Annotated in this window: 51 protein-coding genes (1 of these 51 running past the window's edge); 24 read left to right on the top strand and 27 right to left on the bottom strand. The window is 59.0% G+C overall.

The features are described 5' to 3' along the window. The 4 genes from AACY11_RS20130 to rpsU form a co-directional block, all read right to left on the bottom strand. Positions 1–2,087, bottom strand: the 5' portion of a protein-coding gene (locus tag AACY11_RS20130; protein WP_339433293.1) for a bifunctional diguanylate cyclase/phosphodiesterase. Its footprint begins 1,660 nt before the window's first position; 2,087 of the gene's 3,747 nt are visible here — the first part of the coding sequence; the start codon lies at positions 2,085–2,087; its stop codon lies off the left edge, out of view. Positions 2,088–2,213: 126 nt separating this feature from the next. Then, entirely contained in the window at positions 2,214–4,061 is a 1,848-nt protein-coding gene (rpoD, locus tag AACY11_RS20125; protein ID WP_339433294.1) for an RNA polymerase sigma factor RpoD, read from the bottom strand. A gap of 67 nt (positions 4,062–4,128) precedes the next feature. Continuing rightward, a complete protein-coding gene (gene dnaG / locus AACY11_RS20120) occupies positions 4,129–6,093 on the bottom strand; it encodes a DNA primase (protein ID WP_339433335.1) in 1,965 nt (654 codons plus the stop codon). A 486-nt stretch (positions 6,094–6,579) separates the two neighbouring features. Then, on the bottom strand, positions 6,580–6,795 hold the full coding sequence (rpsU, locus tag AACY11_RS20115) for a 30S ribosomal protein S21 (RefSeq protein ID WP_002551877.1): 216 nt from the start codon (positions 6,793–6,795) through the stop codon (positions 6,580–6,582). Between the two features lie 199 nt (positions 6,796–6,994). Between rpsU and tsaD the strand changes: the two genes are divergently transcribed. Next, positions 6,995–8,020, top strand: a complete 1,026-nt coding sequence (gene tsaD, locus AACY11_RS20110) for a tRNA (adenosine(37)-N6)-threonylcarbamoyltransferase complex transferase subunit TsaD (RefSeq protein WP_339433295.1) — start codon at positions 6,995–6,997, stop codon at positions 8,018–8,020. A gap of 23 nt (positions 8,021–8,043) precedes the next feature. Here tsaD and plsY read toward each other — a convergent pair whose 3' ends face one another. After that, positions 8,044–8,613 (bottom strand): glycerol-3-phosphate 1-O-acyltransferase PlsY, encoded by a 570-nt coding sequence (gene plsY, locus AACY11_RS20105; RefSeq protein WP_339433296.1) that lies wholly within the window; start codon positions 8,611–8,613, stop codon positions 8,044–8,046. Between the two features lie 74 nt (positions 8,614–8,687). Between plsY and folB the strand changes: the two genes are divergently transcribed. Together folB and folK are read left to right on the top strand one after the other, a co-directional pair. Further along, positions 8,688–9,044 (top strand): dihydroneopterin aldolase, encoded by a 357-nt coding sequence (gene folB, locus AACY11_RS20100; RefSeq protein ID WP_056786656.1) that lies wholly within the window; start codon positions 8,688–8,690, stop codon positions 9,042–9,044. Then, complete coding sequence (gene folK, locus AACY11_RS20095; RefSeq protein ID WP_339495585.1) at positions 9,035–9,553, top strand: 2-amino-4-hydroxy-6-hydroxymethyldihydropteridine diphosphokinase; 519 nt, start codon at positions 9,035–9,037, stop codon at positions 9,551–9,553. The genes folB and folK overlap by 10 nt, the downstream gene beginning before the upstream one ends. Positions 9,554–9,636: 83 nt before the next feature. Here folK and AACY11_RS20090 read toward each other — a convergent pair whose 3' ends face one another. From AACY11_RS20090 to AACY11_RS20040, 11 genes are all read right to left on the bottom strand, one after another. Then, positions 9,637–10,866, bottom strand: coding sequence for a multifunctional CCA addition/repair protein (locus AACY11_RS20090; protein ID WP_339495584.1), 1,230 nt, complete (start codon positions 10,864–10,866; stop codon positions 9,637–9,639). A 63-nt stretch (positions 10,867–10,929) separates the two neighbouring features. Further along, complete coding sequence (locus AACY11_RS20085) at positions 10,930–12,492, bottom strand: SpoVR family protein (protein ID WP_221731106.1); 1,563 nt, start codon at positions 12,490–12,492, stop codon at positions 10,930–10,932. Next, a complete protein-coding gene (locus AACY11_RS20080) occupies positions 12,489–13,754 on the bottom strand; it encodes a YeaH/YhbH family protein (protein ID WP_339495583.1) in 1,266 nt (421 codons plus the stop codon). The genes AACY11_RS20085 and AACY11_RS20080 overlap by 4 nt, the downstream gene beginning before the upstream one ends. Positions 13,755–13,875: 121 nt before the next feature. Continuing rightward, entirely contained in the window at positions 13,876–15,798 is a 1,923-nt protein-coding gene (locus tag AACY11_RS20075; RefSeq protein ID WP_339433299.1) for a PrkA family serine protein kinase, read from the bottom strand. Between the two features lie 294 nt (positions 15,799–16,092). After that, positions 16,093–16,422, bottom strand: a complete 330-nt coding sequence (gene glpE, locus AACY11_RS20070) for a thiosulfate sulfurtransferase GlpE (protein ID WP_339464439.1) — start codon at positions 16,420–16,422, stop codon at positions 16,093–16,095. 33 nt (positions 16,423–16,455) lie between these two features. After that, positions 16,456–17,337 carry a symmetrical bis(5'-nucleosyl)-tetraphosphatase gene (locus tag AACY11_RS20065; RefSeq protein WP_339495582.1) on the bottom strand — a complete coding sequence of 294 codons (882 nt, stop codon included), beginning with the start codon at positions 17,335–17,337 and terminating at the stop codon, positions 16,456–16,458. Next, entirely contained in the window at positions 17,337–17,717 is a 381-nt protein-coding gene (gene apaG / locus AACY11_RS20060) for a Co2+/Mg2+ efflux protein ApaG (RefSeq protein WP_221731101.1), read from the bottom strand. The genes AACY11_RS20065 and apaG overlap by 1 nt, the downstream gene beginning before the upstream one ends. Positions 17,718–17,830: 113 nt before the next feature. Then, entirely contained in the window at positions 17,831–18,649 is an 819-nt protein-coding gene (gene rsmA, locus AACY11_RS20055; protein WP_339495581.1) for a 16S rRNA (adenine(1518)-N(6)/adenine(1519)-N(6))-dimethyltransferase RsmA, read from the bottom strand. Continuing rightward, the gene (gene pdxA, locus AACY11_RS20050; RefSeq protein WP_339495580.1) at positions 18,646–19,635 is read right to left on the bottom strand and encodes a 4-hydroxythreonine-4-phosphate dehydrogenase PdxA; all 990 of its coding nucleotides are present in this window, start codon (positions 19,633–19,635) and stop codon (positions 18,646–18,648) included. Before pdxA ends, rsmA begins: the two co-directional genes overlap by 4 nt. After that, entirely contained in the window at positions 19,632–20,948 is a 1,317-nt protein-coding gene (gene surA, locus AACY11_RS20045; protein ID WP_401138670.1) for a peptidylprolyl isomerase SurA, read from the bottom strand. Before surA ends, pdxA begins: the two co-directional genes overlap by 4 nt. Continuing rightward, positions 20,929–23,742, bottom strand: a complete 2,814-nt coding sequence (locus AACY11_RS20040; RefSeq protein WP_339495579.1) for an LPS-assembly protein LptD — start codon at positions 23,740–23,742, stop codon at positions 20,929–20,931. The genes surA and AACY11_RS20040 overlap by 20 nt, the downstream gene beginning before the upstream one ends. Before the next feature lie 130 nt (positions 23,743–23,872). On the opposite strand from AACY11_RS20040, the gene AACY11_RS20035 reads away from it, so the two are divergent. Genes AACY11_RS20035 through AACY11_RS20025 form a run of 3 tightly spaced genes read left to right on the top strand, consistent with a single transcriptional unit; the run spans position 23,873 to position 26,329 of the window. Continuing rightward, on the top strand, positions 23,873–24,892 hold the full coding sequence (locus AACY11_RS20035) for an aminoglycoside phosphotransferase family protein (protein ID WP_339433307.1): 1,020 nt from the start codon (positions 23,873–23,875) through the stop codon (positions 24,890–24,892). Continuing rightward, a complete protein-coding gene (gene murU / locus AACY11_RS20030; protein WP_339433308.1) occupies positions 24,889–25,560 on the top strand; it encodes an N-acetylmuramate alpha-1-phosphate uridylyltransferase MurU in 672 nt (223 codons plus the stop codon). The genes AACY11_RS20035 and murU overlap by 4 nt, the downstream gene beginning before the upstream one ends. A 1-nt stretch (position 25,561) precedes the next feature. Next, entirely contained in the window at positions 25,562–26,329 is a 768-nt protein-coding gene (locus tag AACY11_RS20025) for a TerB family tellurite resistance protein (protein WP_339495578.1), read from the top strand. 134 nt (positions 26,330–26,463) lie between these two features. Here the strand turns inward: AACY11_RS20025 and AACY11_RS20020 are convergent, their stop codons facing one another. Continuing rightward, positions 26,464–27,453, bottom strand: a complete 990-nt coding sequence (locus tag AACY11_RS20020; RefSeq protein WP_339433310.1) for an alpha/beta hydrolase family protein — start codon at positions 27,451–27,453, stop codon at positions 26,464–26,466. Positions 27,454–27,526: 73 nt separating this feature from the next. Here AACY11_RS20020 and AACY11_RS20015 point away from each other — a divergent pair, with 73 nt between their 5' ends. From AACY11_RS20015 to trpE, 10 genes are all read left to right on the top strand, one after another. Further along, the gene (locus AACY11_RS20015) at positions 27,527–29,923 is read left to right on the top strand and encodes a PAS domain-containing sensor histidine kinase (protein WP_339495577.1); all 2,397 of its coding nucleotides are present in this window, start codon (positions 27,527–27,529) and stop codon (positions 29,921–29,923) included. Between the two features lie 18 nt (positions 29,924–29,941). After that, positions 29,942–30,571: a response regulator gene (locus AACY11_RS20010; RefSeq protein ID WP_008085218.1), complete on the top strand. Its 630-nt coding sequence runs from the start codon at positions 29,942–29,944 to the stop codon at positions 30,569–30,571. A 354-nt stretch (positions 30,572–30,925) separates the two neighbouring features. Continuing rightward, entirely contained in the window at positions 30,926–32,050 is a 1,125-nt protein-coding gene (locus tag AACY11_RS20005; protein WP_339433312.1) for an ABC transporter ATP-binding protein, read from the top strand. A 48-nt stretch (positions 32,051–32,098) separates the two neighbouring features. Further along, entirely contained in the window at positions 32,099–33,142 is a 1,044-nt protein-coding gene (locus AACY11_RS20000; protein ID WP_221731090.1) for an ABC transporter substrate-binding protein, read from the top strand. Between the two features lie 197 nt (positions 33,143–33,339). After that, positions 33,340–34,587: an ABC transporter permease gene (locus AACY11_RS19995; RefSeq protein WP_339433314.1), complete on the top strand. Its 1,248-nt coding sequence runs from the start codon at positions 33,340–33,342 to the stop codon at positions 34,585–34,587. Positions 34,588–34,599: 12 nt separating this feature from the next. Beyond that, positions 34,600–35,424, top strand: a complete 825-nt coding sequence (locus tag AACY11_RS19990; RefSeq protein WP_339433315.1) for an ABC transporter permease — start codon at positions 34,600–34,602, stop codon at positions 35,422–35,424. A 161-nt stretch (positions 35,425–35,585) separates the two neighbouring features. Next, positions 35,586–36,734 carry an iron-containing alcohol dehydrogenase gene (locus AACY11_RS19985; RefSeq protein ID WP_339433316.1) on the top strand — a complete coding sequence of 383 codons (1,149 nt, stop codon included), beginning with the start codon at positions 35,586–35,588 and terminating at the stop codon, positions 36,732–36,734. An 80-nt stretch (positions 36,735–36,814) separates the two neighbouring features. Next, the gene (gene rpe / locus AACY11_RS19980; protein WP_007918813.1) at positions 36,815–37,489 is read left to right on the top strand and encodes a ribulose-phosphate 3-epimerase; all 675 of its coding nucleotides are present in this window, start codon (positions 36,815–36,817) and stop codon (positions 37,487–37,489) included. After that, entirely contained in the window at positions 37,486–38,304 is an 819-nt protein-coding gene (locus tag AACY11_RS19975) for a phosphoglycolate phosphatase (protein WP_339433318.1), read from the top strand. The genes rpe and AACY11_RS19975 overlap by 4 nt, the downstream gene beginning before the upstream one ends. Before the next feature lie 70 nt (positions 38,305–38,374). Further along, a complete protein-coding gene (trpE, locus tag AACY11_RS19970) occupies positions 38,375–39,856 on the top strand; it encodes an anthranilate synthase component I (RefSeq protein ID WP_339433320.1) in 1,482 nt (493 codons plus the stop codon). 100 nt (positions 39,857–39,956) lie between these two features. Here the strand turns inward: trpE and estP are convergent, their stop codons facing one another. Next, on the bottom strand, positions 39,957–41,864 hold the full coding sequence (gene estP / locus AACY11_RS19965; RefSeq protein ID WP_339433321.1) for an esterase EstP: 1,908 nt from the start codon (positions 41,862–41,864) through the stop codon (positions 39,957–39,959). 407 nt (positions 41,865–42,271) lie between these two features. Between estP and AACY11_RS19960 the strand changes: the two genes are divergently transcribed. The 4 genes from AACY11_RS19960 to AACY11_RS19945 all read left to right on the top strand — a co-directional run bounded on the left by AACY11_RS19960 (position 42,272) and on the right by AACY11_RS19945 (position 45,561). After that, entirely contained in the window at positions 42,272–42,865 is a 594-nt protein-coding gene (locus AACY11_RS19960; RefSeq protein ID WP_339433322.1) for an aminodeoxychorismate/anthranilate synthase component II, read from the top strand. A 9-nt stretch (positions 42,866–42,874) separates the two neighbouring features. Further along, complete coding sequence (trpD, locus tag AACY11_RS19955) at positions 42,875–43,924, top strand: anthranilate phosphoribosyltransferase (RefSeq protein WP_123532375.1); 1,050 nt, start codon at positions 42,875–42,877, stop codon at positions 43,922–43,924. After that, positions 43,921–44,757 (top strand): indole-3-glycerol phosphate synthase TrpC, encoded by an 837-nt coding sequence (trpC, locus tag AACY11_RS19950; RefSeq protein WP_339433323.1) that lies wholly within the window; start codon positions 43,921–43,923, stop codon positions 44,755–44,757. Before trpD ends, trpC begins: the two co-directional genes overlap by 4 nt. Positions 44,758–44,853: 96 nt before the next feature. Beyond that, a complete protein-coding gene (locus AACY11_RS19945; protein WP_339495576.1) occupies positions 44,854–45,561 on the top strand; it encodes a lipoate--protein ligase family protein in 708 nt (235 codons plus the stop codon). Here AACY11_RS19945 and crp read toward each other — a convergent pair. After that, on the bottom strand, positions 45,558–46,202 hold the full coding sequence (crp, locus tag AACY11_RS19940) for a cAMP-activated global transcriptional regulator CRP (protein ID WP_339433325.1): 645 nt from the start codon (positions 46,200–46,202) through the stop codon (positions 45,558–45,560). The two genes, AACY11_RS19945 and crp, sit on opposite strands and share 4 nt — an antisense overlap. Before the next feature lie 234 nt (positions 46,203–46,436). Here crp and AACY11_RS19935 point away from each other — a divergent pair, with 234 nt between their 5' ends. Beyond that, the gene (locus AACY11_RS19935) at positions 46,437–46,859 is read left to right on the top strand and encodes an OsmC family protein (RefSeq protein WP_221731079.1); all 423 of its coding nucleotides are present in this window, start codon (positions 46,437–46,439) and stop codon (positions 46,857–46,859) included. A gap of 220 nt (positions 46,860–47,079) precedes the next feature. On the opposite strand, the gene coq7 is transcribed toward AACY11_RS19935, so the two are convergent. From coq7 to hemJ, 6 genes are all read right to left on the bottom strand, one after another. Further along, positions 47,080–47,727, bottom strand: coding sequence for a 2-polyprenyl-3-methyl-6-methoxy-1,4-benzoquinone monooxygenase (gene coq7 / locus AACY11_RS19930; protein WP_339433326.1), 648 nt, complete (start codon positions 47,725–47,727; stop codon positions 47,080–47,082). A gap of 200 nt (positions 47,728–47,927) precedes the next feature. Beyond that, a complete protein-coding gene (locus tag AACY11_RS19925) occupies positions 47,928–48,266 on the bottom strand; it encodes a histidine triad nucleotide-binding protein (RefSeq protein ID WP_122594836.1) in 339 nt (112 codons plus the stop codon). Positions 48,267–48,346: 80 nt separating this feature from the next. After that, the gene (locus tag AACY11_RS19920) at positions 48,347–49,135 is read right to left on the bottom strand and encodes an SDR family NAD(P)-dependent oxidoreductase (protein WP_339495575.1); all 789 of its coding nucleotides are present in this window, start codon (positions 49,133–49,135) and stop codon (positions 48,347–48,349) included. A gap of 61 nt (positions 49,136–49,196) precedes the next feature. Next, entirely contained in the window at positions 49,197–50,153 is a 957-nt protein-coding gene (locus AACY11_RS19915; RefSeq protein WP_339495574.1) for a DUF805 domain-containing protein, read from the bottom strand. Between the two features lie 78 nt (positions 50,154–50,231). Further along, entirely contained in the window at positions 50,232–51,200 is a 969-nt protein-coding gene (locus AACY11_RS19910; RefSeq protein WP_339495573.1) for an NAD(P)H-dependent flavin oxidoreductase, read from the bottom strand. Positions 51,201–51,233: 33 nt separating this feature from the next. Continuing rightward, the gene (gene hemJ, locus AACY11_RS19905; protein ID WP_339433330.1) at positions 51,234–51,662 is read right to left on the bottom strand and encodes a protoporphyrinogen oxidase HemJ; all 429 of its coding nucleotides are present in this window, start codon (positions 51,660–51,662) and stop codon (positions 51,234–51,236) included. A gap of 134 nt (positions 51,663–51,796) precedes the next feature. Here hemJ and argC point away from each other — a divergent pair, with 134 nt between their 5' ends. Together argC and erpA are read left to right on the top strand one after the other, a co-directional pair. Further along, positions 51,797–52,831 carry an N-acetyl-gamma-glutamyl-phosphate reductase gene (gene argC / locus AACY11_RS19900; protein WP_339495572.1) on the top strand — a complete coding sequence of 345 codons (1,035 nt, stop codon included), beginning with the start codon at positions 51,797–51,799 and terminating at the stop codon, positions 52,829–52,831. A gap of 167 nt (positions 52,832–52,998) precedes the next feature. Then, on the top strand, positions 52,999–53,349 hold the full coding sequence (gene erpA / locus AACY11_RS19895) for an iron-sulfur cluster insertion protein ErpA (RefSeq protein ID WP_060541601.1): 351 nt from the start codon (positions 52,999–53,001) through the stop codon (positions 53,347–53,349). 74 nt (positions 53,350–53,423) lie between these two features. On the opposite strand, the gene AACY11_RS19890 is transcribed toward erpA, so the two are convergent. Both AACY11_RS19890 and AACY11_RS19885 read right to left on the bottom strand, forming a co-directional pair. Next, positions 53,424–54,515 (bottom strand): anhydro-N-acetylmuramic acid kinase, encoded by a 1,092-nt coding sequence (locus AACY11_RS19890; protein ID WP_339495571.1) that lies wholly within the window; start codon positions 54,513–54,515, stop codon positions 53,424–53,426. A 3-nt stretch (positions 54,516–54,518) separates the two neighbouring features. After that, on the bottom strand, positions 54,519–55,934 hold the full coding sequence (locus tag AACY11_RS19885) for a peptidoglycan DD-metalloendopeptidase family protein (protein WP_339495594.1): 1,416 nt from the start codon (positions 55,932–55,934) through the stop codon (positions 54,519–54,521). Between the two features lie 212 nt (positions 55,935–56,146). Between AACY11_RS19885 and tyrS the strand changes: the two genes are divergently transcribed. Then, on the top strand, positions 56,147–57,352 hold the full coding sequence (gene tyrS, locus AACY11_RS19880; protein ID WP_339433333.1) for a tyrosine--tRNA ligase: 1,206 nt from the start codon (positions 56,147–56,149) through the stop codon (positions 57,350–57,352). Positions 57,353–57,545: the final 193 nt, after the last annotated feature.

Raw genomic sequence — 57,545 nt, 5'->3', positions numbered from 1 at the left:
ACGCCTTCGGCAGTGCTCTCGAACACGGTCGCAGCCTGTTGCAGTTTTTCCTGCATCAGGTGGCGTTCAGTGATGTCGCGGGCGATGGTCAACATGCAGTCTTCTTCGCCGATCGGCAGCGGACGGCTGGACACTTCGCACAGACGGATCTGCCCGTCGCTGCGGCGGATATGGCAGGTGAAGTCGCGGACGAAGCCGTCGCGATGCAGCAGGTCGAGCATCTGCTTGCGTTCGTTGAGGTTGACCCAGATCCCCAGGTCCAGCGCCGAGCGGTCTACCGACATCGCGCTGTTGAAGCCGGTGATGCGGCTGAAACCTTCGTTGACTTCCAGCAGCAAACCGTCGCTCTGGCGTGACAGCAGCAAACCGTCCGGTGAAGCGTGAAAGGCCTTGGCGAATTTCTCCTCCGAGGTTTGCAGTTGCTGTTGGGTTTCCTTGAGCTGAGTGATGTCGCGCACCACCACCACCAGTGCAGGCGTCGTGTCGAGGTCGAACGGCTCGGCGGAGATCAGGCCGGTGAACACCTGGCCGTTGTTGCGCCGGAAGGGCATCTCCAGGTTGCGGATGCTGCCGGCCTGCAAGCGCTGCAACAACCCCGGACCCACGCCGGGAATGCCCCAGATATTCAGGTCGGTGGCCGTCTGGCCGATGACTTCTTCGGCTTTCAGGCCTATCTGCTCCTCGAAGGCTTCGTTGACCTCCAGCAGGCAACCGTCGGATAGCCGCGCAATCACCAGAATGTCCGGACATTGCTGGAAGACCGAGGCGAATTTCTGCTCCGAGAGCCGCAAGGCTTCTTCGGTGCGCTTGGTCTCGCTGATGTCGATCATCAGTCCACGCATCACCGGTTCGTGGCCGTGTTCGATCAGGCTGACGATGTCGCGCACCCACAGACAGCGACCGTCGGCGGTGATCACCCGGTAATCGAGGCTGTGATCGCGTCCTGCCAGCACTTCGTGATCGCAGAAGCTCTGGGCGCGAGTCAGATCCGCCGGATGGATGATGTTGCGCCAGAAGCCGGGGACCAGCCAATGCGCCAGCGGATAACCGAGCAGGTCTTCAGCGTGGGGCGATACATAGCTGTAAGTGAAGTCGCTTATACGCGCCTCCCACGCAATGGCCGAAAGGCTCTCCACAAGGCCGCGATAGTGGTACTCGCTGCTGCGCAGTTCCTGTTCCAGGTCGATACGTCGGGCGATTTCCGAGCTCAGGCGCCGATTGATGCGGATGACGGCGGCCAGAATGATGACCAGCAATAACAGACCGGGAAGGCCGTAAACCAGCAAGTCAGACCAGAACGTTCGGTGATCGAGGACGTTACCGACCCAATGCTCTTGAATGCTGCTGATTTCAGCCGGGGTCATGTCTGCCAGGACTTTGTCCAGAATGCCCACCAGCATTTTGTTCTCGCGGGGCACAGCCATCGCCAGTTGATAGCGATATGGGGTTTCGCCGCTGACATACAAACCGTCGAGCTTGAGTTGACGCAGGCTCCAGACGCTTGAAGCGAGGTCGCCGACCACCGCGTCCACCTCATCGGTCGCCAGTGCCTGCAATGCCGAGCTGACATTGGGCATGGCGACAAGATTCAGGTCCGGGTGGTTGAGGCGAAGCAATTCGTGGGGCGCATAGTTTTTCACTACGGCAATTTTCAGGCCGTAGAGGTCTTCTATCTTGCGCGGTTGCGCGCCGCCGACATGGGACAGAATGACAATCGGGAAGTCGAGGTAAGGGCGGGTGAACGACAGGTAGTTCTGGCGCTCCGGGGTGGACATGATCCCCGGCAGCAGGTCGATCTTGCCGCTTTTGACCTGTTCCAGGACTTGCGTCCAGCTCGAAGGCTCGATGGGGGTGAGCTTGATCGCCAGACGCTGGCGTATGACGTCGATGTAGTCAGCCGCCAAGCCCTGATAGCGTGCCTGGTCATCGCGAAACTCAAAGGGCGGCCACGATGCATCCACACCCAGGTGCAAGTCGGGGTGAGCCGCCAGCCAGCTACGTTCTTCATCGGTCAGAGTCAGCGCGGCAGCCGTTGCGGTCCAGATCATCAGTGACAGCAAAAAAAGCACGGACGCCAGTCTGGGCATAACGCTCTCGTTATGGCTCAAGGGTGATTGTTTCGAGTGTAGACGGGGTATGCGGGGGGAGGGGGGAGCGAGGACTTTAATCTTCCACATAAACAAAACCCCCGGCCTGGGCCGGGGGTTCTGGTATCACTCGTCGAGGAAGGAGCGCAGATGCTCGCTTCGCGTCGGGTGGCGCAACTTGCGTAGCGCCTTGGCTTCGATCTGACGGATCCGCTCACGGGTCACGTCAAACTGTTTGCCGACTTCTTCAAGCGTATGGTCGGTGTTCATGTCGATACCGAAACGCATGCGCAGTACCTTGGCTTCACGAGCAGTGAGGCCGGACAGTACGTCACGGGTCGCTTCTTTAAGGCTCTCAACAGTGGCGACATCGATTGGCGACTGCATGGTCGAGTCTTCGATGAAGTCACCCAGATGGGAGTCTTCGTCATCACCGATCGGGGTTTCCATGGAGATCGGCTCTTTAGCGATCTTCAATACCTTGCGGATCTTGTCCTCAGGCATTTCCATGCGCTCGCCCAGCTCTTCCGGGGTCGGTTCGCGACCCATTTCCTGCAACATCTGGCGGGAAATACGGTTGAGCTTGTTGATCGTCTCGATCATGTGCACCGGAATACGGATGGTGCGGGCCTGGTCGGCAATCGAGCGAGTGATCGCTTGACGGATCCACCAGGTGGCATAAGTCGAGAACTTGTAACCGCGGCGGTATTCGAACTTGTCCACCGCTTTCATCAAACCGATGTTGCCTTCCTGGATCAGATCGAGGAATTGCAGGCCGCGGTTGGTGTACTTCTTGGCGATCGAGATCACCAGACGCAAGTTCGCTTCAACCATCTCTTTCTTCGCGCGGCGGGCCTTGGCCTCACCGATCGACATGCGACGGTTGATGTCCTTGATTTCTGCGATGGTCAGACCGGTTTCGGTTTCCAGCGCGATCAGTTTCTGCTGGCAACGAATGATGTCCGGCTGAACACGGCCGATGGCTTCGGCGTACTTGCTCTTGCCTTTGGCCAGGGCGTCGGACCAGCTTTCGTCAACTTCGTTGCTCGGGAATTGGCGCAGGAAATCGGTGCGAGGCATGCGTGCATCACGTACGCACAGCTGCATGATCGCGCGCTCTTGCTGACGCAGGCGATCCAGGGCACTGCGAACACGCTCGACCAGGCCTTCGAATTGCTTCGGGACCAGTTTGATCGGCATGAACAGCTCGGCCAGAGCCAGCAGCTCGGCAATCGCTGCCTTGTTGCTGCGACCGTGCTTTTTCAGAGCCTTGCGCGTGATTTCCATCTGATCGGACACAGCGCCGAAACGCTGGGCAGCGATAACCGGATCCGGACCGCTTTCGGCTTCTTCTTCGTCATCGGAAGAATCGGCTTCATCGTCGTCGGAATCGTCGTCCGCTTTCACGGCCTTCGGATCGACAGGCGGCGGCACTTCTGCCGCAGGCGGCGCGATGCCGTCGTCCGGGTCGATATAACCGCTCAGAACGTCGGACAGGCGACCACCTTCGGTGGTGACGCGGGTGTACTCCGAGAGAATGTGGTCAACCGTGCCAGGGAAGTGCGCGATCGCGCCCATCACTTCACGGATGCCCTCTTCGATCCGCTTGGCGATTTCGATTTCGCCTTCACGAGTCAGAAGCTCGACCGTACCCATTTCGCGCATGTACATGCGCACCGGGTCGGTGGTGCGACCGATATCGGTCTCCACCGCTGCCAACGCAGCGGCTGCTTCTTCCGCAGCGGCCTCGTCGGTATCGGCGTCGGCCAACATAAGGGCGTCCGCATCCGGAGCACTCTCGTGTACGGGGATCCCCATATCGTTAATCATGCGGATGATGTCTTCCACCTGCTCCGGATCTGAAATATCCTCGGGCAGGTGGTCGTTGACCTCGGCGTAAGTCAGATACTTCTGCTCACGACCCAGTTTGATCAACTCAATAATACGAGACTGCTGTTGCGCTTTTCCGGACATAACACCCTATCCACTGAAGGTCTTGGCGGGCAAAAAACAAGCCGAGGATTATACCTGAGCTATGACCTCACGCGCCAGTTGAGGTCGGGTTTGATGCGGAAACATTGCGACTCAATAGGTCGCGCAGTTGATTTTTCTCTTCGATACTCAGTTCGCTTTGACGCGCTTTGCTGAGCAACTGTTCCAGATTTCGCTCGCGTTGGCGGGCTGACAAGCTAGTAATGGTGTCGAAAAACTGTTGTTCAAGGTTATCTCCGTCAATCAACCACTCCTTTTCTGCCAGCGCCTTGAGCAAGCGACCCTGTTCAGTGCCGTGCCATCGTGCGATCAACTGAAATGAGTTTAGCTTGGGATTCTTCTGTACGGCTTCGAGCAGCGCCACAAGCAACTGGGCGTTGGTCTGATTTTCGTCCGCGATGTGCCCGGCGTCTTCGACGCGCTCGGCCAATTGCGGGTGATGGAGCAGTGTGCGCAGGGCCGTCAGGGTCGGTGACTCCACGCCGATGGGCGTGCGCGGGCGTTGTTGATCACGATCGCCGCCGCGCTTGCCATTCTTGTCCCAGGGTTTCTTGTCCCACTTCTTGCCGCCGGCGCCGGGTTTCTTCGGCGTCCACTCCTGCTGCGGCACATACATGTCCTGTGCCTGCGGCTGATGGTAGTCGCTGTAGTCCGGCATTGCGTCGTAATCGATGCCCGGATCGTAGGCGGGTGGCGCTTCCTGCGGCGCACTTTGCGCCAGTTGACTGACGGTTTCGCTGCTCAGGCCGGTGATTTCGGTCAAGCGCTGACGCATCAGGATGCGCAGGTTGGCGCCCGGTACTTTGTCGATCAACGGTGCGGCGAGGGTGGCCATGTGGGCCTTGCCTTCGAGTGAGCGTGGATCGGCCTCTTCTGTCAGTTGCTGGAAAAAATAATCCGCCAGCGGTTGGGCGTGCTGATTGATTCGGGCTTTGAAAGCATCGGTGCCTTCGGCGCGGACCAGGGTGTCCGGGTCTTCGCCCTCGGGCAGGAACAGGAATCGCGCGCGGCGACCGTCTTGCAGGCTCGACAGTGTTGCTTCGAGTGCGCGCCAGGCGGCGTTGCGGCCGGCCTGGTCGCCGTCAAAGCAGAACAGTACGTTCGGCACGACGCGGAACAAGCGCTTCAAGTGCTCTTCGCTGGTGGCGGTGCCCAGTGTCGCGACAGCATTGCGCAAGCCTTGCTGGGCGAGGGCGATGACGTCCATGTAGCCCTCGACGACGATTATTTCGTCGAGGTTGCGGTTGTTCTTGCGTGCTTCATAAAGGCCGTAGAGTTCCTGGCCTTTATGGAATACCGGGGTTTCCGGCGAGTTCAGGTATTTGGGCTTGTCATCGCCGAGCACGCGCCCACCGAAAGCGATGATCCGGCCTCGGGTGTCGCGGATCGGGAACATCACGCGATCACGGAAGCGGTCATAGCGTTTGCCGGTTTCGGCGTTCTCGATCAGCAGGCCGGCGTCGATCATGGCTTTTTGCTGCAATGTGTCGCTGCTCAAATGCTTGAGCAGGTTATCCCAGCCGGGCGGTGCGAAGCCGAGGCCGAAATCCCGAGCGATCTCGCCAGTCAGGCCACGGCCCTTGAGGTAATCCACTGCGGCTTTGCGCGATGGATGGCTCTTCAGTGCCTGCCGGTAAAAGTCGGCGGCGGCGCTAAGCAGCGGATACAGCGGCGAGTCGGTCGGCTGTCGCGGTTTGTGCTGACGGCCACCTTCTTCGCGGGGGATTTCCATGCCGGCAGCTTTCGCCAGATCTTCGATAGCCTGGGGGAAGTCCAGGTTGTCATGATCCATAAGAAAGCCGAGGGCATTACCGCCAGCGCCGCAGCCAAAGCAGTAATAGAACTGCTTGTCGGGACTGACACTGAACGAGGGGGTTTTCTCTTTGTGAAACGGGCAGCAGGCGGTGTAGTTCTTGCCGGCTTTTTTCAGTTGCACACGCGAGCTGACCACGTCGACGATGTCGGTGCGGTTCAGGAGGTCGTCAATAAAGCTCTGGGGAATCAGCCCGGCCATGGCGTTCTCGTCGTCTGCGCTGTAATAAGTCCGATGCGAAGGGCGGCCGAACACGGTTCGTTGCTCGAAGCGCGCAAAATGTGCGGCTCGACCGGTGTCGTCTGCTTGATCGCTGTCGGGAAGTGTATCTGCCGAAAATCCACTGACGTTAATGCCTATCAGTTTTCGACTATTTGAAAGTGTTGCGCTGAATCCGCTGACGGCCGGTTAATGGCCTCGGATAGCTCAATAAAACGGGCACGCATGCAGGTGCCTTGGGCTGATCGTCGTTAGAGAAATCAGTGGGTGTGCTCGTCAGTAGCCTTGAAAGGCTCGTCAGAAAAGACGTGCACCGCTGGCAAAAGAGCCAGGCCTGACGCGGTGAAGCAGATTTGTCTAAGTCGCGTCTGCGGCTTCGACGGTGAAGCATCAAGCGTTTTACGCAAATGCCATTAGCCCGGCTGAGGGCCGGGCTTAGGCAAGAAGCTTGCTACGAACGTCTGTGTATTAGTACAGACGAACGGCGCGGCGCTGTTCGCGCTGAACTTTCTTGGCGTGACGCTTAACAGCGGCTGCTGCTTTACGCTTACGCTCAGAAGTTGGCTTCTCGTAAAATTCGCGGCTACGAACTTCAGCCAGTACACCGGCTTTTTCGCAGGAGCGCTTGAAACGACGCAGAGCTACGTCGAAGGGTTCGTTCTCTTTAACTTTGACGGCTGGCATCCAGAGCTACCTTCATTCATTACCGGGGTCAACATCCTCGCGGCAAAAGAGCACTTGAAGACGTCGGTTTTTAAGGGTTGCGGATGTTAACCCCTCATCGCTCGGAATGCAAAGCCTCTGATCGAAAACCGCTGGCCGGGGCATCACGCGGCGACTATTATGCGCGCCTTCGAATTCAGCCTAAACAAGGCGCAAACCCATGCTAGTACTGGGATTAGAAACCTCCTGCGACGAAACCGGTGTCGCATTATATGACAGTGAACGCGGCTTGCTGGCCGACGCATTGTTCAGTCAGATCGACTTGCATCGTGCCTACGGCGGTGTGGTGCCTGAGCTGGCCTCGCGTGATCACGTCAAACGCATGCTGCCCTTGATTCGTCAGGTGTTGGCCGAGGCTGACTGCGTGCCCACCGAGATCGATGCGATCGCTTATACCGCAGGTCCTGGCCTGGTGGGTGCGCTACTGGTCGGCGCTTCTTGCGCACAAGCGCTGGCCTTTGCCTGGGGCATTCCGGCGCTGGGTGTGCACCACATGGAAGGCCATTTGCTGGCGCCGATGCTGGAACCGAAACCGCCGCAATTCCCGTTCGTCGCTTTGTTGGTCTCCGGTGGCCATACGCAGTTGGTTCAGGTCGATGGCATTGGCCGATACAGCCTGCTCGGCGAGACCCTTGATGACGCCGCCGGTGAAGCTTTCGACAAAACCGCGAAAATGATGGGCCTCAATTACCCGGGCGGGCCGGAAATCGCCAAGCTGGCGGAAAAGGGTGTCGCGGGACGTTTTACTTTTCCGCGTCCGATGTGCGATCGCCCGGGGCTTGATTTCAGCTTCAGTGGTCTGAAAACCTTCGCACTCAACACTTGGCAGCAGTGCGTCAGCGCCGGGGACGACGGCGAGCAAGCCCGCTGCGACATCGCGCTGGCGTTCCAGCAGGCCGTGGTGGAGACTCTGACCATCAAGTGCAAGCGTGCCCTGAAACAGGCCGGCATGAAGCGTTTGGTGATCGCCGGTGGCGTCAGCGCCAACAAGGCATTGCGCGTTTCGCTGGAGAAAATGCTCGGCGACATGAAGGGCGACGTGTTTTATGCGCGCCCCGAGTTTTGTACCGACAATGGCGCGATGATTGCGTTTGCCGGCTGCCAGCGTTTGCAAGCCGGTCAGCAGGAAAGCCTGGCGATCAGCGTGCAGGCGCGCTGGCCGATGGAGCAGTTGTCGGCGTTGTAATGAGCGTCGCTCTTGAACGGTATTTAGAAATGCCGTTCGCGCCCGGCAAACAGGTCGCGTAGATTGCCGCGGTGGCGCCAGACGATGAGCAGTGTCAATGCGCACATCGGCAACAGCGCCTCCGGTTCCTGCCAGGCGAGCAACGGCAGGGTCAGCGGTGTCGCAATCAGGGCCGCCAGCGAGCTGGTACGGGTCAGGTAGAACGTCAGCAGCCAGGCGCACACCGCCAGCAGGGCTGCGGGCGGATACAGCCCCAGCAGCATGCCGGCAGCAGTGGCGACACCTTTGCCGCCGCGAAAACGGAAATACAGCGGGAACAGGTGACCGATCACGGCGCACACGCCGATCCAGGCCTGATCTTGCAGCGACAGGCCTGCTGCGGATGCGATCAGGACTGGCAGCAGGCCTTTGCACAGATCACCCAGCAGGGTCAGGATCGCCAGTTTGCGACCGGCCAGGCGCAGCATGTTGGTGGCGCCAGCATTACCCGAGCCACTCATTCGCGGATCCGGGTTTCCGGTCAGGCGGCTGAGCAAAATGGCGAAGGACAGCGAGCCGAGCAGGTAGGCGAGAGTCGCCAGTAACCAAAACATGCTAACTATTCCGGGCGAGGACGCCCTGATTCTAACGGCGCATTGCGCCCTTGTCGTGCAGCGGAGAAAAGTGCTTGGACAGAGTATTTATCGAGGGCCTGGAAGTTGACACCGTCATCGGTGCCTACGACTGGGAGCGCGGCATCCGACAGTGCCTGCGTCTTGATCTGAGCTTCGCCTGGGACAATCGCCCGGCCGCCGCCGGTGACGACCTGACCCTGGCGCTCGACTACGCTAGCGTTTCCACGCGTATTCAGGCTTTTGCCGAGCAGGCGCAGTTTCAGTTGGTCGAGACCTTCGCTGAGCGTCTGGTCGAGGTGCTGATGACTGAATTCAAGATCACTTGGGTGCGTCTGAAGCTGACCAAGCCTGGCGCCGTGCCGGCCGCCAAAGGCGGAGTGGGTGTGGAGATCGAGCGCGGATGTCGCTGACTCAGGTCTATCTCGGGCTCGGTAGTAACATCGAGCGCGAAACCCATTTGCGTGCCGGTCTTGATGCGCTGGCCACGTTTCTGGTGGGTATCCGCTGTTCGGCGGTGTTCGAGAGCCAGCCGGTAGGCGTCAAGAGCGGGCCGTTCTTCAATTTCGTGGTCTCGGCGTTTACCGATTTGCCGTTGATGGAGCTGGATCGCCGGTTGAAATTCATTGAGGCCGATAACGGCCGTTATGCCCCGGATCGCAAGGGGTTGCCGCTGGATATCGACGTGCTGTTGTACGGCGATCTGGCGGGCAATTTCGACGGGCTGGTGCTGCCCCGAGCCGAAATTTTGAAAAATGCCTTTGTGTTGTGGCCGTTGTCGTTGATTGCCCCGGATCGCGTGCATCCGGGTGTGGGAAAAAGCTTCGCGACGTTGTGGGCTGAGGCACAGATTGATCAGGTCTTGGCGCCGGTGAGGTTTGAGTGGCGGGGTGAGCAATTGACCCCTTCAGTTCTGTGTTGACCTGACTGACACCTTCGCGAGCAAGTCAGCGCCCGCATTGGAGCGCATGTTACCTGTGAGCGCTGGCTTGCTCGCGAAGCTGTTCAGCAGGCCGAAGCTTCCTTGTAAGTCTTCAAGGCCTTGAGCCGCTCGCGCTTGAGCGCCTCGCCCAGTTCCGGGCCCTTGAATCCCTTCTCCAGCAACGGTTGCACCGCCACACCTCGCGCCACTGTTGCGGCGCCACGCAAGTAATCGGCCTGTGGATAACTGCGCTGCTCCAACCCTTTACGGCCTCGCGCATCCATCTCGCAGGCGGCAATGAACTCCTCAAAACGCTGCGGTCGGCGATACACGTCAAAACTCTGCAATAACTCCAGCAATGTCGATGCTTTCAACTCCAGAGCGCGGTGGCCATGGGTGTGATACTGGCCAACCAGCACGGCCAGTTCCTGGCAATCTTTCGGCGCCTTGAACCGCGCGTTGACGGCTTTGATCAGCTTCAGCCCTTTGTGCTCGTGGGCAATGTGCCGCGGCCATTCTTCTTCAGGGGTCAGGCCTTTGCCGAGGTCGTGCAGCAGGCAGGCCCAGCGCACGGTCAGTGGTTGCTTGTGCAGCGCTGATTGCTCCAGCACGCTCAACGTGTGAATGCCGCTATCGATTTCCGGGTGATGAATTTCCGGTTGCGGTACGCCAAACAGCGCGTTGACTTCCGGCATCAGCACCTTCAAAGCGCCGCATTCGCGCAGCACCTCAATGAACACCTGTGGCTGATTTTCCATCAGTGCCCGGGAGATTTCTTTCCAGCTGCGTTCAGCCGTCAGCGCCTCCAGTTCGCCCGAATCGCTGAGCTGACTCATCAGCTCCAGGGTCTCGGGTGCAATGCTGAAACCCAGCTCGGCGTATCGGGCCGCGAAGCGTGCAACGCGCAGTACACGGAGTGGATCTTCGGCGAACGCCGGAGAAACGTGGCGCAGAACTCGAGCCTCCAGATCGCGCTGGCCATGGTACGGATCGGTCAGATTTTGCTGATCGTCCTCGGCCATGGCGTTGATGGTCAGGTCACGGCGGATCAGGTCTTCTTCAAGTGTGACTTCGGGACTGGCGTGGAAAGTAAAACCGCCATAGCCACGACCGCTTTTGCGCTCAGTGCGGGCGAGGGCGTATTCCTCGCCGCTTTTTGGGTGAAGAAACACCGGGAAGTCTGCGCCAACCGGGCGATAACCCTTGGCGAGCATTTCTTCCGTAGTAGCGCCAACGACCACCCAATCGACATCGGTGACCGGTTTGCCCAGCAAGCGATCACGTACTGCACCGCCAACCTTGAAAATCTGCATAAAAAACCTCCGTTAGCCCGACAGGATAACCCTTGCGTCGGACTTTCGGAGGCCGCTAGCGGATCAAAGATGAATGACGGCCAGGTCGAGTCGACCGTAATCCCCTTCGCTGTGTTCACTGCGTGGCGGTACGTGATGGGTTTTCATGATCTGGTCGCCTTGCAGGGTTTCCAGATGAATGTCGAAGCCCCACAAGCGATGCAAGTGCTTGAGCACCTCGTCAGTGGAGTCACCCAGCGGTTTGCGGTCGTGTTGCTGGTGGCGCAGGGTCAGCGAGCGGTCGCCGCGACGATCGATGCTGTATATCTGCACGTTCGGTTCACGATTGCCGAGGTTGTACTGCGCAGCCAGGGTTTCGCGAATGATCCGGTAACCGGTTTCGTCGTGAATCGCCGGCACCAATAGATCGTCCTTTTGATCGTCATCGAGGATGCTGAACAGCTTGAGATCGCGGATCACCTTCGGTGACAGGTACTGAAGGATGAAGCTTTCGTCCTTGAAACTGCTCATGGCGAACTTGATGGACGACAACCAGTCAGTCCCGGCGATCTCGGGGAACCAGTGACGGTCTTCTTCTGTGGGTTCTTCGCACATGCGGCGAATGTCACGGTACATGGCAAAGCCGAGTGCGTAGGGGTTGATGCCGTTGTAGTAAGGGCTGTCGAAGCCTGGCTGGAACACCACGCTGGTATGCGATGTGAGAAATTCCATCATGAAACCATCGGTGACCAGACCCTCGTCGTACAGGTCGTTCATCAACGTGTAGTGCCAGAACGTCGCCCAGCCCTCGTTCATTACCTGAGTCTGGCGTTGCGGATAGAAATACTGGGCGATCTTGCGCACGATCCGCACGATTTCGCGCTGCCACGGCTCCAGCAACGGCGCGTGTTTCTCGATGAAGTAGAGAATGTTTTCCTGCGGCTCGGCCGGGAAGCGGGCGTTATCCTTGTCGCTGTACTTGTCGGCGCCTTTGGGGATGGTGCGCCACAGATCGTTGATCTGCTTCTGCAGGTGTTCTTCGCGATCCTTCTGCCGCCGGCGTTCTTCTTCGGCGGAAATCGGATAAGGGCGTTTGTAGCGGTCGACGCCGTAGTTCATCAGTGCGTGGCAGGAGTCGAGCAGGTCTTCTACCGCATCAATGCCATGGCGTTCTTCACATTGCATGATGTACTGCTTGGCGAACACCAGATAATCGATGATCGAACTGGCGTCGGTCCAGGTGCGGAACAGGTAGTTGCCCTTGAAGAAACTGTTGTGGCCATAGCAGGCATGGGCCACCACCAGAGCCTGCATGCAGATGGTGTTTTCCTCCATCAGATAGGCGATGCACGGATCGGAGTTGATGACGATCTCGTACGCCAGCCCCATCTGCCCGCGGCTGTATGATTTTTCGGTGCTGAGGAAGTGTTTGCCGTAGGACCAGTGGTGGTAACCCAGCGGCATGCCGACCGAAGCGTACGCATCCATCATTTGCTCGGCGGTGATCACTTCGATCTGGTTGGGGTAGGTGTCCAGCGCATAGCCCGCCGCGATGCGGGCGATCTCGCGGTCGTAGGTCTGGATCAGCTCGAATGTCCATTCGGAGCCGGTGGAAATGGGTTGGCGCTTCTGCTCTTTGGCGGTCATGTCACTAACCTGCGCTGGAAGAGTTCACGGAAGACCGGATAGATATCCCCGGCCGAGACCAGTTGCTGTTGGGCAAACGTGTCAGAGAAGGCTTCGGCGATACGTTCGTATTCGTACCACAAGGCCTGATGTTCGCGCGGGGTGATTTCCACATAAGTGTAGTACTGCACAAACGGCATGATCTGGTTGATCAGGATGTCGCGGCAGATCGGTGAGTCGTCGTTCCAGTTGTCGCCGTCGGAAGCCTGAGCCGCGTAGATGTTCCACTCGTTGCTCGGATAGCGCTCGGCCATGATCTCCTGCATCATTTTCAAGGCGCTGGAGACGATGGTGCCCCCGGTTTCCCGCGAGTAGAAAAACTCCTCTTCGTCGACTTCACGGGCACTGGTGTGGTGACGGATGAACACCACGTCGATCTTGTCGTAGTTTCGCTTCAAAAACAGGTACAGCAGGATGAAAAAGCGCTTGGCGATGTCCTTGGTCGCCTGGGTCATGGAGCCGGAGACGTCCATCAGGCAGAACATCACCGCTTTGGAGCTTGGATTCGGCTGCTTGACCAGCAAGTTGTATTTAAGGTCAAAGGTGTCGAGAAACGGCACGCGATGGATGCGCGCGCTGAGTTTTTCGATCTCCGTCTCGATTTCCTGAATGTCGCCGAAGTTGTCTGGCTCCTCGCGCTTGAGGCGCGCCAGTTCTTCTTTGGCTTCACGCAGTTTTGCGCGGCTGCTGCCGGACAGGGCGATGCGCCGCGCATGAGCTGAGCGCAGGGTGCGGATGATGTTGATGCGTGAGGGATTACCTTCGTTACTGATCCCCGCGCGAACGGTCTTGAACGTGTCAGTACCGGTCAGATTGCGTTTGACCAGGTTGGGCAGTTCGAGGTCTTCGAACATGAATTCGAGGAATTCTTCCTGAGTGATCTGGAAGACGAACTCGTCCATGCCCTCGCCAGAGTTGCCGGCCTTGCCCGGTCCACGTCCGCCGCCCGGTGGGCGAGCGATGTGTTCGCCGGCGGTGAATTCCTTGTTGCCGGGATGAACAACCGTCTGCTTGCCGCCGCGACCATGGTGAAGTACCGGTTCATCGATGTCGCGACCGGGAATGCTGATCTGCTCGCCGTGCTCCATATCGGTAATGGAGCGCCGGCTGACCGCCTCTTCGACAGCCTTCTTGATGTGGTCACGGTAACGTCGCAGAAAGCGCTGACGGTTCACCGTGCTCTTGTTCTTGCCATTGAGACGTCGGTCGATTACATAGCTCATAGGCCCCTCCGGGGAGCTTGAAGTCGTAAGCCTCAAGCTGCAAGCGATGCGCCGTCAGTTCCCGATATCGGGGCTCACCCGCTTTTCTCTTGCAGCTTGCAGCTAGAAGCTTGCAACTGCTTCACTGCGACTTCCGGACCCGTAGGTACCATTCGGAAAGTAGCCGTACCTGTTTGTCGGTGTAGCCACGTTCGACCATTCGTGTAACGAAGTCGTTGTGCTTTTGTTGATCCTCCTTGCTGGCCTTGGCGTTGAAGCTGATGACCGGCAGCAGGTCTTCGGTGTTCGAGAACATTTTCTTCTCGATGACCACCCGCAGTTTTTCGTAGCTGAGCCAGGTCGGGTTCTTGCCGTTGTTGTTGGCCCGTGCGCGCAGTACGAAGTTGACGATCTCGTTGCGAAAATCCTTCGGATTGCTGATGCCGGCCGGTTTTTCGATTTTTTCCAGTTCTTCGTTCAGGGCTACGCGGTTGAGAATCTCGCCGGTTTCCGGATCGCGGTATTCCTGATCCTGAATCCAGAAGTCTGCGTACAGCACGTAGCGGTCGAAAATGTTCTGGCCGTACTCGCTGTAGGATTCCAGGTACGCGGTCTGAATCTCCTTGCCGATGAACTCGATGTAGCGCGGTGCCAGGTATTCCTTCAGATAACGCAGATAGCGCTCGCGCGTCTCGGCCTGAAACTGCTCCTGTTCGATCTGCTGTTCCAGGACGTAGAGCAGGTGCACCGGGTTGGCGGCGATTTCATGGGGATCGAAGTTGAAGACTTTCGACAGGATCTTGAACGCGAAGCGGGTCGACAGGCCGTTCATCCCCTCGTCGACGCCGGCCGAGTCGCGGTACTCCTGAATCGATTTGGCTTTTGGGTCGGTGTCCTTGAGGTTTTCGCCGTCGTACACGCGCATTTTCGAATAGATGTTGGAGTTTTCCGGCTCCTTGAGGCGTGACAGCACGGTGAACTGCGCCAGCATCTTCAAGGTGTCGGGCGCGCAGTGGGCCTTGGCCAGGGAGCTGTTGAACAGCAGCTTGTCGTAGATTTTTACTTCATCGCTGACTCGCAGGCAGTACGGCACCTTGACGATGTAGATCCGGTCGATGAACGCCTCGTTGTTCTTGTTGTTGCGGAAGGTATGCCATTCCGACTCGTTGGAGTGGGCGAGCAGAATCCCGGTGAACGGAATCGCGCCCAGACCTTCGGTACTGTTGTAGTTGCCTTCCTGTGTGGCGGTCAGCAACGGGTGGAGCACCTTGATTGGTGCCTTGAACATTTCGACGAATTCCATCAGGCCCTGGTTGGCCCGGCACAGCGCACCCGAATAGCTGTAGGCGTCCGCGTCGTTCTGTGGGTATTCCTCGAGTTTACGGATGTCGACCTTGCCGACCAGCGCCGAAATATCCTGGTTGTTCTCGTCACCCGGTTCGGTTTTGGCCACGGCGATCTGGTTGAGGATCGACGGGTACAGCTTGACCACGCGGAACTGGCTGATGTCGCCGCCGAATTCGGCCAGGCGTTTGGTTGCCCATGGCGACATGATGGTGTTCAGGTAGCGCCGAGGGATGCCGAAGTCCTCTTCGAGGATCGCGCCATCTTCGGTGGCGTTGAACAGACCCAGCGGAGACTCGAATACCGGCGAGCCCTTGATTGCATAGAAAGGCACTTTTTCCATCAGCTGTTTCAGCTTCTCGGCCAGGGACGATTTACCGCCACCGACTGGGCCGAGCAGATAGAGGATCTGTTTCTTCTCTTCCAGGCCTTGGGCGGCATGGCGGAAATACGAGACGATCTGGTCGATGCATTCTTCCATCCCGTGGAAGTCTTCAAAGGCCGGATAGCGACGGATCACCTTGTTGGAGAAGATGCGTGACAGCCTCGAATTGGTCGAGGTGTCGAGCAGTTCCGGTTCGCCAATAGCCATTAACAGACGCTCGGCGGCGGAAACATAGGCGCTGCGATCCGTTTTGCACAGCTCCAGGTACTCCTGCAGTGAGAGTTCTTCCTGGCGTGTGGACTCGAAGCGTTGTTGGAAGTGGCTAAAGATACTCATGACGTCACCTCGCTCGATACGTGGAGCCGACGCCGGATCAGTCAGTCGATGCTGGCAAGCGGCCGTCGTGGCTGCTTGTTTACCCCCCAGAACACTTTCGCGGTCGACAACCTTGAAAGTCACTCCCGATGACCCGTGCGCCGGTGTACCGGCTCTCCCCTGTTTTGGATGGCCTGGGCTTAAGGATAGTTGGGAATTCGGGAGGTAAAGGCGAGATACGTAATTATGTGTGGCAGACCGTTTGTCTGCCCAGCGCGGGCCCACGGCAGCCGGGGCTCGCGCCTGACAAAAAAATTATTGCGCGCAGCTTTGAGCGGTTTCTGCAGGATAAGTCGTACGCCATAGCTCGAAGCCGCCGTCCATGCTGTAGACGTCGGAGAAGCCCTGGCTGATCAGGTACGCTGCTGCGCTCTGGCTGGAATTACCGTGATAGCAGACCACTACCAGTGGTGCGTCGAGGTCGGCGTTACGGATGAAATCGGCGATGGAATGGTTGTCCATATGTTGGGAGCCGGCAATGTGCAGCGCGGCGTAGGTTTGCGGGTCGCGGACGTCGATCACGACGGCGCCTTTCTCGCGCAGGGCCTGGGCTTGTTCCGGGGGGATTCGTTTGACTTCGCTCATGGCGGGTTCCTGTAGCTCGGCTGAATACGCAGTCTAGCGTGGTGTGCTGACTGGCGAGGTGTTGAGGGTAAGTGGTGCGACTGACGGCAGGACGCCACCGTGTTCGTCGCATTTGCATGACAGGCGTTCACCGCTGTCGACGTTCATCAGGGTCAGGCTGCCACCCCACACGCAACCGGTGTCGAGCGCTGCGATGCCCGGTTCGCTGACCTGGCCTTCGAGGGCGGCCCAGTGACCGAAGATGATCCGCAAGCCGCGGGTCTTGCGCTCCTTGTGCAGGAACCACGGTTTATAGCCCGGCGGTGCGGTATCGAGGCCTTCCTTGCTCTTGAGGTCAAGTTTGCCTTCGGCGGTGCAGAAACGCATGCGGGTGAAATAGTTGGTGATCACGCGCAGGCGAGGTACACCTTGCAGGTCGCTGTCCCATTTTGCCGGCTCGTTGCCGTACATGCCGTCGAGATAAAGCGGCAGCAGATTATCGTCACGCAGCGCCGCTTCGGCTTCGGCGGCCAGCTTCAAGGCTTTGCGCAGCGACCATTGCGGCGGTATGCCGGCATGCACCATGGCGACGTCACGTTGTTCGTCGTAGTGCATGAGCTTTTGCTGGCGCAGCCACTCAAGCAAGTCGGCGGCGTCGGGTGCGTCGAGAATCTCGCGCAGGGTGTCGGATTTCTTCAGGCGTTCGATGTTTTTTGCGGCGGCCAGCAGGTGCAGGTCATGATTGCCGAGCACACAGACCAGTGACTCGCGCATGCCATATAGAAATCGCAGGGTTTGCAGCGACTGTGGGCCGCGGTTGACCAGGTCACCTGCCAGCCACAGCCGATCGATCGCCGGATCGAACGCGACCTGCTTGAGCAGGCACTTGAGCGGTTCGAGGCAGCCCTGCAGGTCGCCGACGGCATACGTGGCCATCAGTGCAGCGCTCCGGGAACGGCGAGACGAAAGGGTTTGATGATCGCGTCGAAATGCTTGCCGTCGTCGGCGACCATTTCGTAGGTGCCTTGCATGGTGCCAACCTTGGTGGTCATTACCGTGCCGCTGCTGTAGGTGTGGCTTTCGCCTGCATCGATCAACGGTTGCTGACCCACGACACCTGCACCGCGCACTTCTTCGACGTGCCCGTCTCCGTCGGTGATGACCCAGTGTCGCGACATCAGTCGCGCCGGCTTGTCGCCGTTGTTCTGTACGGTGATGGTGTAGGCGAAGGCAAAGCGGTCGTGCTCGGGTTGCGATTGGTCTGCCAGATAGTGGGTAACCACGCTGACATCGACCTGGTAACGGGAATCGGACATGCAAAAGGCCTTAAACGAAGCGGAACGCGGGGCGTAGCTGATGGGGAATCAGTCTAGGCAAGTATCGGGCAGTAAACCAGAGTGGCGTCCTGCCCGATAGCGTTCATCACTTGTCAGTCGGCGGCGGGCGTCTCTGGGGCTTGCTCGCTGAGCTTGTCGGCCAGGCGCACGAAGGCGGCCAGATCCAGTTGCTCGGGGCGCAGGCTGCCATCGACACCGGCGGCTTCGATCTCGGCAGACGTCATCAATTGCTTGAGCGTGTTGCGCAGGGTCTTGCGGCGCTGGTTGAAGGCTTCGCGCACAACGCGCTCCAGCAGGCGATGATCCTTGGCCGGGTGCGGCAGTACCGCGTGCGGGACCAGACGGACGATAGCCGAGTCGACTTTCGGCGGTGGGTTGAACGCTCCCGGGCCGACGTTGAACAGGTGTTCCACGCGGCAGTGGTACTGAACCATGATCGACAGGCGACCCCAATCACCGCCACCAGGACCCGCTGCCAGTCGCTCGACAACTTCCTTTTGCAGCATGAAGTGCATGTCGCGAATGATGCCGGCGTTGCTCAGCAGGTGGAAAATCAGTGGCGTAGAGATGTTGTAAGGCAGGTTGCCGACTACGCGCAGGCTGTTCGGCGTGGCGTTGAGCGTATTGAAGTCGAACTTCAGCGCATCGCCTTGATGCAGGTTGAAGTTGCTCTTGCCGGCGAACTGCTGGTTGAGGATCGGGATCAGGTCCTTGTCCAACTCCACGACGTCAAGTTGTGCGCCGGAGTTGAGCAGGCCGGCGGTCAGCGCGCCCTGGCCCGGGCCGATTTCCAGCAGGCGGTCTTCGGACTTGGCGCTGATGGAGCGCAGGATGCGGTCGATAACGCCGGCATCGTGCAGGAAGTTCTGGCCAAAGCGTTTGCGCGCCTTGTGTTGGTATTGCTCGGTCATAAACGGGTCTCGGCCATCTGGTAGGCGGTTTCCAGGGCGACTTGCAGGCTGCCGGTATCGATCTTGCCGCTGCCGGCCAGATCCAGGGCGGTGCCGTGGTCGACCGAAGTGCGGATGATCGGCAGGCCGAGGGTCACGTTGACGGCGGCGCCGAAGCCTTTGTACTTCAGTACGGGCAAGCCCTGGTCGTGGTACATCGCCAGCACTGCGTCGCAGTGCTCCAGATATTTGGGGGTAAACAGAGTGTCGGCAGGCAGCGGGCCACGAAGGTCCATGCCCTCGCCGCGCAGGCGCTCTAATGTGGGTTCGATGATGTCGATTTCTTCATGGCCCAGGTGTCCGCCTTCACCGGCGTGCGGGTTGAGCCCGCACACCAGAATGCGTGGCCGGGCGATGCCGAATTTGTCTTGCAGGTCGGCGTGCAGAATCCGCGTGACCCGCTCCAGTCGTTGCGGCGTGATCGCATCGGCAACCTCGCGCAGGGGCAGGTGAGTGGTGACCAGTGCCACGCGCAAACCGCGTGTGGCAAGCATCATCACCACTTGCGCGGTGTGGGTCAGATCGGCGAGAAATTCCGTGTGTCCGGAGAACGCGATGCCTGACTCATTGATCACGCCTTTGTGTACTGGCGCGGTGATCATCCCGGCGAATTCGCCGTTCAGGCAGCCATTGCCAGCGCGGGTCAGGGTTTCGAGGACGAAGGCCGCGTTGGCCTTGTCCAGTTGCCCGGTCACCACGGGGGCGCTGAGCGGCGTATCCCAGACGTAAAGGCTATGTTCAGGTGCGGGCGCATCTGGCCATTGACCGGGCGCAACATCCAGCAGATTGACGGCCAGCCCCAGCTGCGCGGCCCGCTCAAGGAGCAGGCCGCGGCTGGTGATGGCAATCAGGGGGTGAGGCTGGGCTTGCGAGGCGAGCAGCAGGCACAGGTCGGGACCGATGCCGGCTGGTTCGCCGGGTGTCAGCGCGAAACGCTTGGGTTTCACTGCGCTGCCTGGTCTGCACCAGGAAGTTTGATCTCTACGTACGCTTCGTCACGGATCTGACGCAGCCAGGTTTGCAGCTCTTCGTCGTATTTGCGATTACGCAATACCGTCATGGCTTGCTGCTCGCGGGCTTGTTCAGTGCTGTCAGTGGCGCGACGGCCAAGGACTTCCAGAACGTGCCAGCCGTATTGGGTCTTGAATGGCTTGGACAGCTGACCTTGAGGGGTCTTGGCCATTACTTCGCGGAATTCCGGAACCAGTACGTTCGGGTCGATCCAGTTCAGGTCGCCGCCGTTGAGGGCCGAACCCGGGTCTTCGGAGTAGCTTTTCGCCAGGGTGGCGAAATCTTCACCGGCCAGAATCCGCTCGTACAGCGATTGAACCAAGGCCTTGGTCTTGGCTTCGTCGCGGATCGGGCTTGGCTTGACCAGGATGTGGCGCACATGCACTTCATCGCGGGTTTGAGTTTCGCCACCACGCTTGGCCAGCAACTTCAGGATGATGAAGCCACCTGGCGTGCGTGCAGGCTGAGTCACGTCGCCGACGGCCATGCTGCTCAACTCGCGATCGAACGGAGGTGGCAACTGCGCGGCTTTACGCCAGCCCATGTCGCCGCCTTCCAGTGCGTTGTCGCTGGCGGATTTGGCGACGGCCAATTGACCGAAGTCGGCGCCTTGCTTGAGCTGCTGGTAAATCTCCATGGCCTGACGCGCGGCATTCTGAATCGCTTCAGAGTTGGCGCTTTCCGGGGTCGGAATCAGGATGTTGGCCAGGTGCAGTTCTTCGGACAATTGCATCTTGCCCAGGTCGGAGGCGAGGAAGTTCTTCACTTCCTGTTCCGACACCTGAATGCGTTCTGCTACACGGCGCTGACGTACACGGCTGATGATCATTTCGCGACGGATCTGGTCGCGGGCGTCGTCGTAAGACAGGCCGTCGTGAGCCAGAGCAGCACGGAATTGATCCACCGTCATGTTGTTGCGCTGGGCAATGGTGCCAACAGCCTGGTTCAGTTCTTCATCGGTAATGCGGATACCGGAACGTTCGCCGATCTGCAATTGCAGGTTCTCGACGATCAGGCGTTCGAGCACCTGCTGATCCAGTACGCCTGGAGGCGGCAAACCGCCCCCACGCTTGGCGATGGTCTGCTGAACTTCGTGGACACGCTGATCCAGTTGGCTCTGCATGACCACGTCGCTGTCGACGATCGCTACCACTTTATCGATGGGCTGTACTGCAGCATTCGCCGCAGTACCCAGGAACAGCGCGCCCAGCACAAGCGGGCGCAGACAATCAGAAAGCTTGGTCTTCACGTTCACGATAACCTTGAATGCCTTTGTCGAGGAAGCTCTCTACCTTGGCGCCAGTGAGGCCACCGAGTCCCTTCAGAACAATTTGGAGGAAGACGCCATGGTCGCCTTTTTCGTTTTCCGGTGCGTTCTGACTGAACTCGTCATAGGAAACCCAGTAACGGTTGATCAGGCGCAGTTTCCAGCAGCAGTTGTCGTACTCGAAACCACCGAAGGCTTCCAGGGTACGGTTACGGTTGTAGTCATACTGCCAGCGGCTGATGGCGTTCCACTGCGGCACGATCGGCCAGATCACCGAGAAGTCGTGCTGTTTGATTTTGTAGTAGTCCTTCACGTAGCCAGGCTGGCCTGGAGTGCCGTAGTCACCACCACCCACCGACCATTTACCGGTGTTCTGGTCGTAGCGAACCTGGTCATTGCGATAGCGATAGCCGGCGTTGATGACCTTGTTCGGGTTGTCTTCAGGCTGGTAGTGGAACATTGCACTGCCGGAACGTGGGCTGCGGCTGTCCGGATCCCAGTTGTAATCGGCCGTGGTGCGCCAATCACGGTTCCAGCGGTATTCGTATTCCAGTGCATATGGCGAAACGTTGGATTTCGCGTCATCACGGGTTTTTGCATCGATGCCCGGCAATTGGACTTCGCGATCCTTGAAGTACAGGGCCTGGCCGACGCTGATGCGTTGACGCTCGAAACCATTGTCTTCGATCCAGCGGCTGGTTACGCCCAGCGACAGTTTGTTCTCGTCGCCGACACGGTCGGAGCCGGAGAAACGGTTGTCACGGAACAGCGACGCGTAGTTGAAGGTGTATTCGCTGGTGTCGAACACCGGAATGTCCTTCTGATCTTCCTCAGGAACGTAGAGGTAGAACAGGCGCGGTTCCAGGGTCTGGCGGTAGTTCTTGCCAAAGAACGACGTGTTACGGTCGAAGTACAGGCCGCTGTCGATGCTGGCGATTGGCACGCCGCGGTTCTGGTTGCTGCCGAAGGTGCCACCGACGTATCTGGTGCCATTACGCGCTGCGGCTGCCTGTTGGTCAATGATGCCTTGTTTACCGGTACCGTCCAGATCCAATTGATACTGGGTGTACTGGTACTTGAGCGATGGCTTCAGGAAGCCATAGGTCCAGTTCATCGGGAGGCTGACACCCGGCTTGAGGTTCAGACGGTCGCCGTTGGCACGGGCCAAGCCAGTTACGTTATTGTCCAGTCGCCGTTCAACAGTGCCGTCCTCGTTTGTGAAATTGCCATTTTGCAGATCACGATCAAACCGAACAAGCTCGGTCTCGTAATCGAAATTCAAACCTTGCGGGTGATACGGCAGCTGACCATTGAAGGTGATCTGCGGCAAACGATCATACGGCGTGATGTTCGAAACGGTTGCCAACTGATACGCCTGAGCGTTCAACCGCGCGGTATAGCTGTCGCCACGATAGGTAACCGCGCCCTGCTGGTTCACGTAGTCGCTGGATTTCACACCAATCTGATCGGTCTGCAGATCCTGGAAGTAATACGGATCGCTGATCTTGGTGTAGTCAACTTCAGTGAGCACGCGGGAGTCGAGACCGCCCTTGTGCTGCCAGTTGTACATGTATCGGGTTTTTTCGTAATCGGTCTGCTTGCTGCGTTCGGTGTCGTCATCGTTCAGGTACGCAGCGCCGAACTGGCCTTCGCTGGACTTGGTCAGATAACGGAACTCACCTTCCACCAACATGCCACGCTTGCTCATGTAACGTGGATACAACGTGGCGTCGTAATTAGGCGCCAGGTTGAAGTAGTACGGCGTTACCAGCATGAAGCCGGTGTCGCTGCCGGTGCCGATGGTCGGCGGCAGGAAGCCCGACTGGCGACGGTCATCGATCGGGAAGTAGATGTACGGCGTGTACAGGATCGGAATGTCTTTGACGCGCAACGTCACGTTGGTCGCGGTACCGAAGCCGGTGGCCGGGTTCAGGGTGATGTTGTTGCCCTTGAGCTGCCAGGCGTTGCTGTTCGGTTCGCACGTGGTGTACGTGCCGTCCTTCAAGCGGATGATCGCGTTTTCGGCACGCTTGGCGTACAGCGCGTTACCGCGAATGCGCGATTTGTGCATCACGTATTCGGCGTTGTCGACCTTGGCTTCGCCAGTGTCGAGCTGCACATCGGCGTGGTCGCCAACGATCAGCGCGCCGTTGTCACGGATACGCACGTCGCCACTGAGCTCGGCGCGGCTCTCGGCCTGATACAGGCTGGCCTCGTCGGACTCGACCTGCATGCTGCCCTGACGCAGGACGACATCACCGGCCAGCGTACCGACTTGATCATCGGTGTTATAGCGAGAGGCTTTTGCGCCGATAAAGGTCGGAGCATCGCTTTTATTCGTCTTGTCATTCATGCCAGGACGAATCGGCTCGATATAAGCACCTGAGCAATATGGACCGGTCTCGGCCAATTGGGCGGCGGTGAGCTTCTCGCGCGCAACCCAGTCGAGGTGACTGAAGTCTTCGCTACGGGATTTCAAACCGCGGCCCTTGGCTTCGGTGACCAGCACGGGCTTGGCGCCAGTGTCGGTGGTCGAACCGTTCTGTGCCGGGGCTTCGCCGGTGGCGCTGACGGCACTGCCGTCATGCACCGGACGCGGCGGCAATGCAGCGGCCGGCGTCTTGGGCGAACAGTCCCAGGCACCCGTAGCCGATACAGAGCAGTCATACTGCTCGGCGGCGACAACGAATTGACTGGCCAGAGGTTGCATAGCCAGCAGACTGCCGGTTACCAACAACGGAAATTTTTTACGAAACGCGGGGGATTTCAATGCCATCTTATTAGTCCGGGCTTCCTGCGTGCCATCTGCCCGCGGTGTGGGCCGCACGCCTCTCGATGGTCTGAAAAAGATGCTGGATAATAAAGCATGACCCGCTTGACGGCTAGCGCCGTCGGAGACCCTTGCAATGCCTGACCAAGATGTACGCTTGCAACACCTGAAACTTTGGCTCGATGAGCAGTTGGCAAACCTTTTTGCAGATCAGGGTTGGGGCGCCGTGCCCCCGGCCACGTTGACCGCGGCCAGTAGCGACGCGAGTTTTCGCCGTTACTTCCGTTGGGAGGGCGCGGGTCGCAGCTTCGTCGTCATGGACGCGCCGCCCCCCCAGGAAAACTGCAAACCGTTCGTGGATATCGCCTTTTTGCTGGCGAAATCCGGAATAAATGTGCCGAAAATTTATGCAGAAGACCTCGAACGCGGATTTCTTTTGCTCAATGACCTGGGCAACAAGACCTATCTGGACGTGATCGACACTGAAAATGCCGACGCATTGTTCAACGATGCCCTGCAAGCATTGCTGGCTTTTCAGCAGTTGCCGATGGTTGCGCCGTTGCCCAGTTATGACGTTGCTTTACTGCGCCGCGAGCTGGAACTGTTCCCTGAGTGGTACGTGAAGCGTGAACTCGGTGTCGAGTTCGATGCGACTCAGCAACAACAGTGGCAGCAGGTCAGCGATCTGTTGATCAATAGCGCCCTGGCCCAGCCAAAAGTGCTGGTGCACCGCGACTACATGCCGCGCAATCTGATGCTCAGCGAGCCAAATCCCGGTGTGCTTGATTTCCAGGATGCGGTGTATGGCCCCGTGACCTACGACGTGACCTGTCTGTTCAAGGACGCCTTCCTCAGTTGGCCTGAGGAGCGCGTACACGGATGGCTGGAGCGTTACTGGCAGCAAGCCTCGGTGCTGAACATCCCGGTGCAGCCAGATTTTCAAGACTTCCTGCGCGCCAGCGACCTGATGGGTGTGCAGCGTCACCTGAAAGTCATCGGCATCTTCGCGCGCATCTGCCATCGCGACGGCAAGCCGCGTTATCTGGCCGATGTACCGCGCTTCTTCTCTTATATAGAGGCGGTGATCGCTCGTCGTCCTGAGCTGGCGGAACTGCAAGCGCTGTTCACCAGTCTGCGTGGTGGAGCGACGGCATGAAGGCAATGATTCTGGCAGCAGGCAAAGGTGAGCGCATGCGCCCGCTGACCCTGACCACGCCCAAACCGCTGGTGCGTGCCGGCGGCGTCCCGTTGATCGAATATCACCTGCGCGCCCTCGCAGCAGCCGGATTCAACGAGATCGTGATCAATCACGCCTGGCTGGGTCAGCAGATCGAGGATTACCTGGGCGATGGCTCGCAGTTTGGGGTGAGCATTCAGTACTCGCCGGAAGGCGAGCCGCTGGAAACCGGCGGCGGTATTTTCCGGGCGCTGCCGTTGCTCGGTGACGACGCGTTTCTGGTGGTCAACGGTGACATCTGGACCGATTACGACTTCAGCGTGCTGCACCAACCGATCCCCGGTCTGGCGCATCTGGTGCTGGCGGACAATCCGGCGCATCACCCTGCCGGTGATTTCTCACTGGTTGACGGGCAAGTGATTGATGGCCAGGCGGATGCCGCGACGCTGACTTACAGCGGCATCGCCGTGCTCCATCCGCAACTGTTCGAGGGTTGTGCACACGGCGCCTTCAAACTGGCGCCGTTGCTGCGCAAGGCCATGTCTGAAGGCGAGGTTACTGGCGAGCGACTCAAGGGCCATTGGGTTGATGTCGGCACGCACGAGCGTCTGGCCGAAGCTCAAACCTTGATAGAAGCGAGTCGCTGATATGTTGTGGCCAGGGACTCTGATTGGAGCCGGAGCGGGTTTTGCTATCGCCAGCATTCCGGGGGCCATGCTTGGGGCGTTGTTGGGGCAGGCGCTGGATCGGCGCCTGCACTTGCAGAGCTGGGGGCATCTGCGGGAAAAACTCGGTGGTCGGTCGGTGTTGCGCAACGACGAATTGTTGTTTGTGTTGCTCGGGCGTCTGGCCAAGAGTGATGGCCGGGTCACGGACGGGCATATTCAGCAGGCGCGCAACGAGATGCGAGCGCTGGAAATGAGCGACCCGGCGATGCGTCGGGCGATTGCGGCGTTCAATCGCGGCAAGTCCGGCAGTGATCGTCTGCGCGGCTATCTTCGGCGTTTGAGTGCGCAGCCGCACGCGGCCGAAGGCGTATTGCGTGCGTGTTGTCGGATGGTCTGGGCCGACGGTCGAGCTGGCGTCAGTGAGCGGGAGTTGCTGGCGCAGTGGGGTAAATGGCTGGGCTGGACGACGCATCAGGTGCAGGCACTGGCCAGTGATTACGAGCCCGGCAAGCGGCCAATCGTCAGTGCGGCGGTGAGCTATCAGGAAGCGATGCGTCTGCTGGGTGTTTCGGTGTCCAGCGAGCCGGCGCAGATCAAACGGGCTTATCGACGTTTGCTCAGTCGGCATCATCCGGACAAGATTGCCGGCAGCGGTGCGACACCGGCACAGGTGCGTGAAGCGACCGAGAAAACCCGCGATTTGCACAACGCCTACACGTTGATTCGGGAACGGCGGGATTTTCGTTAGGCACTAGATGGGTGTTGTTAGCACTTGCCTCTTTGCGAGCAAGCCCGCTCCCACATTCGATCGCGTTTGTTCAGTTGAAATGCAATCAAGTGTGGGAGCGGGCTTGCTCGCGAATGGGGCAACTCGGCGCTGGATCAGTCCGGGTTCTGCGGATTCAACCAACCACGCACCCGGCGGAACAATTGTTCCTGCTCTGCCTTGTTGTCCGGCAGTGCCTTGAGTGCGACTTGGCTGAACGCCGAAGTCTTCAAACGCTTGCTCGCCTGCATCCGTTCCAGCGCCGCATGGCGATCCAGCGGTTTGTCCATGTAGAAAATATCAGCGGTCGGCAACTTCAGCATGGGCGTGAGTTCGGCCAGTGGTGGTTTGGCCTTGGTCGGGACCTGCGCATCGACCATGACAAACTTCTCGACCTGCGCCGTTTGCTTCTCGCTCAAATAACGCGCTGCCCAGTAGGCCCCCGTGCCGTGACCGAGCACCACGATACGGCGTGCGCTCTGCTGTTCGGCGTAGGCAATGGCTGCGTCGATGCGCGCGAAGATGCGTTCGGCATCCGCTTTGGCTTGTTCTTCCGTTGTTTCGGCCACCACCTGATCGGCCACCTCCGCTTCACCGCCAGCCGCTTGTTCGATCGGTTGCGCAGTGGTGGCATCCTTGCTGCCACTTTCGGGGGCTTTCGCTGGTGCCGCCGCTTCGATCACGCGCGGTGCGATGACATCGCTTTGCAGGTCGGGCAGGGTGATGCTCAGGCTGCTCCATTCGACGTCCGGCAATTTTTGCCGTAACGGGCCGATTGCCTGAGGCCAGTCAGCTGTTTCGCCCGCGCCGGGGATGATAATCACCGCGCCTTTGGGTTCGGCGGTATTGGCCGGTTTCCACAGGGCAAGGAAGGTCTCGCTGCCAGCCTGCAATTGTTGCTGTTCTTGCGTCGGGACGATACGTTCCAGTGCCGCCGCCTCTTCCTGACTACGCTCAAGCAGTGGCTGACGTTCGACGGGTTTTTCTTCAGCGGGTTGGGCCGACGTGGTGGCAGGCGCCGGATCGGCCGCTTCGACGGAAAACGCACAAGGCAGGATCAGCGACAGGCACAATGCTGGCATTGCCAGGCGGTAGACAGAGGGCATCGGTTATTCCAGGCCAGAAAGTATCCCGGCAGCCTAATGGGTTGGTCAGAATTTGTCAGTGTATGGGGCTTCAATGAAGCGATTTTGCTGCCTGTGGGTTATCGGCTGTTTGTGGTTTCCCTTGATGGGCTGGGCCGCGCCTGCGCCACCGGCACACGTTGCACAATTGTCAGAGGGCCAGCAGCAATGGTTGGCGCAACACCATGAACTGCGTGTCGGTCTGGTGTTGCAGGCGCCCTTTGCGCAGTACGACCGACGCTTGCAGCGCCTGTCCGGGGCCAACGTCGAGTTGATGAAATGGCTGGCCCGGGCTCTTAATATCGAGTTGAGCTGGCGTAATTTTCAGGATCTGGCGCAATTGGAAACCGCTTTGCGCGACGGCGAGATCGACATCGCCCCGGGCCTGACCCAGACGCCGAGTGCCCTGCGTCTGTGGAAGTTTTCCGATCCATACATGCGTGTCCCGCAACTGGTGGTCAGCGATCAAAAGTCCAGCGGAGCAGTGGATCTGGAAAAAATCGACAGCCAGACTCGCGTCGCCATCCGCATGCCGAGTGCCACCGCCGACTATCTGCGCAGCAACTATCCCCATCTGAATCTGCAAGGCGTGCCGCTGGAGCGTCAGGCGTTGCAGTTGCTGCTGAGTCAGCAGGCCTCTTACGCGGTGATTGATGAGGCACAACTCGGTCGGTTGTCGGCCGAGCCCGAGTTTGCCGAACTGGTGGTGGTCGGTGATGTGGGCCTGCCGCAATTGCTGCGAGTCGCCTCACGTCGCGATTGGCCGGAACTGGCGGGCATTGTCCAGAGTGCCTTGAACGCAATCCCGGCCAGGGATCTGGAGCGCCTGCACAATCAATGGCTGCAACCCAAATACCCGCGACTGACGGAGTCGCCGGGGTTCTGGCAGAACCTCAGTCTGTTGTTCGCGGTGATGCTGCTCAGTTGCGCGGCGATTGTGTTCTGGCAGCGGCGCCAGCAACAGAGCCTTGAGCAACGTCTGCTCGCCGCACGGGAAGACATCGCCCTGCGCGCAGCCAGCGAAGAGGCGTTGCGCCTGACGCAGTTCTCCATCGATCAAAGTACAGTCGGCATCCTTTGGGTCAACTGGGACAGTCATGTTCGCTATGCCAACCGCGCGGCGGAAAACATGCTCGGCTACCCCTCTGGCGCACTCATCGAACGACCGCTGATCGACTTCGAACCGGGTCTGCACATGGACCGCTGGCTCAGCCTGTGGAAGCGCGCGCGGACCAGTGAAGAAGGCCCGCTGAGCTTCGAAACCAGTTGCGTGCGCGCCGATGGCAGCATCCTGCCGGCTGACGTATCGCTGAGCTTTCTGCGTTTTCGCGAGAGTGAATATCTGGTGGTTTACCTCACCGATGTCACGGAACGCCGTCGCGCGTTGGCGGCGTTGCAGGAAAGTGAGGCAAGGCTGCAGGGGATCGCCGCCAATGTACCGGGGCTGGTGTTCCGTCTGGAGCGGGCGCCAGTGACCGGGCAGATCGACTTTGCCTATATCAGCGAGGGCAGCGAAAGTCTGGTCGGTTACGCGCCGGCGGCGATTGCCCATCGCGACATGGGCCTGCGCAGTCTGGTGCACCCGGACGACAAGGCCGGTTATCACCGCACGCAGGATCACGCGCTGGATACCGACAGCGATTGGTCGTGGCAGGGGCGAATCCTCACGCGCCAGGGTGAGCAGCGTTGGGCCGAGATCAAGGCGATCACCCGTCAGTTGGAGGATGGCGCCTATGTCTGGGACGGCATCGTCTGGGACATCACCGAGAGCAAGCGCATCGAACTGGAACTGGCGGCATCGCGTGAGCAACTGCGTGAACTGTCGGCGCACCTTGAAAGTGTCCGCGAAGAAGAGAAGGCGCGCATTGCTCGTGAGGTTCACGATGAATTGGGGCAGATGCTGACGGTGCTCAAACTCGAAACATCGATGTGCGAACTGGCTTACGCGCAACTGGACCCAGGGCTGAATGAGCGATTGAACAGCATGAAACGCCTGATCGCCCAATTGTTCCAGTTGGTGCGCGATGTGGCGACGGCGCTACGGCCGCCGATTCTGGATGCCGGGATCGCTTCGGCGATTGAATGGCAGGCCCGCCGATTCGAAGCGCGCACGCAAATTCCGTGTCTGGTGCAGGTGCCGGATAATCTGCCGGCGCTGAGCGATGCCAAGGCGATTGGCTTGTTCCGTATCCTGCAGGAAGCGTTGACCAACGTGATGCGCCATGCTCAGGCGCATACTGTGGAGCTGACGCTGGCGCTGGAAGGCGACGAATTGTGTCTGACGGTCAGCGATGATGGCGTAGGCTTTGTCGCCCCTACGGGCAGGGCGACGTCGTTTGGTCTGGTCGGCATGCGTGAGCGGGTGCTGATCATGGGCGGGCGCTTGGCGCTTGAGAGTGAGCCGGGGGAGGGCACCAGTCTGAATGTTTGGGTGCCGGTGGATGAGGTTTGACTGAATCTGGAGAAGAACGTGATCCGAGTACTGGTAGCCGAAGACCACACCATTGTCCGAGAAGGCATCAAGCAATTGATTGGCCTGGCCAAGGACCTGCAAGTGGTGGGGGAGGCGAGCAATGGTGAGCAACTGCTTGAAACCCTGCGTCATGTGCCGTGCGAAGTGGTGTTGCTGGACATCTCCATGCCTGGGGTCAACGGCCTTGAGGCGATCCCGCGAATCCGTGCGCTGAACAATCCGCCGGCCATTCTGGTGTTGTCGATGCACGACGAAGCACAAATGGCGGCACGGGCATTGAAGGTCGGAGCGGCCGGCTACGCGACCAAGGACAGCGATCCGGCGCTGTTGCTGACCGCCATTCGCAAAGTCGCGGCGGGCGGGCGCTACATCGATCCGGATCTGGCTGATCGGATGGTCTTCGAGGTTGGCCTGACTGATGCGCGACCGTTGCACTCTTTGTTGTCGGAGCGCGAATTCTCGGTGTTCGAGCGCTTGGCGCAAGGCGCCAACGTCAACGACATCGCCCAGCAACTGGCCCTGAGCAGCAAGACCATCAGCACGCACAAGGCGCGGTTGATGCAGAAACTCAACATTACTTCGCTGGCCGAACTGGTCAAATACGCGATGGAACACAAACTCCTCTGAAGATCACCGCAATCAAAAACGGTGGGAGGGGGCTTGCTCCCGAATACGGTGTATCAGCCGCCAACTAAGTTGGATGACCCACTGCATTCGGGAGCAAGCCCCCTCCCACATGGAATCTTCACTGTGTTCCGGATTGTGGGCATATCCGTTAGCGACAGCGGCTAGTGCCTGCTCTGTTGGCTCGCAGCTTGTCGCTCGCGGCTGCCTTGTCCAAACGCGCCATCCTTGTAGGGCAATCCCTACCCCCAACCTTCCATCCGGCTGAGGCGATTCTCTCCTGCGCCCCGATTTGCGTGCCTGTCAGCAGCCACTAGGCTTAACCCACAAGCAGTCATCAACAACAAAGGTGCGGGTATGAGCCAGGTCGATTCAAACGCAGGGGCCAGTGATGTGTTGGTCAGCTTTCGTGGAGTGCAGAAGAGCTACGACGGCGAGAACCTGATCGTCAAAGACCTCAACGTGGACATTCGCAAAGGCGAGTTCCTGACCCTGCTCGGGCCGTCCGGCTCCGGCAAGACCACCAGCCTGATGATGCTCGCCGGTTTTGAAACACCGACGGCCGGGGAAATCCTTCTGGACGGGCGTGCGATCAACAACGTACCGCCGCACAAGCGCGACATCGGCATGGTGTTCCAGAACTACGCACTGTTCCCGCACATGACCGTGGCCGAGAACCTTGCGTTCCCGCTGACCGTGCGCGGCCTGAACAAGAGCGACGTCGGCGACAAGGTCAAGAAAGTCTTGAGCATGGTTCAGCTCGACGCGTTCGCCTCACGCTATCCGGCACAGTTGTCCGGTGGCCAGCAACAGCGTGTGGCACTGGCTCGTGCGTTGGTGTTCGAACCGCAACTGGTACTGATGGACGAACCGCTCGGCGCCCTCGACAAACAACTGCGTGAACACATGCAGATGGAAATCAAGCACCTGCACCAGCGGCTCGGCGTGACCGTGGTCTACGTGACCCACGACCAGGGCGAAGCCCTGACCATGTCCGACCGCGTTGCGGTATTCCATCAGGGCGAAATTCAGCAGATCGCGCCGCCACGCGCCCTCTACGAAGAGCCGAAGAACACCTTTGTCGCCAACTTCATTGGCGAGAACAACCGCCTCAACGGCCGCTTGCTCAGCCAGAACGGCGAGCGCTGCGTGGTCGAACTCGGTCGTGGCGAGAAGGTCGAGGCGCTGGCGGTCAACGTCGGCCAGACCGGCGAACCGGTGACTTTGTCGATCCGCCCCGAGCGCGTCAGCCTCAACGGTTCGAGCGACCAATGCGTCAACCGCTTCTCAGGGAGGGTGGCGGAATTCATCTATCTGGGCGACCACGTCCGGGTGCGCCTGGAAGTCTGCGGCAAGACCGACTTCTTCGTGAAACAACCGATTGCCGAGCTCGATCCCGGGCTCACTGTCGGTGACGTGGTTCCGCTTGGCTGGCAGGTCGAGCACGTACGCGCGCTTGATCCTCTTTTAGAGGCGAACTGATCGCCCCGGCACTACCAACACCAACCCTGCACGTGGAGAGAACAATAAATGTTGAGATCCCTGAAGTTCACCGCCCTGACCCTGGGCCTGATGGGTGCGGCAAGCGCAATGGCCGCTGGCCCGGATTTGACCGTGGTGTCGTTTGGCGGGGCGAACAAGGCGGCGCAAGTCAAAGCCTTCTATGCACCGTGGGAAGCGGCGGGCAACGGCAAGATCATTGCCGGCGAGTACAACGGCGAAATGGCCAAGGTCAAAGCCATGGTCGATACCAAGAGCGTGTCGTGGGACCTGGTCGAGGTTGAATCGCCAGAACTGTCCCGTGGTTGCGACGAAGACATGTTCGAGCCACTGGACCCCGCGTTGTTCGGCAAGAGCGAAGACTACGTCAAAGGGGCGATCCAGCCTTGCGGCGTGGGTTTCTTCGTTTGGTCGACCGTACTGGCGTACAACGCCGACAAGCTGAAAACCGCGCCAACCAGTTGGGCTGATTTCTGGGACACCAAGAAATTCCCGGGCAAGCGTGGCCTGCGTAAAGGCGCCAAGTACACCCTCGAATTCGCCTTGATGGCCGATGGCGTTGCGCCGAAGGACGTCTACAAAGTGCTGGCCGGCAAGGATGGTCAGGACCGCGCGTTCAAGAAACTCGATGAGCTCAAACCCAGCATTCAGTGGTGGGAAGCCGGCGCTCAACCGCCGCAATACCTTGCTTCCGGCGACGTGGTCATGAGCTCGGCCTACAACGGTCGCATCGCTGCCGTGCAGAAAGAGTCCAACCTCCAAGTGGTCTGGAACGGCGGCATCTACGACTTCGACGCCTGGGCCATCCCGAAAGGTCTGGACGCCAAGCGTGCCGAAGCGGCGAAGAAGTTCATCGCCTACTCGGTGCAGCCGCAGCAGCAGAAGACGTACTCGGAAAACATCGCCTACGGCCCGGCCAACACCCAAGCCGTACCGCTGCTGTCCAAGGATGTTCTGAAAGACATGCCGACCACCCCGGAAAACATCGCCAACCAGGTGCAGATCGACGTCAGTTTCTGGGCTGACAACGGCGAGCAACTGGAACAGCGTTTCAACGCCTGGGCGGCGAAGTAACCCGAGGGCTCGCCCTCCTGTGGGAGCGGGCTTGCTCGCGAAAGCGCCAGTACATTCAACATTGATGTCGACTGACACGCCGCCTTCGCGAGCAAGTCGAATCGTCGCACCGTCGCCCCCACATTTGGATCTGTGTGCATCAATCGATCGAGGTGGTCCGCCACCTCTGTAACGATCAAAGATTTGCGGAGTACGTCATGGCCATCGCCGTTCCCCTGAACGAGGGCGCCAGCCCCACCTTGAAGCAGAAGCTCAAGCACGCCGAGCGGGTCAACCGCTGGAAGGCCCAGGCGTTGATTGCGCCGCTGGTGCTTTTTCTGTTGCTGGTGTTTCTCGTGCCGATCGTGGCGCTGCTCTACAAAAGCGTCGGCAACCCGGAAGTGGTCGGCGGCATGCCGCGCACCGTGGCGGCCATCGTCAGTTGGGACGGTCGCGGTCTACCCGCCGAACCGGTCTACAAGGCTGCCAGCGATGACCTCGCCGAAGCCCGGAAAAACTCGACGCTGGGCGATTTGTCCAAGCGCTTGAACATGGAGTTGGCCGGCTATCGCAGCCTGCTGACCAAAACGGCCCGGGCGCTGCCATTTGCCAGCGAGCCGGCCTCTTATAAAGCCGCCCTGGAAGCACTCGATGAGCGCTGGGGCGATCCGGCCTACTGGCAAGCGGTCAAGCGCAACACCAGCAGCATCACCCCGTATTACCTGCTGGCGGCAGTCGACCATCGCATCGACGACCTCGGCGAGATCGCCCCGGCCACCCCCGATCAGGCGATCTACCTCGATATCTTCGCCCGTACGTTCTGGATGGGCCTGGTCATCACCGTAATCTGCCTGCTGCTCGCTTATCCACTGGCTTATCTGCTGGCGAACTTGCCATCACGCCAGAGCAACCTGCTGATGATTCTGGTGCTGTTGCCGTTCTGGACCTCGATTCTGGTGCGCGTGGCCGCCTGGATCGTGTTGCTGCAATCGGGCGGTCTGATCAACGGCGCCCTGATGGCGATGGGCATCATCGATAAACCGCTGGAGTTGGTGTTCAACCGCACCGGCGTTTACATCTCGATGGTACACATCCTGCTGCCGTTCATGATTCTGCCGATCTACAGCGTGATGAAAGGCATCTCGCCAACCTACATGCGTGCCGCGATCTCGCTGGGCTGCCATCCGTTCGCCAGTTTCTGGCGGGTGTACTTCCCGCAGACCTACGCGGGTGTCGGCGCCGGTTGCCTGTTGGTGTTCATCCTCGCCATCGGCTACTACATCACCCCGGCGCTGCTCGGCAGCCCGAACGATCAGATGGTCAGCTACTTCGTCGCGTTCTACACCAACACCAGTATCAACTGGGGCATGGCCACCGCGCTGGGCGGCTTGCTGCTGCTGGCAACCGTGGTGCTTTATCTGATTTACAGCTGGCTGGTGGGCGCCAGTCGCCTGCGCCTGAGCTAAGGGGAATTTGAGATGCTGAGTCCTTACATGTCGCCCATCGAACGGGTGTGGTTCTACAGTTTGCGGATCCTGTGCGGCTTGATTTTGCTGTTCCTGATCCTGCCGGTGCTGGTGATCGTGCCGCTGTCGTTCAACTCGGGCAGTTTCCTGGTGTACCCGCTACAAGGCTTTTCGCTGCACTGGTATCAGGACTTCTTCGCCTCGGCGGAGTGGATGCGGGCGCTTCGCAACAGCATCATCGTGGCCCCGGCCGCAACCGCGCTGGCCATGGTCTTCGGTACGCTGGCAGCGATCGGCCTGACCCGTGGCGACTTTCCCGGCAAACCGCTGGTGATGGCGCTGGTGATTTCGCCGATGGTCGTGCCGGTGGTGATCATTGGTGTGGCCAGTTATCTGTTCTTTGCGCCACTGGGCCTGGGCAACAGCTTCTTCTCGCTGATCGTCGTGCATGCGGTACTCGGTGTGCCGTTTGTGATCATTACGGTGTCGGCGACGTTGCAGGGGTTTAACCATAATCTGGTGCGGGCGGCGGCCAGTCTTGGTGCTTCGCCGCTGACCGCGTTCCGTCGCGTGACTTTGCCGCTGATTGCGCCAGGGGTCATTTCCGGGGCGTTGTTTGCCTTTGCGACGTCGTTTGATGAAGTGGTGGTGACGTTGTTTCTGGCCGGGCCTGAGCAGGTTACGTTGCCTCGGCAGATGTTCAGCGGGATTCGCGAAAACCTCAGTCCGACGATTGCGGCTGCCGCGACCTTGCTGATCGCCTTCTCGGTGATCCTGCTGCTGACCCTGGAATGGTTGCGTGGCCGTAGTGAAAAACTGCGCACCGCCCAGGTCTAAAGCCGTACTCGGTGAAAACGGTGGGAGGGAGCAAGCCCCCTCCCACAAGGGATTTGTGTTGTGTGCGAAGTCTTGGGTTATTCACGACCTGAATAGCAGACAACCCCGAATCCCCAGCTAATCTTGTGCCCAGCTCCCCTATCTATAAGAGGCTGCGCACCATGAGTCTTTCCCAGTTCAAAATCGCTCACAAACTGATCACCGGCGCCGGCGCCATCGAGCAACTGGCGGCGGAACTCACCCGCCTCGACATCGACAACCCGCTGATCGTCACCGACGCCGCGCTGGTCAAATCCGGCACCGTTGAGCTGGCGCTGGTGCAACTGGGCGGGCGCGAGTACGAGATTTTCGACCGCGTGCTGCCGGACCCGGAAATCGCCATTGTCGAAGACTGCATGCGCGCGTACCGCGAGGGCGGGCATGACGGCTTGATTGGTCTGGGCGGCGGCAGTGCCATCGACATCGCCAAAAGTGTCGCCGCCTATGCCGGTTATCACGGCGCGCTGGAGGATCTGTTCGGCGTCGAACAGGTGCCACGCAAAGGCCCGCCACTGATCGCCATCCCGACCACCGCCGGCACCGGCTCGGAAGTGACCAACGTCGCCATTCTTTCGGACAAGGTTGCGCAACTGAAGAAAGGCATCGTCAGCGACTATCTATTACCGGACGTCGCGCTGGTCAGTCCGCAGATGACCCTGACGTGCCCACGCAGTGTCACCGCCGCCAGTGGCGTCGATGCGTTGGTGCATGCCATCGAATCCTATCTGTCGGTCAACGCCTCGCCGATCACCGATTCCCTGGCCATCGGCGCGATCAAACTGATCGCCAAGGCCCTGCCCAAGGCCTACGCCAACGGCGCCAACCTGCAAGCGCGGGAAGACATGGCCACCGCCAGCCTGATGGCCGGGATGGCCTTCGGTAACGCCGGGGTCGGTGCGGTGCATGCGCTGGCCTATCCGCTGGGCGGGCGTTTCAACATTGCCCATGGTGTCAGCAATGCGCTACTGCTGCCCTATGTCATGACCTGGAACAAGATGGCCTGCGTCGAGCGGATGCAGGATATTGCCGAAGCCATGGGGGTGAAGACCGCTCATCTGAGTGCCATTGAGGCAGCGGATAAAGCCGTGCAGGCCATGACCGACTTGTGTGCAGCGGTGGAGATTCCCGCCGGGTTGCGCAGTTTCGGTGTGCCGCAAGACGCGATCCCGGCCATGGCCTTGGAGGCCGCAGGCATTGAACGGCTGATGCGCAACAACCCCCGTAAACTCAGCGCTATTGATATCGAGAAGATCTACCGCGCCGCCTACTGATCATCGCCGTCACGGTGCGCGCGCGCAAACTTGAGGTATACAATGCGCGCCATCGTGATTTAGCTCAGTAAAGGTGCGTCATGCAGCCCTTCGTAATTGCTCCGTCGATTCTTTCCGCCGACTTCGCCCGCCTCGGCGAAGAAGTGGACAACGTCCTCGCCGCGGGTGCCGACTTCGTTCACTTCGATGTCATGGACAACCACTATGTGCCCAACCTGACCATCGGCCCGATGGTTTGCGCGGCATTGCGCAAGTACGGCGTCACTGCGCCGATTGACGCGCACCTGATGGTCAGCCCGGTGGATCGCATCGTTGGCGACTTCATCGAAGCCGGCGCCACCTACATCACCTTTCACCCGGAAGCCACGTTGCACGTCGATCGCTCGCTGCAACTGATCCGCGAGGGAGGCTGCAAGTCCGGTCTGGTGTTCAACCCAGCGACCCCGCTGGACGTGCTCAAGTACGTGATCGACAAGGTCGACATGGTTCTGCTGATGAGCGTCAACCCAGGCTTTGGCGGGCAGAAGTTCATTCCCGGCACCCTCGACAAACTGCGCGAAGCACGGGCGATCATCGATGCGTCGGGGCGTGACATCCGTCTGGAAATCGACGGCGGCGTCAACGTCAACAACATCCGTGAAATCGCTGCCGCTGGCGCCGACACCTTTGTGGCCGGCTCGGCGATCTTCAATGCACCGAACTATCAGGAAGTCATCGACAAGATGCGTTCCGAACTGGCGCTGGCGCGCCCATGAGCGGTTTTGAGCAGCTGTTCCCGGGCAAACTGCCACGGTTGGTGATGTTCGATCTGGATGGCACGCTGATCGACTCGGTTCCCGACCTGGCAGCGGCGGTGGACAACATGCTGCTCACCCTCGGCCGCCAGCCGGCGGGCATCGAGTCGGTGCGCGAGTGGGTTGGCAATGGCGCGCCGGTATTGGTGCGTCGTGCGCTGGCCGGCGGTATCGATCATGCCTCTGTGGATGACGTCGAAGCCGAGCAAGCGCTGGAAATTTTCATGCAGGCCTACGGCGCCAGCCACGAGCTGACCGTGGTCTATCCCGGCGTGCGCGACACGCTCAAATGGCTGCAAAAGCAAGGCGTGGCCATGGCGCTGATCACCAACAAGCCGGAGCGTTTCGTCGCGCCGCTGTTGGACCAGATGAAAATCGGCCGCTATTTCAAATGGATCATCGGCGGCGATACCTTGCCGCAGAAGAAACCCGACCCGGCCGCGCTGTTCTTCGTGATGAAAATGGCCAACATCCCGGCCTCGCAATCGCTGTTTGTCGGCGACTCGCGCAGTGACGTGCTGGCCGCGAAAGCGGCGGGGGTCAAATGTGTGGCACTGAGTTACGGCTACAACCATGGCCGACCGATTGCCGAGGAATACCCGGCACTGGTGATCGACGACCTGCGCAAGCTAATTCCCGGTTGCCTGGATCCGGCCGCTGAGATAACGTTGCCCGACGCTTCTCAATCCCCTTCTGGAAACGCCATCGTGGTGGTCACCCGCAAACTCTGGATGAAAGTCATCAAGGCCCTGGCCCGCTGGCGTTGGCGCGCCTGACTTGTTTCTGGCCGGCCTGCCGGCGCGTTTGCACACCTGACTGACAGCACCTCACACCACGAGGCATCTTATGATTCGCGAAGAATTCCTGCGCTTGGCCGCTGATGGCTACAACCGCATTCCGTTGGCCTGCGAAACCCTGGCCGACTTCGACACGCCGCTGTCGATCTACCTGAAACTGGCTGACCAACCCAACTCCTACCTGCTCGAGTCCGTGCAGGGCGGCGAGAAATGGGGCCGTTACTCGATCATCGGTCTGCCGTGCCGCACCGTGCTGCGGGTTTACGATCATCACGTCAGCATCACCGTTGATGGCGTCGAGACTGAAAGCCATGACGTTGAAGATCCGCTGGCCTTCGTCGAAACCTTCAAGGCCCGCTACAACGTGCCGACCATTGCTGGCCTGCCGCGATTCAACGGCGGCCTGGTCGGTTATTTCGGTTACGACTGCGTGCGTTATGTCGAGAAACGCCTGGGCAAGTGCCCGAACCCTGATCCGCTGGGCGTACCGGACATTCTGTTGATGGTGTCCGATGCGGTCGTGGTGTTCGACAACCTCGCCGGCAAGATGCACGCCATTGTGCTGGCCGACCCTGCGCAGGCGGATGCCTACGAGCAAGGTCAGGCGCAATTGCAGGGACTGCTGGAGAAGCTGCGCCAGCCGATCACCCCGCGTCGTGGTCTGGACTTCAGCAAGCAGCAGTCCGCTGACCCGGTGTTCCGCTCCAGTTTTACTCAAGACGATTACGAAAAAGCCGTCGACACCATCAAGCAATACATCCTCGCCGGTGACTGCATGCAGGTCGTGCCGTCGCAGCGCATGTCGATCGACTTCAAGGCCGCACCGATCGATCTGTATCGCGCCTTGCGCTGTTTCAACCCGACGCCGTACATGTACTTCTTCAACTTCGGCGACTTCCACGTCGTCGGCAGTTCGCCGGAAGTGCTGGTGCGGGTCGAGGATAACCTGATCACGGTGCGTCCGATTGCCGGTACTCGCCCGCGTGGCGCGACAGAAGAAGCCGATCTGGCGCTGGAAGAAGACCTGCTGTCCGACGATAAAGAGATCGCCGAGCACTTGATGCTGATCGATCTGGGGCGTAACGACACCGGACGTGTCTCGGAAATCGGTTCGGTGAAACTCACCGAGAAGATGGTCATCGAGCGTTATTCCAACGTGATGCACATTGTTTCCAACGTCACCGGCCAGTTGAAAACCGGGCTGACGGCGATGGACGCGCTGCGGGCGATTCTGCCGGCGGGCACCTTGTCCGGGGCACCGAAGATTCGTGCGATGGAAATCATCGACGAACTCGAACCGGTCAAGCGTGGTGTGTATGGCGGCGCGGTGGGTTACTTCGCCTGGAACGGCAACATGGACACCGCGATTGCGATCCGTACCGCGGTGATCAAGAACGGCGAACTGCACGTACAGGCCGGTGGCGGCATCGTCGCCGACTCGGTGCCAGCGCTGGAATGGGAAGAAACCCTGAACAAGCGCCGTGCGATGTTCCGTGCCGTGGCACTGGCCGAGCAAACCCCGGATAGCTGAGTTCACGCCAATACCTGTGGGAGCAGGCTTGCTCGCGAAAGCGGCGGATCTGCGAATATTCAACGCGGCGCCCAAAAGGACGCCGCGTTTTTTATTGATCCTAGAAGTCCAGCACGACGCCGACGTTAACCCCCTGCTGGGTAAAGTCATCGTCCTTGCGCAACGTATAACCGCCACGCAGCGCCAGATCGGCCGTCAGTTTATGGCTGACGCCCAGGCTCAAACGGTTCAAATGACTCTGCGGTGTGTAGCCCTCGAGTTTGAAGTCGTTGGCCGGCAGGGTATTGAGCGCGATGTTGACCTTCTGCACGTCATCCTCGTACTCACGTTCGTGGGCGTACTCACCAAACACCTGGGTTTGTGGGGTGATGTTGTACTTGCCCTGAATACCGAGGCCCAGACGTTTCGAATCGCGCGCCTGGTCATCGAAGGTCAGCGCTGTGGCCCGGTTGCTCTTTTCCGAGTAACCGTCGACATCCACGCTGGCGTAGTCGGCGCTGACGAACGGCGACAAATGCCATTCACTGCCCGGTTGGGCAATGTCGTATCCGATGCGGGTACTGAACGCCCACAGGTGGCCGTCGGTATCACCTTTCTCCGCACCTTCACTGACGCCCAGATCGAACTTGCGCTTGAGGTTGTCGTAGTCGAGTTTGCCACCGGTCAGCGCAGCGTCAGCCCACCAGCGGTTTTGCTGGAACTGGGCGAAGGCTGTCGCCAGATAGCTGTTGAGTTTGTAGTCCGAATCGTTGTGGCCTGCCTCCAGATTCTGCCGGTAGAAACCTGCCGCTACGCCTAACCGCCAAGCGTCATTGAGGCGATAGCTGCCACCCACGTTGAGGTTGTAACCACTGCCGTCGGCGCTGGCGCCGCTGCTTTGGCTGTCGACATCCAGGTGCTGGCCACCGGCGGAGACAATCGCCCGCCACTGACCGACGGGTTGCCAGTTCTCCCAATCCGCTTTCCATTGAGTACGCAGTTCATCCTGGTGCGCACGCAGCGTGGCGTGGGCCATTTCCGGCAGCAGTGTCAGCTCCCACGGTGCGGCCAACAGCGAATAGGCGTAGTCGGAGATCAGTTTCTGCCCGGTTTCGGTCGGGTGTACGCCGTCGTTGTAGATCAGCTTGCTCGGATCCGGCGTCGCACTGTTGATGCCGTAGCGGGCATTCTCCGTGCAACTGCTGCCGCTGAAGCAGGTTGCGGTCAGGTTCTGGTCGGTGGCCAGGCCAAAACGTCCGGGATCTGCGAAAGCCTCCGACAGGAGCACTGGAATATTCAACGGAATGATTTCAGCGTTGATGCCCTGTAAACGTGTCACCAATTGGCTGTTGAACTGGCTGGCGAGTTGACTGCTGAGCGCCTGAAAAGGCGTACCGTTGATGGCCGGGGTCAAACCGACATCAGGCAACAGCCAGACCATCACGTATTTGGCGCCGGCCGTTTGCAGGGCTTGTACGCTGTCAGCCAATCGGTCGGCACCCGCGTTAGCCTGAGGCAGGCTGAGAATTCGACCCTGCAGGAAGTCATTGCCACCGCCGGAAATGTAGTACAGCGCATTCGGGTCGGCGCGCAAGCCGTTCGACGGCAGGTAGCCGGCGCGGGTGCGTTCCCCTGTGGCAGATTGCGTAGTGATCGAGTCAAGGATCTGGTCAGTTCGATACCCCCCCACCGCCCAGTTGTTGCCGTCCGGCAGGCCTGCGTTGGCGCGTACAGCGGAGCTGGAGGAGGCCGTTTGATCCGCCGTAAACCCGAGGCGTCCGCCCAGCAGTTGCGTGGAGTTCAGCGAGCGCAGTTCACCGCTGCCATCCAGATAAACCGGGCCGGTACGGTTGGTATAGCGCTGGGTGGCGCCCGCCGGGCCGCCGGTGTCGGTGAATGTCCCGGCATCGTTGAGGCTGTCGCCAAAGACAATGAAGCTTGAGTATGGATTGGGTGCAGCATTCGCCTGGGCGCAGGCCAGGGCGAGCAAGCAACCGGCCAGCGGTGCAAACAACGTCTGTTTGATCATGAGCAAGTCCATTTATTTATTGTTGTAGGTGAACGAAACGACAGTACCAAAAACTTTCGACCTTTAGCCATCGGTCACGAACCCTTGCGTAGTTTTGTCCCCAGTCAGCCCCGCCATATTGCACGCTCTGCCCAGCTAAGTTACTGTGCCGGAACGTATGAACGAGACCTTCCCCGTGTTGATCACCAGCAAACTTCTGGATCAAGTCATCAAGGCACACGCCCGTTGGCGTTGGCGCGCCTGAATCTTTTCTGCCGGCCTGGCCGGATTTGTATCGCTTTGCCTTCCTTGCCCGTTTGAAATGCCGCTTTGCCGACGCCACCTGTGCGCCCGACATCGTGCAGCGCCCTGCGGGCAAGTCATCTGAAGGCTGTCTTCAAGTCAGAATTCAAGAGGTTCGAAACGCCATGTTGCTGATGATCGACAACTACGACTCCTTTACTTACAACGTTGTGCAGTACCTCGGCGAACTGGGGGCCGAAGTCAAAGTCGTGCGCAACGACGAATTGACCATTGCCGAAATCGAAGCGCTCAAGCCAGAGCGCATCGTGGTTTCTCCGGGGCCTTGCACGCCGACCGAAGCCGGCATCTCCATCGAGGCCATCAAGCACTTTGCCGGCAAGCTGCCCATTCTCGGCGTCTGCCTCGGCCACCAGTCCATCGGTCAGGCCTTTGGCGGGAATGTGGTGCGTGCCCGCCAAGTGATGCACGGTAAGACTAGTCCGGTATTCCATGAGGACAAGGGCGTTTTCGAAGGTCTCAACCATCCGCTGACTGTCACCCGCTACCACTCGCTGATCGTCAAGCACGCGACCTTGCCCGATTGCCTGGAGCTGACGGCCTGGACGCAACACGAAGACGGCTCTGTCGACGAAATCATGGGCCTGCGTCACAAGACCCTGAACATAGAAGGTGTACAGTTCCACCCCGAGTCGATCCTGACTGAGCAGGGCCATGAACTGTTTGCCAACTTCCTCAAACAAACCGGCGGCACGCGCTAAGGACTTCCCGTGAATATCAAGACAGCCCTGAGCCGTATCGTCGATCACCTCGACCTCAGCACCGATGAAATGCGCGACGTGATGCGCGAAATCATGACCGGCCAATGCACTGACGCGCAGATCGGCGCGTTCATGATGGCCATGCGCATGAAGAGCGAAAGCATCGATGAAATCGTCGGCGCCGTATCGGTGATGCGTGAACTGGCCGATCAGGTCGAACTCAAGACCCTCGACGGTGTGGTCGATGTGGTCGGCACCGGCGGTGACGGTGCCAACATTTTCAACGTATCGACCGCTTCTTCTTTTGTTGTTGCGGCAGCGGGTTGCACCGTGGCCAAACACGGCAATCGCGCGGTGTCGGGCAAGAGCGGCAGCGCCGACTTGCTGGAAGCCGCCGGTATCTACCTCAACCTGACGCCGGTTCAGGTCGCCCGTTGCATCGACAACGTCGGCATCGGTTTCATGTTTGCCCAGACCCATCACAAAGCCATGAAGTATGCCGCCGGCCCGCGCCGCGATCTGGGGCTGCGTACGCTGTTCAACATGCTCGGCCCGCTTACGAATCCGGCCGGTGTTAAACATCAGGTGGTGGGTGTGTTCAACCCGGCGTTGTGCCGCCCGTTGGCGGAAGTCTTGCAACGCTTGGGCAGCAAGCATGTGCTGGTGGTGCATTCCAAGGATGGTCTGGACGAATTCAGCCTTGCTGCGCCGACTTTTGTTGCCGAGCTGAAAAACAACGAGATCACCGAGTATTGGGTCGAACCCGAGGACTTGGGCATGAAGAGCCAGAGCCTGCACGGCCTGTCGGTCGACGGCCCGGAAGCTTCGCTGGCGTTGATCCGCGACGCACTGGGCAAGCGCAAAACCGAGAACGGCCAGAAAGCCGCCGAAATGATTGTGCTCAACGCCGGCGCGGCACTCTACGCCGCCGACGTGGCCAGCAGTTTGAAACAAGGCGTGGAGCTGGCGCACGACGCTCTGCACACCGGCCTCGCTCGGGAAAAACTCGAGGAGCTGGGCGCCTTTACCGCGGTATTCAAAGTGGAGAATGAAGGATGAGTGTACCGACGGTTCTGGAAAACATTCTGGCGCGCAAAGTTCAGGAAATCGCCGAGCGTAGCGCTCGTGTGAGCCTGAGCGAGCTGGAAAATCTGGCCAAGGCGGCCGATGCGCCCCGTGGTTTCGCCCAGGCGTTGTTGGCGCAGGCCAAGACCAAGCAGCCGGCGGTCATTGCCGAGATCAAAAAGGCGTCGCCAAGCAAAGGCGTGATCCGCGAAAACTTCGTTCCGGCCGACATTGCCAAAAGTTACGAGAAGGGTGGGGCGACCTGTCTTTCCGTACTGACCGATATCGATTACTTCCAAGGCGCCGATGCGTACCTGCAACAGGCTCGCGCCGCGTGCAAACTGCCGGTGATCCGCAAGGACTTCATGATCGATCCGTACCAGATCGTCGAAGCCCGTGCGCTGGGCGCCGACTGCGTGCTGTTGATCGTTTCTGCACTGGATGACGTGAAAATGGCCGAGTTGGCGTCGGTGGCCAAAGGCGTTGGTCTTGATGTCTTGGTGGAAGTGCACGACGGTGATGAGCTGGAGCGTGCATTGAAAACTCTCGATACGCCACTGGTCGGGGTCAACAACCGTAATCTGCACACTTTCGACGTCAGTCTGGAAACCACCCTCGACCTGCTCCCGCGTATTCCGCGCGATCGCTTGGTAATTACCGAGAGCGGCATCCTCAACCGTGCAGATGTCGAACTGATGGAAATCAGCGACGTTTACGCGTTCCTGGTCGGCGAAGCGTTCATGCGCGCCGAAAGCCCGGGGGTCGAATTGCAGCGTCTGTTCTTCCCGGAACGTGGGGCTGCGGTCAGCGGCTCGACCCTCGACTGATCTTTTTTGCAGGCGCCCGCGTCCCCTTTGGGGCCGGGCTTGCTCGCGAAGAGGCCCTCAAATTCTCTAAAGACTTCAAGTCTGTCGGAGCCATGCATGTCGCAGCCAACCGCCCTGACCATCGAAGCCGGACTGCAAGCCGAGCAGGACTTGCTCGCCTCCGTCTGCGCCGGTGATGCGGAGTTCGGTCTTCTGTTCTGGCGACCCAGCGACCGCGCGCTGGTCATGCCGCGCCGCCTCAATCGCCTCCCCGGTTTCGAACATGCCTGCGAAGTCTCTGCCGCTGCCGGCTGGCCGGTGCTTCTGCGCGAAACTGGCGGCGAACCCGTCCCGCAATCTGCGGCGACGATCAACATTGCACTGGTCTACGCGCCACCCCGCAACGAAGGCGATCTGAACCGCATCGAAACCGGCTACCGCCGCTTGTGCGATCCGATCTGTCAGTTGCTTGATGAGTTGGGCGGCACATCGTCCTTGGGTGAGATCGACGGAGCTTTTTGTGACGGGCGTTTCAACGTTAATCTCGACGGCCGCAAAATGGTTGGCACCGCCCAGCGCTGGCGCCATAGTCAGGGCGGACAGCGTCCGGTAGGCCTGGTACACGGTGCGATGCTGATGGAGAACGAACGCGAATCGATGGTCGCGGCGGTCAATCGTTTCAACCAAGCTTGTGGCCTGGAATCGCGAGTGCGTGCCGAAAGCCATATCGCTTTGCACGAGAAATTCAGCGCGCCACAGGCGTTGGCGCGACTCGATGAGCTCTTTCGTTTAATGCTGGCGCAGATGTACAGCGTCGGTATCTAACGCGTACCGAAGACCACCATCGTCTTGCCTTTCACGTCGACCAGGTTGCGCTCCTCCAGATCCTTGAGCACACGACCGACCATCTCCCGCGAACAACCGACGATCCGGCCGATTTCCTGACGGGTCACCTTGATCTGCATGCCGTCCGGGTGGGTCATCGCGTCGGGTTGCTTGCACAACTCCAACAGGCAGCGTGCCACTCGTCCCGTGACGTCGAAGAACGCCAGATCGCCGACCTTGCGCGTGGTGTTGCGCAGGCGTTGTGCGATTTGTCCGCTGAGGACGTAAAGAATGTCCGGATCCTGCTGTGACAATTCGCGGAACTTCGCGTAGCTGATTTCCGCCGTTTCGCACTCGACCTTGGCCCGCACCCAGGCACTGCGCTGCTGTTCCTGGCCGGCCTGTTCAAACAGTCCCAGTTCGCCGAAGAAGTCCCCCGCATTCAGGTACGCAATGATCATCTCGCGGCCGTCGTCATCCTCGATCAGGATCGTCACCGACCCCTTGATGATGAAGTACAACGTGTCCGAACGATCGCCAGCACAAATGATGTTGCTCTTGGCCGCATGCCGGCGGCGTTGACAATGCGTCAACAGCTTGTCGAGGTTCTTGATTTTGGGTGTGGGGGTAATAGCAACCATGGTTGTATCCCGAAAAAACTGCACGGTTATGTTTGATTTTTTATGAGGCGCTGAAGGCGGTCGCTACACAACTGGCTGAGCGCCAGCGAATTGGCGCCAGCTTACCAGACACTTCCGCGCAAATTCGAGAAATTACCTACGCTGGTGGAGCATTCGTCCTATGAACGCTGCTCGCTGCCAGAGCAAAGCCCTGTGATAAGCTGGCGACCCTTTTTTTACAGTGGAGTCTGGGCGATGAAGGCACGCATCCAATGGGCTGGTGAGGCCATGTTTCTCGGCGAATCCGGTAGTGGGCATGTTGTGGTCATGGACGGTCCGCCGGACGCCGGTGGTCGTAATCTGGGTGTTCGCCCGATGGAAATGCTCCTGCTGGGCGTCGGCGGTTGCAGCAACTTCGACGTGGTCAGCATTCTGAAAAAGTCCCGTCAGAACGTTGAAAGCTGTGAAGCCTTCCTTGAAGCCGAGCGCGCGACTGAAGATCCGAAGGTGTTCACCAAGATCCACATGCACTTCGTGGTCAAGGGCCGTGGCCTGAAAGAAGCTCAGGTCAAGCGCGCTATCGAACTGTCTGCCGAAAAATATTGCTCGGCTTCGATCATGCTCGGCGCCGCTGGCGTTGCTATCACCCACGATTACGAAATCGTCGAACTCGGTTGAATCGACATTCAACCGTCATAAAGGCAGTGCAGGATCTGGCGACCCCCGGTTGACGTCTGCATGATGCGCCACTTTTTTAAGGGCGGTGATCGGCCAGCCGGCGGGGCCGAGGCACAAAAAAGGCGACTACTTAGCGGTAGTCGCCTTTTTTATGGCTGGGATAAAGAAGCGGTGGGCGTTGACTGACCAGCGAAGAGGCTCTTTCGCAGGGATGCAATCTTCAGATCCGGTAGGTGCTCTTGGTCATCACCTTCGCCAAAAGACTCATCCCGAACTTGACCGGTGCCGGAAAGCGGAAACCGCCAGCCTCCAGCGCACTTTCGGCATGATGCTCTTCATCGATACGCATCTGCTGCAGAATTGCCCGAGATTTTTCATCCTCAGTCGGCAGTTGCTCCAGATGCTCATTCAAGTGTTTGCACACCTGATGCTCGGTGGCCGCGACAAACCCCAGGCTGACCTTGTCGCTGATCAAGCCAGCGACAGCACCGATGCCGAACGACATGCCATAAAACAGCGGATTGAGAACGCTGGTATGGCTCCCTAGTTGCTGGATGCGTTGTTCGCACCAGACCAGGTGATCAATTTCCTCTTCGGCGGCGTGCTCCATGGCTTCGCGCACCTGCGGCAACTTGGCGGTCAGCGCCTGGCCCTGATACAGCGCTTGGGCACAGACTTCACCGGTATGGTTGATACGCATCAGGCCGGCGACATGGCGGGTGTCTTCGTCGCTCATTTGTGTTTCCGGCTGCAGGATGGCCGGCGACGGGCGGTACGGCTGGCCACTGAATGGCAGTAATGTACGCATCGCGGCATCGGCTTGCAGCAGAAGACGGTCAATCGGCGAGTAGTGACGTTGGGTAGTCATGCTGACCTCCGGGAAGAATCTCGATGGCCAGTTTAACCGAATCGGCCAGGGAAGGTTTGCGCTGGGTCATATGCCGCAGGGGCATGCCGCTTTGTGGGCGCGGGGTGTGCTCGCGAAAACGGTGTGTCAGCCGAAGATGCTCCGAAAGTACTCACATCTTCACGAGCAAGCCCCACCCCCGCAGTGGAGGGGATTGTGCCTTAGCCCGGTGGCCAGTTCATCTGGCGCTGACCCAGTACGTGCATATGAATGTGATAGACGGTCTGCCCACCTTTTTCATTGCAGTTCATCACCACGCGAAAGCCTTCTTCACAACCCAACTCCAGCGCCAGACGCTGTGCAGTGAACAGGATATGCCCAGCCAGTGCCTTGTCGTCTTCAGTCAGATCATTGAGGGTACGCACCGGTTTCTTCGGGATCACCAGAAAATGTACCGGTGCCTGAGGGGCGATGTCGTGGAACGCCAGAACCTGGTCGTCCTCGTAAATGATGTTCGCCGGGATTTCCCGGTTGATGATCTTGGTGAACAGAGTATCCACTGCTGTTTTCTCCGTTGTGTGGGCTGGCCTGAGTGTACTCATGGGGAATGGGCCCGCCCAGTGTTTTGCCGTAGGACAGTTCAGCGCGGGCAGTAAGCCTTGTTGACCATGCCGACGAGGGTGCGATTGAGCCAGCGCGAACCGAGTCGCGGCAGAAACGCGAGCCAGCGATTGCGCCGTCCTGGAATGATGATCGCGCGGTTTTTTTCCAGTGCGCGCACGGTGTATAGCGCGACTTCTTCGGGACTCATCAGCATTTTGCTGTCGTTGAGTTTGTCGTTGTTGAGCTGCGCGGTGCGGAAAAAGGCTGTGCGGGTAGGGCCAGGGCACAGAACCGAAACTTTTACTGCGCTCTGCTTGAGTTCCACGCGCAGCGCTTCGGAAAAATGCAGGACATAGGCCTTGCTGGCGTAGTACGTGCTCATCCACGGGCCGGGATTGAACGCGGCAATCGAGGCAACGTTGAGAATCTGCCCGCCACCCTGCAGCGCCATGCTGTTGCCGATCGCATGGCACAAGCGGGTGAGGGCGAGGATGTTGACCTCGATCAGATCCTGTTCGGTCATCCAGTCCTGAGCCAAAAAGGGGCCACAGGTACCGATGCCGGCGCAGTTCACCAACAGATCGATCTGTCGGTCACCTTCTTCAAGCTCCAGCAAAAAACCGGACAGGCGCAACGGCTCGCCCAGATCGCAGGCGCGGAACAGCACATCGACGCCGAAGCGCTGGGTCAGTTCGATCGCAATGCTTTCCAGCTGATCACGCTGTCGTGCCACCAGAATCAGGTTGCGGCCGCGCCGGGCCAGCGCTTCGGCCATGGCCAGGCCGATTCCGCTGGAGGCGCCAGTGATCAGAGCGTAACGGGTCATGCAATTCTCCATCGCAACAACTGCGCGCCAGCGACGCGGGTGTCACGGCGGGGAGCGCTGTTCATTCGTTCGCAGAGTCTACAGGGGCCTGCGCGGCTTCGGCTGCCTCGTCAGCGGAATTTGCTGCCGGCTCGACTTCGACTTCGACATCGATTTCGTCGGTGGTCACAGAGCCGCTTTCGTAACTGCTTTCCAGGGTGCTTTCGTATTCCTGCTGAACCGCCGAGATTCCACCGAGTATTGCGCCCGCGAATATCAGCGCGACAAACACGATCCACAGGGAGCACAGCACTTTCACTGCGGTGCTGTTGGGGGGCGGTGGAGGGCCATAGCGATTGGCGACGGTATTGCCGGGGACGGCCATAATCACCAGCGGGAAGAAACTGCCCACGAACGGTACAAGGTTCAGTAACCACAGCCAGCCTGACCAGCCGATGTCGTGCAAACGTTGAACGGTGAACAGGATGCTGACAATCATGAATCCCAGAAACAGGAAAAAGGCAAAGATGCCGCCGATGATCAGTCCGGTGGTGGAGTCACTGCTGACCAGTCCCAGCGCAATCAAGGCGAACACGCCGACGATGGGCATCGTCACCAGGCTGAGTACCATCGTCCAGGCCAGAAAGCGTAAACGTCCAATCCTGCCTTCGACGCTGAATGGTTTGAGCGTGGCGAATGGCGGCAGGCTCTCGCCTACGCTGGCGCGAGGTGGTGCATAGGGTGAGTCCGGTTCTGCCACGCCAGCGGATTGTTCGTGGACGTCCGATAGCTTCAGCTCAATGGCTGTTTCTGTTTCGATGCGCGCATCGATCCCGGTTTTGCTCAGCGCTTGCAAATAAGCTTGGGCATCGCCATGGGACAGGTCGCGTTTGAGTGCCACTGTACTGCCATTGAACAGACGCTCGATGGCGGTCACTTCGGTTTTGAACAGATCCGCCAGATTGAGTTTGGCAGTGGTGATATCGACACCGGGCTGTAGAGCGCCGTCGAAAACGATCTTGTAACGGGTGTCGCTCATGGGCGAGGCATCCTTGTCGCGAGTAGATTGAAAGGTCGTTAGTGTAAGGCCTGTCCACCAGGGACGGGCGCAATTTTCTCAGCGAGGCCAGCGTTTGGGCAACTGCGCTGCGCGCTCCTGGGCCTGGCGGTACTCGGCATCGAGGCGCGCGATCAACTGATCCACGCTTGGCAGATCATCGATCTGTCCGACACCTTGACCGGCAGACCACACGGTTTTCCAGGCTTTGGCTTCGTCGCTTATTGGTTTGAGCTTATCGCCGAAATTCACTTCGCCCTTGCCTTGTAGCGCGGTCATGTCGAAACCGGCTGCCTCCAGGCTTTGACGCATGAAACTGGCAGGCACCCCCGAGACCGCGGGAGTATGAATGATGTCTGCCGCTTTGGCTGTCAGCAGCATCTGCTTGTAGGCGTCAGGTGCATGACTTTCAGTGGTGCCGATAAATCGCGTACCGAAGTAGGCCAAATCCGCGCCGAGCATCTGTGCAGCGAGAATCTCATGCCCATGGTTCAGGCATCCTGCAAGCAACAACGTTTTGTCGAAGAACTCACGGATCTCGGCAATCAGTGCAAACGGGCTCCAGGTACCGGCATGACCGCCGGCGCCGGCCGCCACTGCGATCAAACCGTCGACACCCGCCTGGGCAGCCTTCTCGGCATGACGGCGGGTGGTGACGTCGTGGAAGACCAGACCGCCATAGCTGTGCACGGCGTCGACCAGCTCCTTGACCGCGCCGAGACTGGTGATGACGATGGGCACCTTGTGCTCGATGCAGATATTCAGATCCGCCTGCAAACGCGGGTTGCTGTTGTGAACAATAAGGTTCACTGCGTACGGTGCCGGGTTGTTCAGTGTCGCCAACCCCGCTTCGATCTGTTCCAGCCAGGCTTTGAAACCGCTGCTTTCGCGTTGGTTCAGCGCCGGGAAGCTACCGACCACGCCATTACGGCAGCAGGCGATCACCAGTTCAGGGTTGGAGATCAGAAACATCGGCGCCGCTACCACTGGCAGGCGCAGACGTTGTTCGAGCAGAGCGGGCAGCGACATTGGAAGTACCCCAAAGTGTTGTGTTCGTTGAAGTTAGAACGGCTTGACCACGACCAGAATTACGATAGCCAGCAATATCAGAACCGGCACTTCATTGAACCAGCGATAAAAGACATGGCTGCGGGTGTTCTCGCCACGAGCGAAACGTTTTACCTGCGCGCCGCACATGTGGTGGTAGCCGATCAGCAAGACGACCAGGGTCAGTTTCGCGTGGATCCAGCCCCCCTGGCTGAAGATGCTCGGGTTGAGGTAGATCAGCCAGCCGCCAAAAATCAGCGTAGCGATCATTGCCGGGCCCATGATGCCGCGATACAGCTTGCGCTCCATGACGCTGAAGCGTTCCTTGCTGACGGTGTCTTCACTTTGCGCGTGATACACGAACAGTCGCGGCAGGTAAAACAGCCCGGCAAACCAGCAAACGACGCTGACGATGTGAAAAGCCTTGATCCACAGATAGAGCATTTTGGTTTTTCCCTCATTCACGGTAAGCCGGATAGTAGAGGCTTGAGCGTCCGCACGTCACCTTGATGGTTGTCGCAGGCGCGCGTGGCCCCTATTATCGACGGCTTTCCAGTGGGTTCGTTGAGGGCAGGTTTATGGTCAAGGTCGGTATCGTCGGCGGCACGGGTTACACCGGTGTCGAACTGCTGCGTCTGTTGGCGCAGCATCCGCAGGCAGAAGTGGTCGTGATCACTTCCCGATCCGAGGCCGGTCTGCCCGTGGCTGACATGTACCCGAACCTGCGCGGACACTACGACGGCCTGGCGTTCAGCGTGCCCGATATCAAAACGTTGGGCGCTTGCGATGTGGTGTTTTTCGCGACGCCGCACGGTGTGGCTCACGCACTGGCAGGTGAATTGCTGGCCGCAGGCACCAAGGTCATCGACCTGTCTGCGGACTTCCGTCTTCAAGACGCTGAAGAATGGGCAAAGTGGTACGGTCAGCCTCACGGTGCTCCGCAGTTGCTGGATGAAGCTGTCTATGGCTTGCCTGAAGTCAATCGTGAGCAAATCAAGAAAACACGCCTGATCGCGGTGCCGGGTTGCTATCCAACCGCAACACAGTTGGGTTTTCTGCCGTTGCTTGAAGCCGGTCTGGCCGACACCTCGCGTTTGATCGCTGACTGCAAGTCCGGTGTCAGCGGTGCAGGTCGCGGCGCGGCTGTAGGCTCGCTGTACTCCGAGACGTCGCAAAGCATGAAGGCCTACGCGGTGAAAGGTCACCGTCACCTGCCGGAAATTCGCCAAGGGCTGCGTCGTGCGGCGGGCAAGGATGTCGGTCTGACGTTCGTTCCTCACTTGACCCCGATGATCCGTGGCATTCATTCCACGCTCTACGCGACCGTGGTTGATCGCTCGGTGGATCTGCAGGCATTGTTCGAAAAGCGGTATGCCGATGAGCCGTTCGTCGATGTGATGCCAGCCGGCAGTCATCCGGAAACCCGCAGTGTGCGCGGCGCCAACGTTTGCCGTATTGCGGTTCACCGTCCGCAGGATGGCGATCTGGTTGTGGTGTTGTCAGTGATCGACAACCTGGTCAAAGGCGCGTCGGGGCAGGCGGTGCAGAACATGAACATCCTGTTCGGCCTGGACGAGCGTTTCGGTCTGTCCCACGCCGGTATGCTGCCGTAACCTTTCGGTTGCACAGTAAAAAGGCCCGTTGAACGGGCCTTTTTGCGTTCTGAACCGCCGATCGGCTTGATTGATATACCGTAACAATAGTTGACCGATTTTCTCGGACAAGCGGATAATGCGCGTCATCACGCATTATGGCGGCGTAACGCCGGGAGATAGTCAGCATGAGCGTCGAATCCTTCACCCCCACGGCTTTGCAATTCACCCACGGTGCCGCGCACAAGGTGAAGAGCCTGGTCGATGAAGAGGGGAATGATCGCTTGAAGCTGCGCGTATTCGTTACGGGCGGCGGTTGTTCAGGGTTTCAATACGGTTTCACCTTCGATGAAGAGGTGGCAGAGGACGACACCATCGTCGAGCGCGAAGGCGTGAGTCTGGTGGTTGACCCGATGAGCTTCCAGTACCTGGCCGGTGCCGAGGTGGATTACCAGGAAGGTCTGGAAGGTTCGCGTTTCGTGATCAAGAACCCTAACGCCACCACGACCTGTGGTTGCGGATCTTCGTTCTCGATCTGATCGCACTTCGCTGTACACAGCAAAACGCCGCAGAGCCTCACGGTTCTGCGGCGTTTTGTTTTCTGTGAGTTGAGTCAGGCCGGGTAGATGGCGCCAAGTACTCGAAGGCCGCGGGCGCCGGTGACACTTGGGCGGTTGGCGGCAATGCCTTCGAGACAGCAATGGGCCAGCCAAGCGAAAGCCATGGCTTCGACCCAGTCCGGGTCTACACCGCGCGTGGCGGTGTTGGCGACTTTTGCCTTCGGCAGCAGATCGGCCAGTCGCTTCATAAGCGTGGCATTGTGCGCGCCGCCACCGCAGACCAACAGTTCTTTGGTATCGGATTGAGCGCTTTGCAGCGACTCAACGATAGTCAGCGCAGTCAGCTCCAGCAACGTGGCCTGGACGTTTTCAGCAGCAAGCTTCGGTAGGTGCGAGAGGTGCTGCTCCAGCCAAGGCAGATTGAACACTTCCCGCCCCGTGCTTTTCGGCCCTTTGGTCACGAAGAAAGGGTCGCTGAGCAGTGCTTTGAGCAGGCTTGGTTCAACGGCGCCAGTGGCTGCCCACTGACCATTGCGATCGTAGTTTTCTCCGACTTGTTGTTGAATCCAGGCGTCCATCAGCACGTTTCCGGGGCCGCAGTCGAAACCGGCTACAGGCTTGTTCGGCTCGATCAGGCTGAGATTGCTGAAACCGCCGACATTCAAGACAGCCTGGTTGCCGGTACGCTCTTCGAACAAGGCTTCATGGAAGGCTGGTACCAGTGGCGCGCCTTGGCCTCCGGCAGCGACATCGCGGCTGCGGAAGTCGCTGACCACGGTGATCCCCGTCAACTCTGTCAGCAGGGCTGGGCTGCCGATTTGTACGGTGAAGCCGCGTGCGGGCTCATGGCGAATGGTCTGGCCGTGACTGCCTATCGCGCGTATGGCTTGAGGTTGGAGCTTCTGCTGATCGAGGAGGGTGTGAATGCCCCGAGCGGCGAGCTTTACCCAGTTCTGCTGTGCAATCGCAGAGCGGGCGATCTCGTCAGGGCCGCTGGCGCACAAGCCAAGTAGCTCGGCGCGCAGGGGGTCAGGCATAGGGATGTAATGCGAGGCGATCAGTTTGATCGCCGGGGCAAGTTCGATCAGCGCGATGTCCAGGCCATCGAGGCTGGTGCCCGACATTACACCGATATACAGGGTCATGGCTTAACGCTTGCTCGAAGCCAGCATTGTGGCCTTCTCTTTATCCATGCGTGCCATCAGCGGCTGGCTCTGAGCCATGAAGCGAGCGCGCTCGGATTTGGCGATCGGATCGGCCATTGGCAGCTTTTGTCCCAGTGGATCGACGTGAACGCCGTTGACCTGGAATTCATAGTGCAAGTGCGGACCGGTGGAGAGGCCGGTGGTGCCAATGTAGCCGATCACTTGGCCCTGCTTGACGGTACCACCGGTTTTTACGCCTTTGGCGAAGCCTTGCATGTGGCCGTAAAGGGTACGGTAAGTATTGCCGTGCTGGATGATCACTGTGTTGCCGTAGCCACCGCGACGGCCGGCCAACAGCACTTTGCCGTCACCGGCAGCCTTGATGGGGGTGCCGCGTGGTGCTGCGTAATCGACACCTTTATGAGCGCGGATCTTGTTGAGAATAGGGTGTTTACGTCCCATGGAGAACTTCGAGCTGATGCGGGCAAAGTCCACCGGGGTACGGATAAACGCCTTGCGCATGCTGTTGCCGTCAGCCGTGTAATAGCTGCTGTTGCCCTGTTTGTTGGTGTAACGAACTGCGGTGTAGGTCTTGCCTCGGTTGGTGAACCGCGCGGACAGGATCGGACCGTTGCCGACAGCTTTGCCGTTAACCACTTTCTGCTCGTAGATGACGTCGAAATCATCACCCTGACGGATGTCCTGCGCAAAGTCGATGTCATAGCCGAATACGTTGGCCATATCCATGGTCAGGCTGTGAGAGAGACCAGCACGCGCAGCGGACTGCGACAGCGAACTGTTGATGACGCCGTGTGCATAAGCAGTGCGAACGGTAGGTTTCGCGATAACACGGTTGAAGGAATAACCTTTGTCATTCTTGGTCAGGGTGATGGTTTCGACATCACTGACCTTGCTGTGAAGGCTGGTCAGTTGCCCTTCCGGATTCAGATCGAATTCGAGTTTCTGGCCGTGTTTGAGCTGGCTGAATTGCTTGGCTTGCTTGTCACTGGCCAGTACTTCATGCACGGCCGAAGCCGGCAGCCCCACCTTTTCGAATAATGTGGACAGCGTATCGCCCTTGGCGACGACGATTTCACGGTGCCCGGGGTCTTTCGGTTTTTCGGGGGGCTGAGCTGTCGCAGAGGCGGCTTCAGTGGTGTTTTCGCTACTGTTTTCTACCTGTGCAAATGGCGAAGCTACTGGCTCGTTTGTGGCTTGAGCCGCGTCAGCGGCGTCTTGATCTTGTGCCAGTTGATCAGCAGGACTTTCCAGTTCAAGGCTCAGGGTTGTCTTTTTGGCTTCAACATCACTGGAAGGAAATACCAGGAGCGCCAGGCTGAGAAGGGCGGCGATTCCACTTGCGGCGAGCAGGTGGGTCTTCGGGTAAAGCGGCGGCGCTTTAGACTGTTCTGTGGTCATAAGTAATTTTGACTTTGAAAAATGATGAATTGGAAAAGATGAATGACATGATGAAGATGAAATAACTGTATAAAATATAACCAAATCATCTCTGAAGCAAGTCTACAGACCTCGCGTCTGTGGATTGGTGTCCGTGCGCCGGGCAAAACTTGTAATTGGTGCGCGATCTTGTATGGTTGGTTCCCTTTGAATCTGAGCCTTGCGGGTCTGTTATGAAGTCGGTTGAAGAGCAGCTAGCGCTGATTAAACGTGGTGCGGAAGAACTGTTGGTCGAGTCCGAGCTGGTCGAGAAGCTCAAGCGTGGCCAGCCGCTGCGTATTAAGGCTGGTTTCGATCCAACCGCTCCCGATCTGCACTTGGGTCACACCGTGCTTATTAATAAGCTGCGCCAGTTCCAGGAGCTGGGGCATCAGGTGATCTTCCTTATAGGTGACTTTACCGGGATGATCGGTGATCCGAGCGGCAAGAGCGCAACACGGCCGCCGCTGACTCGTGAGCAGGTTTTGGAAAATGCCGAGACATACAAGACTCAGGTGTTCAAGATTCTTGATCCGGCGAAGACCGAAGTTGCGTTCAACTCCACCTGGATGGATCAGATGGGGCCGGCAGATTTCATTCGTCTGACTTCGCAGTACACCGTTGCTCGCATGCTTGAACGTGATGACTTCGATAAGCGATACACCACCAATCAGCCGATCGCGATTCACGAATTTCTCTATCCGTTGGTTCAGGGTTATGACTCTGTCGCTCTGCGTGCGGATGTCGAGTTGGGTGGTACCGATCAGAAGTTCAATCTCCTGATGGGGCGTGAGTTGCAACGTGGTTATGGTCAAGAGGCTCAGTGCATTCTGACTATGCCGCTGCTGGAAGGGCTGGATGGCGTGAAGAAAATGTCCAAGTCGCTGGGCAATTACGTCGGCATCCAGGAGGCGCCTGGTGTCATGTACGGCAAGCTGGTTTCTATTCCGGATGCGCTTATGTGGCGTTACTTCGAGTTGCTCAGTTTCCGTACCATGGATGAGATTGGTGCGTTCCGTGCTGATGTAGAGGCTGGAGCCAATCCGCGCGATATCAAAATCAAACTGGCTGAAGAGATCGTTGCACGCTTCCATGGTGAAGAGGCGGCTGCCAATGCTCACCGCGCAGCGGGTAATCGTATGAAGGATGGCGAGTTGCCGGATGATCTGCCGGAGATCGAATTGGCTTCTGCTGAAGATATGCCAATCGCTGCTGTCCTTAACAAGGCGGGCCTGGTGAAGAACTCCGCTGCTGCACGAGATCTGCTGGCTTCTGGTGGTGTGCGGGTTGATGGTGAGGTGGTTGATCGCTCCTTTATATACGTACTGGGGGCGACTCACGTTTGCCAGGCCGGTAAGAAGGCATTCGCGCGTATTTCGTTGAAGTCTGAGGGGAATTGAAAATAGGTGTTGACGGCGAATTCCAGACGTCTATAATTCGCCCCACTTCCGGCGCAGTCGAAACGGAAAACTCCTTGAGATTCAATGAGTTATGATGTTTTCGGCAGTGGGTTGCTTCAGGTTATCGAAGCCAGAAAGAAGTTGAAAAAGAGGTGTTGACAGCAGCGTGTAACGCTGTAGAATTCGCCTCCCG

It is taken from the genome of Pseudomonas sp. RA_105y_Pfl2_P56, assembly GCF_963970845.1.
Taxonomy (GTDB): Bacteria; Pseudomonadota; Gammaproteobacteria; order Pseudomonadales; family Pseudomonadaceae; genus Aquipseudomonas; species Aquipseudomonas baetica_A.
Note: the sequence above shows the minus strand (reverse complement) of the source record. Positions and strands in the feature narration are given on the sequence as shown.

Excerpts from the sequence above, each read along its gene's own strand:
- AACY11_RS19885 (WP_339495594.1), bottom strand. The coding sequence starts at position 55,934 with ATGACCACAGAACAGTCTAAAGCGCCGCCGCTTTACCCGAAGACCCAC.
- AACY11_RS19935 (WP_221731079.1), top strand. The coding sequence starts at position 46,437 with ATGAAGGCACGCATCCAATGGGCTGGTGAGGCCATGTTTCTCGGCGAA.
- crp (WP_339433325.1), bottom strand. The coding sequence starts at position 46,202 with ATGGTTGCTATTACCCCCACACCCAAAATCAAGAACCTCGACAAGCTG.
- hemJ (WP_339433330.1), bottom strand. The coding sequence starts at position 51,662 with ATGCTCTATCTGTGGATCAAGGCTTTTCACATCGTCAGCGTCGTTTGC.
- trpC (WP_339433323.1), top strand. The coding sequence starts at position 43,921 with ATGAGTGTACCGACGGTTCTGGAAAACATTCTGGCGCGCAAAGTTCAG.
- tsaD (WP_339433295.1), top strand. The coding sequence starts at position 6,995 with ATGCTAGTACTGGGATTAGAAACCTCCTGCGACGAAACCGGTGTCGCA.
- rpsU (WP_002551877.1), bottom strand. The coding sequence starts at position 6,795 with ATGCCAGCCGTCAAAGTTAAAGAGAACGAACCCTTCGACGTAGCTCTG.
- AACY11_RS20035 (WP_339433307.1), top strand. The coding sequence starts at position 23,873 with ATGCCTGACCAAGATGTACGCTTGCAACACCTGAAACTTTGGCTCGAT.
- AACY11_RS20080 (WP_339495583.1), bottom strand. The coding sequence starts at position 13,754 with ATGAGCTATGTAATCGACCGACGTCTCAATGGCAAGAACAAGAGCACG.
- AACY11_RS20065 (WP_339495582.1), bottom strand. The coding sequence starts at position 17,337 with ATGGCCACGTATGCCGTCGGCGACCTGCAGGGCTGCCTCGAACCGCTC.
- rpoD (WP_339433294.1), bottom strand. The coding sequence starts at position 4,061 with ATGTCCGGAAAAGCGCAACAGCAGTCTCGTATTATTGAGTTGATCAAA.
- AACY11_RS19975 (WP_339433318.1), top strand. The coding sequence starts at position 37,486 with ATGAGCGGTTTTGAGCAGCTGTTCCCGGGCAAACTGCCACGGTTGGTG.
- AACY11_RS20000 (WP_221731090.1), top strand. The coding sequence starts at position 32,099 with ATGTTGAGATCCCTGAAGTTCACCGCCCTGACCCTGGGCCTGATGGGT.
- AACY11_RS20025 (WP_339495578.1), top strand. The coding sequence starts at position 25,562 with ATGTTGTGGCCAGGGACTCTGATTGGAGCCGGAGCGGGTTTTGCTATC.
- AACY11_RS20075 (WP_339433299.1), bottom strand. The coding sequence starts at position 15,798 with ATGAGTATCTTTAGCCACTTCCAACAACGCTTCGAGTCCACACGCCAG.
- AACY11_RS20090 (WP_339495584.1), bottom strand. The coding sequence starts at position 10,866 with ATGCAGATTTTCAAGGTTGGCGGTGCAGTACGTGATCGCTTGCTGGGC.
- AACY11_RS20020 (WP_339433310.1), bottom strand. The coding sequence starts at position 27,453 with ATGCCCTCTGTCTACCGCCTGGCAATGCCAGCATTGTGCCTGTCGCTG.
- argC (WP_339495572.1), top strand. The coding sequence starts at position 51,797 with ATGGTCAAGGTCGGTATCGTCGGCGGCACGGGTTACACCGGTGTCGAA.
- AACY11_RS19915 (WP_339495574.1), bottom strand. The coding sequence starts at position 50,153 with ATGAGCGACACCCGTTACAAGATCGTTTTCGACGGCGCTCTACAGCCC.
- folK (WP_339495585.1), top strand. The coding sequence starts at position 9,035 with ATGTCGCTGACTCAGGTCTATCTCGGGCTCGGTAGTAACATCGAGCGC.
- AACY11_RS19990 (WP_339433315.1), top strand. The coding sequence starts at position 34,600 with ATGCTGAGTCCTTACATGTCGCCCATCGAACGGGTGTGGTTCTACAGT.
- AACY11_RS19985 (WP_339433316.1), top strand. The coding sequence starts at position 35,586 with ATGAGTCTTTCCCAGTTCAAAATCGCTCACAAACTGATCACCGGCGCC.
- murU (WP_339433308.1), top strand. The coding sequence starts at position 24,889 with ATGAAGGCAATGATTCTGGCAGCAGGCAAAGGTGAGCGCATGCGCCCG.
- AACY11_RS20005 (WP_339433312.1), top strand. The coding sequence starts at position 30,926 with ATGAGCCAGGTCGATTCAAACGCAGGGGCCAGTGATGTGTTGGTCAGC.
- AACY11_RS19995 (WP_339433314.1), top strand. The coding sequence starts at position 33,340 with ATGGCCATCGCCGTTCCCCTGAACGAGGGCGCCAGCCCCACCTTGAAG.
- rpe (WP_007918813.1), top strand. The coding sequence starts at position 36,815 with ATGCAGCCCTTCGTAATTGCTCCGTCGATTCTTTCCGCCGACTTCGCC.
- AACY11_RS19890 (WP_339495571.1), bottom strand. The coding sequence starts at position 54,515 with ATGACCCTGTATATCGGTGTAATGTCGGGCACCAGCCTCGATGGCCTG.
- erpA (WP_060541601.1), top strand. The coding sequence starts at position 52,999 with ATGAGCGTCGAATCCTTCACCCCCACGGCTTTGCAATTCACCCACGGT.
- AACY11_RS19920 (WP_339495575.1), bottom strand. The coding sequence starts at position 49,135 with ATGACCCGTTACGCTCTGATCACTGGCGCCTCCAGCGGAATCGGCCTG.
- rsmA (WP_339495581.1), bottom strand. The coding sequence starts at position 18,649 with ATGACCGAGCAATACCAACACAAGGCGCGCAAACGCTTTGGCCAGAAC.
- dnaG (WP_339433335.1), bottom strand. The coding sequence starts at position 6,093 with ATGGCCGGGCTGATTCCCCAGAGCTTTATTGACGACCTCCTGAACCGC.
- AACY11_RS20040 (WP_339495579.1), bottom strand. The coding sequence starts at position 23,742 with ATGGCATTGAAATCCCCCGCGTTTCGTAAAAAATTTCCGTTGTTGGTA.
- AACY11_RS19960 (WP_339433322.1), top strand. The coding sequence starts at position 42,272 with ATGTTGCTGATGATCGACAACTACGACTCCTTTACTTACAACGTTGTG.
- coq7 (WP_339433326.1), bottom strand. The coding sequence starts at position 47,727 with ATGACTACCCAACGTCACTACTCGCCGATTGACCGTCTTCTGCTGCAA.
- AACY11_RS20085 (WP_221731106.1), bottom strand. The coding sequence starts at position 12,492 with ATGACCGCCAAAGAGCAGAAGCGCCAACCCATTTCCACCGGCTCCGAA.
- trpE (WP_339433320.1), top strand. The coding sequence starts at position 38,375 with ATGATTCGCGAAGAATTCCTGCGCTTGGCCGCTGATGGCTACAACCGC.
- apaG (WP_221731101.1), bottom strand. The coding sequence starts at position 17,717 with ATGTCCGATTCCCGTTACCAGGTCGATGTCAGCGTGGTTACCCACTAT.
- glpE (WP_339464439.1), bottom strand. The coding sequence starts at position 16,422 with ATGAGCGAAGTCAAACGAATCCCCCCGGAACAAGCCCAGGCCCTGCGC.
- plsY (WP_339433296.1), bottom strand. The coding sequence starts at position 8,613 with ATGTTTTGGTTACTGGCGACTCTCGCCTACCTGCTCGGCTCGCTGTCC.
- AACY11_RS19910 (WP_339495573.1), bottom strand. The coding sequence starts at position 51,200 with ATGTCGCTGCCCGCTCTGCTCGAACAACGTCTGCGCCTGCCAGTGGTA.
- estP (WP_339433321.1), bottom strand. The coding sequence starts at position 41,864 with ATGATCAAACAGACGTTGTTTGCACCGCTGGCCGGTTGCTTGCTCGCC.
- AACY11_RS19945 (WP_339495576.1), top strand. The coding sequence starts at position 44,854 with ATGTCGCAGCCAACCGCCCTGACCATCGAAGCCGGACTGCAAGCCGAG.
- tyrS (WP_339433333.1), top strand. The coding sequence starts at position 56,147 with ATGAAGTCGGTTGAAGAGCAGCTAGCGCTGATTAAACGTGGTGCGGAA.
- AACY11_RS20015 (WP_339495577.1), top strand. The coding sequence starts at position 27,527 with ATGAAGCGATTTTGCTGCCTGTGGGTTATCGGCTGTTTGTGGTTTCCC.